The 57,671-nt window shown below is 32.8% G+C and carries 58 protein-coding genes and 2 tRNA genes (1 of these 60 running past the window's edge); 28 read left to right on the top strand and 32 right to left on the bottom strand.

Annotation, left to right across the window (positions count from 1 at the left end):
• Positions 1 to 42: 42 nt before the first annotated feature.
• Genes GQ47_RS16550 through GQ47_RS16540 form a run of 3 tightly spaced genes read right to left on the bottom strand, consistent with a single transcriptional unit; the run spans position 43 to position 5,594 of the window.
• Positions 43 to 2,466 carry an ABC transporter permease gene (locus tag GQ47_RS16550; RefSeq protein WP_035650622.1) on the bottom strand — a complete coding sequence of 808 codons (2,424 nt, stop codon included), beginning with the start codon at positions 2,464 to 2,466 and terminating at the stop codon, positions 43 to 45.
• A gap of 1 nt (position 2,467) precedes the next feature.
• Entirely contained in the window at positions 2,468 to 4,879 is a 2,412-nt protein-coding gene (locus GQ47_RS16545; RefSeq protein WP_035650619.1) for an ABC transporter permease, read from the bottom strand.
• Positions 4,880 to 4,883: 4 nt separating this feature from the next.
• A complete protein-coding gene (locus tag GQ47_RS16540) occupies positions 4,884 to 5,594 on the bottom strand; it encodes an ABC transporter ATP-binding protein (protein ID WP_035650617.1) in 711 nt (236 codons plus the stop codon).
• A gap of 272 nt (positions 5,595 to 5,866) precedes the next feature.
• On the opposite strand from GQ47_RS16540, the gene GQ47_RS16535 reads away from it, so the two are divergent.
• The 6 genes from GQ47_RS16535 (at position 5,867) to GQ47_RS16510 (ending at position 11,447) form a co-directional block, all read left to right on the top strand.
• Complete coding sequence (locus tag GQ47_RS16535) at positions 5,867 to 7,213, top strand: sigma-54-dependent transcriptional regulator (RefSeq protein ID WP_035650615.1); 1,347 nt, start codon at positions 5,867 to 5,869, stop codon at positions 7,211 to 7,213.
• 1 nt (position 7,214) lies between these two features.
• Positions 7,215 to 8,543 carry a sensor histidine kinase gene (locus tag GQ47_RS16530; protein WP_035650612.1) on the top strand — a complete coding sequence of 443 codons (1,329 nt, stop codon included), beginning with the start codon at positions 7,215 to 7,217 and terminating at the stop codon, positions 8,541 to 8,543.
• A gap of 54 nt (positions 8,544 to 8,597) precedes the next feature.
• Entirely contained in the window at positions 8,598 to 9,101 is a 504-nt protein-coding gene (locus tag GQ47_RS16525) for an endonuclease V (protein WP_035650610.1), read from the top strand.
• Positions 9,102 to 9,125: 24 nt separating this feature from the next.
• Positions 9,126 to 9,890 carry a helix-turn-helix domain-containing protein gene (locus tag GQ47_RS16520; RefSeq protein ID WP_035650608.1) on the top strand — a complete coding sequence of 255 codons (765 nt, stop codon included), beginning with the start codon at positions 9,126 to 9,128 and terminating at the stop codon, positions 9,888 to 9,890.
• A 49-nt stretch (positions 9,891 to 9,939) separates the two neighbouring features.
• Positions 9,940 to 11,082 carry an FAD-dependent oxidoreductase gene (locus GQ47_RS16515; protein WP_371199642.1) on the top strand — a complete coding sequence of 381 codons (1,143 nt, stop codon included), beginning with the start codon at positions 9,940 to 9,942 and terminating at the stop codon, positions 11,080 to 11,082.
• A gap of 116 nt (positions 11,083 to 11,198) precedes the next feature.
• Complete coding sequence (locus GQ47_RS16510) at positions 11,199 to 11,447, top strand: hypothetical protein (protein ID WP_035650605.1); 249 nt, start codon at positions 11,199 to 11,201, stop codon at positions 11,445 to 11,447.
• Positions 11,448 to 11,516: 69 nt separating this feature from the next.
• Here the strand turns inward: GQ47_RS16510 and GQ47_RS16505 are convergent, their stop codons facing one another.
• A complete protein-coding gene (locus GQ47_RS16505; RefSeq protein WP_035650603.1) occupies positions 11,517 to 11,912 on the bottom strand; it encodes a VOC family protein in 396 nt (131 codons plus the stop codon).
• Positions 11,913 to 12,036: 124 nt separating this feature from the next.
• On the opposite strand from GQ47_RS16505, the gene GQ47_RS16500 reads away from it, so the two are divergent.
• The 5 genes from GQ47_RS16500 to GQ47_RS16480 all read left to right on the top strand — a co-directional run bounded on the left by GQ47_RS16500 (position 12,037) and on the right by GQ47_RS16480 (position 17,724).
• Positions 12,037 to 13,515, top strand: coding sequence for an FAD-dependent oxidoreductase (locus tag GQ47_RS16500; RefSeq protein ID WP_035650601.1), 1,479 nt, complete (start codon positions 12,037 to 12,039; stop codon positions 13,513 to 13,515).
• A gap of 211 nt (positions 13,516 to 13,726) precedes the next feature.
• Positions 13,727 to 14,785, top strand: coding sequence for a serine hydrolase domain-containing protein (locus GQ47_RS16495; protein WP_035650599.1), 1,059 nt, complete (start codon positions 13,727 to 13,729; stop codon positions 14,783 to 14,785).
• Positions 14,786 to 14,997: 212 nt separating this feature from the next.
• Positions 14,998 to 15,501, top strand: a complete 504-nt coding sequence (locus tag GQ47_RS16490; protein ID WP_035650596.1) for a hypothetical protein — start codon at positions 14,998 to 15,000, stop codon at positions 15,499 to 15,501.
• 66 nt (positions 15,502 to 15,567) lie between these two features.
• Positions 15,568 to 16,017 (top strand): hypothetical protein, encoded by a 450-nt coding sequence (locus GQ47_RS16485; RefSeq protein WP_152561043.1) that lies wholly within the window; start codon positions 15,568 to 15,570, stop codon positions 16,015 to 16,017.
• 189 nt (positions 16,018 to 16,206) lie between these two features.
• Complete coding sequence (locus tag GQ47_RS16480) at positions 16,207 to 17,724, top strand: amidohydrolase family protein (protein WP_035650593.1); 1,518 nt, start codon at positions 16,207 to 16,209, stop codon at positions 17,722 to 17,724.
• 91 nt (positions 17,725 to 17,815) lie between these two features.
• On the opposite strand, the gene GQ47_RS16475 is transcribed toward GQ47_RS16480, so the two are convergent.
• From GQ47_RS16475 to GQ47_RS16460, 4 genes are all read right to left on the bottom strand, one after another.
• Positions 17,816 to 17,896: transfer RNA gene (locus tag GQ47_RS16475), tRNA-Tyr, on the bottom strand.
• 81 nt (positions 17,897 to 17,977) lie between these two features.
• Positions 17,978 to 18,055: transfer RNA gene (locus tag GQ47_RS16470), tRNA-Val, on the bottom strand.
• Positions 18,056 to 18,214: 159 nt separating this feature from the next.
• A complete protein-coding gene (locus GQ47_RS16465) occupies positions 18,215 to 19,027 on the bottom strand; it encodes a hypothetical protein (protein WP_035650591.1) in 813 nt (270 codons plus the stop codon).
• 108 nt (positions 19,028 to 19,135) lie between these two features.
• On the bottom strand, positions 19,136 to 20,371 hold the full coding sequence (locus GQ47_RS16460; protein ID WP_035650590.1) for a bifunctional folylpolyglutamate synthase/dihydrofolate synthase: 1,236 nt from the start codon (positions 20,369 to 20,371) through the stop codon (positions 19,136 to 19,138).
• A gap of 130 nt (positions 20,372 to 20,501) precedes the next feature.
• On the opposite strand from GQ47_RS16460, the gene GQ47_RS16455 reads away from it, so the two are divergent.
• Entirely contained in the window at positions 20,502 to 21,197 is a 696-nt protein-coding gene (locus GQ47_RS16455) for a MotA/TolQ/ExbB proton channel family protein (RefSeq protein WP_035650588.1), read from the top strand.
• Between the two features lie 3 nt (positions 21,198 to 21,200).
• Entirely contained in the window at positions 21,201 to 21,596 is a 396-nt protein-coding gene (locus GQ47_RS16450; RefSeq protein WP_026728937.1) for an ExbD/TolR family protein, read from the top strand.
• A 281-nt stretch (positions 21,597 to 21,877) separates the two neighbouring features.
• On the opposite strand, the gene GQ47_RS16445 is transcribed toward GQ47_RS16450, so the two are convergent.
• The 3 genes from GQ47_RS16445 to GQ47_RS16435 all read right to left on the bottom strand — a co-directional run bounded on the left by GQ47_RS16445 (position 21,878) and on the right by GQ47_RS16435 (position 25,059).
• Positions 21,878 to 22,786 carry an energy transducer TonB gene (locus GQ47_RS16445; protein ID WP_035650585.1) on the bottom strand — a complete coding sequence of 303 codons (909 nt, stop codon included), beginning with the start codon at positions 22,784 to 22,786 and terminating at the stop codon, positions 21,878 to 21,880.
• Positions 22,787 to 23,104: 318 nt separating this feature from the next.
• Complete coding sequence (locus GQ47_RS16440) at positions 23,105 to 24,331, bottom strand: Glu/Leu/Phe/Val dehydrogenase dimerization domain-containing protein (protein ID WP_035650584.1); 1,227 nt, start codon at positions 24,329 to 24,331, stop codon at positions 23,105 to 23,107.
• A 152-nt stretch (positions 24,332 to 24,483) separates the two neighbouring features.
• Positions 24,484 to 25,059, bottom strand: coding sequence for a chalcone isomerase family protein (locus GQ47_RS16435; RefSeq protein WP_035650582.1), 576 nt, complete (start codon positions 25,057 to 25,059; stop codon positions 24,484 to 24,486).
• A 489-nt stretch (positions 25,060 to 25,548) separates the two neighbouring features.
• On the opposite strand from GQ47_RS16435, the gene GQ47_RS16425 reads away from it, so the two are divergent.
• The 13 genes from GQ47_RS16425 (at position 25,549) to GQ47_RS16365 (ending at position 34,998) form a co-directional block, all read left to right on the top strand.
• Positions 25,549 to 26,691 (top strand): acyl-CoA dehydrogenase, encoded by a 1,143-nt coding sequence (locus GQ47_RS16425; RefSeq protein ID WP_035650578.1) that lies wholly within the window; start codon positions 25,549 to 25,551, stop codon positions 26,689 to 26,691.
• A 103-nt stretch (positions 26,692 to 26,794) separates the two neighbouring features.
• The gene (locus tag GQ47_RS16420) at positions 26,795 to 27,472 is read left to right on the top strand and encodes a Crp/Fnr family transcriptional regulator (RefSeq protein WP_035650576.1); all 678 of its coding nucleotides are present in this window, start codon (positions 26,795 to 26,797) and stop codon (positions 27,470 to 27,472) included.
• 92 nt (positions 27,473 to 27,564) lie between these two features.
• Positions 27,565 to 28,161, top strand: coding sequence for a peroxiredoxin-like family protein (locus GQ47_RS16415; RefSeq protein WP_035650575.1), 597 nt, complete (start codon positions 27,565 to 27,567; stop codon positions 28,159 to 28,161).
• 7 nt (positions 28,162 to 28,168) lie between these two features.
• Positions 28,169 to 28,627: a YHS domain-containing (seleno)protein gene (locus tag GQ47_RS16410; protein ID WP_035650573.1), complete on the top strand. Its 459-nt coding sequence runs from the start codon at positions 28,169 to 28,171 to the stop codon at positions 28,625 to 28,627.
• Between the two features lie 9 nt (positions 28,628 to 28,636).
• On the top strand, positions 28,637 to 29,017 hold the full coding sequence (locus GQ47_RS16405; protein WP_035650571.1) for a DoxX family protein: 381 nt from the start codon (positions 28,637 to 28,639) through the stop codon (positions 29,015 to 29,017).
• Between the two features lie 5 nt (positions 29,018 to 29,022).
• The gene (locus GQ47_RS16400) at positions 29,023 to 29,511 is read left to right on the top strand and encodes a hypothetical protein (protein WP_035650569.1); all 489 of its coding nucleotides are present in this window, start codon (positions 29,023 to 29,025) and stop codon (positions 29,509 to 29,511) included.
• On the top strand, positions 29,499 to 30,209 hold the full coding sequence (locus tag GQ47_RS16395; protein ID WP_035650567.1) for an NRDE family protein: 711 nt from the start codon (positions 29,499 to 29,501) through the stop codon (positions 30,207 to 30,209). The genes GQ47_RS16400 and GQ47_RS16395 overlap by 13 nt, the downstream gene beginning before the upstream one ends.
• Before the next feature lie 11 nt (positions 30,210 to 30,220).
• The gene (locus GQ47_RS16390; protein WP_035650565.1) at positions 30,221 to 31,255 is read left to right on the top strand and encodes an ATP-grasp domain-containing protein; all 1,035 of its coding nucleotides are present in this window, start codon (positions 30,221 to 30,223) and stop codon (positions 31,253 to 31,255) included.
• A gap of 3 nt (positions 31,256 to 31,258) precedes the next feature.
• A complete protein-coding gene (locus GQ47_RS16385) occupies positions 31,259 to 31,915 on the top strand; it encodes a hypothetical protein (RefSeq protein ID WP_035650563.1) in 657 nt (218 codons plus the stop codon).
• A gap of 27 nt (positions 31,916 to 31,942) precedes the next feature.
• Positions 31,943 to 32,887: a M20/M25/M40 family metallo-hydrolase gene (locus GQ47_RS16380; protein ID WP_035650562.1), complete on the top strand. Its 945-nt coding sequence runs from the start codon at positions 31,943 to 31,945 to the stop codon at positions 32,885 to 32,887.
• Between the two features lie 34 nt (positions 32,888 to 32,921).
• A complete protein-coding gene (locus tag GQ47_RS16375; RefSeq protein ID WP_035650560.1) occupies positions 32,922 to 33,599 on the top strand; it encodes an SDR family NAD(P)-dependent oxidoreductase in 678 nt (225 codons plus the stop codon).
• A 32-nt stretch (positions 33,600 to 33,631) separates the two neighbouring features.
• Positions 33,632 to 34,228, top strand: a complete 597-nt coding sequence (locus GQ47_RS16370; protein ID WP_035650558.1) for a SprT-like domain-containing protein — start codon at positions 33,632 to 33,634, stop codon at positions 34,226 to 34,228.
• Positions 34,229 to 34,392: 164 nt separating this feature from the next.
• Positions 34,393 to 34,998: a hypothetical protein gene (locus GQ47_RS16365; protein WP_035650555.1), complete on the top strand. Its 606-nt coding sequence runs from the start codon at positions 34,393 to 34,395 to the stop codon at positions 34,996 to 34,998.
• A gap of 71 nt (positions 34,999 to 35,069) precedes the next feature.
• Here GQ47_RS16365 and GQ47_RS16360 read toward each other — a convergent pair whose 3' ends face one another.
• The 6 genes from GQ47_RS16360 to gcvP form a co-directional block, all read right to left on the bottom strand.
• Positions 35,070 to 35,831 carry an ABC transporter ATP-binding protein gene (locus tag GQ47_RS16360; RefSeq protein ID WP_035650552.1) on the bottom strand — a complete coding sequence of 254 codons (762 nt, stop codon included), beginning with the start codon at positions 35,829 to 35,831 and terminating at the stop codon, positions 35,070 to 35,072.
• The gene (locus tag GQ47_RS16355) at positions 35,831 to 36,577 is read right to left on the bottom strand and encodes an MlaE family ABC transporter permease (RefSeq protein ID WP_035650550.1); all 747 of its coding nucleotides are present in this window, start codon (positions 36,575 to 36,577) and stop codon (positions 35,831 to 35,833) included. The genes GQ47_RS16360 and GQ47_RS16355 overlap by 1 nt, the downstream gene beginning before the upstream one ends.
• 81 nt (positions 36,578 to 36,658) lie before the next feature.
• A complete protein-coding gene (locus tag GQ47_RS16350) occupies positions 36,659 to 37,507 on the bottom strand; it encodes a glycosyltransferase family 2 protein (protein ID WP_035650548.1) in 849 nt (282 codons plus the stop codon).
• Positions 37,508 to 37,602: 95 nt separating this feature from the next.
• On the bottom strand, positions 37,603 to 38,130 hold the full coding sequence (locus tag GQ47_RS16345) for a methyltransferase (RefSeq protein WP_035650546.1): 528 nt from the start codon (positions 38,128 to 38,130) through the stop codon (positions 37,603 to 37,605).
• A 229-nt stretch (positions 38,131 to 38,359) separates the two neighbouring features.
• The gene (locus tag GQ47_RS16340; RefSeq protein WP_035650543.1) at positions 38,360 to 39,418 is read right to left on the bottom strand and encodes a 3-oxoacyl-ACP synthase III family protein; all 1,059 of its coding nucleotides are present in this window, start codon (positions 39,416 to 39,418) and stop codon (positions 38,360 to 38,362) included.
• Positions 39,419 to 39,727: 309 nt separating this feature from the next.
• Positions 39,728 to 42,577 (bottom strand): aminomethyl-transferring glycine dehydrogenase, encoded by a 2,850-nt coding sequence (gcvP, locus tag GQ47_RS16335; RefSeq protein ID WP_035650740.1) that lies wholly within the window; start codon positions 42,575 to 42,577, stop codon positions 39,728 to 39,730.
• A gap of 196 nt (positions 42,578 to 42,773) precedes the next feature.
• Here gcvP and GQ47_RS16330 point away from each other — a divergent pair, with 196 nt between their 5' ends.
• Complete coding sequence (locus tag GQ47_RS16330; protein WP_035650541.1) at positions 42,774 to 43,580, top strand: UbiA prenyltransferase family protein; 807 nt, start codon at positions 42,774 to 42,776, stop codon at positions 43,578 to 43,580.
• 163 nt (positions 43,581 to 43,743) lie between these two features.
• On the opposite strand, the gene GQ47_RS16325 is transcribed toward GQ47_RS16330, so the two are convergent.
• From GQ47_RS16325 to GQ47_RS16300, 6 genes are all read right to left on the bottom strand, one after another.
• A complete protein-coding gene (locus GQ47_RS16325) occupies positions 43,744 to 44,196 on the bottom strand; it encodes an SRPBCC family protein (protein WP_035650538.1) in 453 nt (150 codons plus the stop codon).
• Positions 44,197 to 44,336: 140 nt separating this feature from the next.
• Positions 44,337 to 45,245 (bottom strand): TIGR01777 family oxidoreductase, encoded by a 909-nt coding sequence (locus GQ47_RS16320; protein WP_035650536.1) that lies wholly within the window; start codon positions 45,243 to 45,245, stop codon positions 44,337 to 44,339.
• A 1-nt stretch (position 45,246) separates the two neighbouring features.
• Entirely contained in the window at positions 45,247 to 46,068 is an 822-nt protein-coding gene (locus tag GQ47_RS16315; protein ID WP_035650534.1) for a thiol-disulfide oxidoreductase DCC family protein, read from the bottom strand.
• Positions 46,069 to 46,095: 27 nt separating this feature from the next.
• A complete protein-coding gene (locus GQ47_RS16310) occupies positions 46,096 to 46,836 on the bottom strand; it encodes a YqjF family protein (RefSeq protein WP_035650532.1) in 741 nt (246 codons plus the stop codon).
• 27 nt (positions 46,837 to 46,863) lie between these two features.
• Positions 46,864 to 47,223, bottom strand: a complete 360-nt coding sequence (locus tag GQ47_RS16305; protein ID WP_035650530.1) for a hypothetical protein — start codon at positions 47,221 to 47,223, stop codon at positions 46,864 to 46,866.
• Positions 47,224 to 47,279: 56 nt separating this feature from the next.
• A complete protein-coding gene (locus GQ47_RS16300; RefSeq protein ID WP_035650528.1) occupies positions 47,280 to 47,783 on the bottom strand; it encodes a GbsR/MarR family transcriptional regulator in 504 nt (167 codons plus the stop codon).
• A 137-nt stretch (positions 47,784 to 47,920) separates the two neighbouring features.
• Between GQ47_RS16300 and GQ47_RS16295 the strand changes: the two genes are divergently transcribed.
• Positions 47,921 to 49,183: a cation:proton antiporter gene (locus tag GQ47_RS16295; protein WP_035650526.1), complete on the top strand. Its 1,263-nt coding sequence runs from the start codon at positions 47,921 to 47,923 to the stop codon at positions 49,181 to 49,183.
• A 101-nt stretch (positions 49,184 to 49,284) separates the two neighbouring features.
• On the opposite strand, the gene GQ47_RS16290 is transcribed toward GQ47_RS16295, so the two are convergent.
• From GQ47_RS16290 to GQ47_RS16250, 9 genes are all read right to left on the bottom strand, one after another.
• Complete coding sequence (locus GQ47_RS16290) at positions 49,285 to 49,944, bottom strand: SanA/YdcF family protein (protein WP_035650523.1); 660 nt, start codon at positions 49,942 to 49,944, stop codon at positions 49,285 to 49,287.
• A gap of 130 nt (positions 49,945 to 50,074) precedes the next feature.
• Entirely contained in the window at positions 50,075 to 52,102 is a 2,028-nt protein-coding gene (locus GQ47_RS16285; RefSeq protein ID WP_035650521.1) for a M3 family metallopeptidase, read from the bottom strand.
• A gap of 35 nt (positions 52,103 to 52,137) precedes the next feature.
• The gene (locus GQ47_RS16280; RefSeq protein WP_035650518.1) at positions 52,138 to 52,425 is read right to left on the bottom strand and encodes a type II toxin-antitoxin system RelE/ParE family toxin; all 288 of its coding nucleotides are present in this window, start codon (positions 52,423 to 52,425) and stop codon (positions 52,138 to 52,140) included.
• Complete coding sequence (locus GQ47_RS16275; RefSeq protein WP_035650516.1) at positions 52,425 to 52,652, bottom strand: hypothetical protein; 228 nt, start codon at positions 52,650 to 52,652, stop codon at positions 52,425 to 52,427. Before GQ47_RS16275 ends, GQ47_RS16280 begins: the two co-directional genes overlap by 1 nt.
• A 154-nt stretch (positions 52,653 to 52,806) precedes the next feature.
• Positions 52,807 to 53,292 (bottom strand): 5-(carboxyamino)imidazole ribonucleotide mutase, encoded by a 486-nt coding sequence (gene purE / locus GQ47_RS16270; protein WP_035650514.1) that lies wholly within the window; start codon positions 53,290 to 53,292, stop codon positions 52,807 to 52,809.
• A 102-nt stretch (positions 53,293 to 53,394) separates the two neighbouring features.
• Positions 53,395 to 54,543, bottom strand: a complete 1,149-nt coding sequence (locus tag GQ47_RS16265; RefSeq protein WP_035650512.1) for a 5-(carboxyamino)imidazole ribonucleotide synthase — start codon at positions 54,541 to 54,543, stop codon at positions 53,395 to 53,397.
• A 134-nt stretch (positions 54,544 to 54,677) separates the two neighbouring features.
• Positions 54,678 to 55,229 (bottom strand): hypothetical protein, encoded by a 552-nt coding sequence (locus tag GQ47_RS16260; protein WP_035650510.1) that lies wholly within the window; start codon positions 55,227 to 55,229, stop codon positions 54,678 to 54,680.
• A 23-nt stretch (positions 55,230 to 55,252) separates the two neighbouring features.
• Complete coding sequence (locus tag GQ47_RS16255; protein ID WP_035650509.1) at positions 55,253 to 57,355, bottom strand: TonB-dependent receptor; 2,103 nt, start codon at positions 57,353 to 57,355, stop codon at positions 55,253 to 55,255.
• A gap of 197 nt (positions 57,356 to 57,552) precedes the next feature.
• Positions 57,553 to 57,671: the 3' portion of a PQQ-dependent sugar dehydrogenase gene (locus GQ47_RS16250; RefSeq protein ID WP_035650506.1), read on the bottom strand. It continues 1,159 nt past the right edge of the window; 119 of the gene's 1,278 nt are visible here — the last part of the coding sequence; its start codon lies off the right edge, out of view — the gene reads right to left on this strand; it ends in the stop codon at positions 57,553 to 57,555.

Genomic DNA, 57,671 nt, shown 5'->3' with positions numbered 1-57,671 from the left:
CCTTATATTTTATGAATTAAAATTAAAGATGAAATCAATTTTCTATTCGTATTTCAGGTATTTCAAGATATCTGTTTTAGTTGCCTGATATGCGCGAGCTAAAACAATTATTAAAGTTAGAGATAATAGGACAATAAATCCAGAAAGAAATGGTGTTATGGTAATGTCAATTCTAAATGCAAAATTTTGAAGCCATTTATTCAATAGGAAGTAAATGGGGAACAATGCAATTAAAAATCCTATTATACAGTACAAAATATATTGCTTAGATAATTCTTTGAGTAAAACATTTGTTTCAGCCCCTAGAGTTTTTCTGATTGCAATCTCTTTCATTCGTCTTTGGATTGAATACGATGCCAATGCAAATAATCCGAATAATGCGATAAGAATTACGACTATATTTAATAGTAAAAAAAGATTCTTTTGCTTGACATAAGACTCATATGTTCGTGCATATTCTTTATCGACGAAATCATATTTAAATGGATATTCTTTATCAACATTTGCTGTCCAGAATTTCTTGATGTTTGCAATTGTATTTTCAATATTTTGTGATTTTAATTTTACATAAACGACATTCATATTTTCAGCCATATGCAAGGTTTCGATATGATAAAAAGTCATCGGAGGAACTTTGACTTCAGGACTTAATAAATTGAAATCTTTTACGACTCCAATAATTTTTAAGTTTTGATTTCTAATCAGAATTTCTTCTCCAATCGGGTTTTTCATGTTCATCAACTTTGCAGCGGTTTCATTTATCATGATTGAATTTATAGTATCAGAAGCAAGTTTTCTATCAAGTCCTCTGCCTTGTGCCATCTTGATTTTCAACATTTCAAGCATCCCAAAATCTATCCCAATATGTTTTGCTTTAAAAAGTACATCGTGATATAAAAGTGGCGATAAGGAATTGTCTGCCCCATCAAAAGATACAAGTCCGGTCGAAACGTTTTCAACTCCTTCAATTTTGCTTAACTCTTGCTTTATTGTACCGTATTTATTGAAAATATTTTCATCTATGTTTTCTCCTTCGAAATCTGAAGGCAGAAGATTTAAGTCTATTGCAATCAATTGATTTCCTTTAAAACCAAGATCTTTATCATTTAAGTATTTTACTTGTTGATATACAATGTTTGAACCAATAATAAAGAATGTAGCAATAGCAAATTGAAAAATCAACATTCCGTTTCTAAGCCAAACTCCGTTTTTACTTCTTGCAAAATTACCTTTCAAGACTTTTAGGGTTTCAAAATTGGAAACGTAAACTGCAGGAAATATTCCAGCAACAAAAATAGTTGTAACAAAAATTAGAATAAGTTGTAAATAAAACTGGCTTCCAATAATCATTAAATTTTTATTTAAAAAATTATTGTAATACGGTAAAGTCAATTCTACAATTACGAGAGCTAAAAAGATTGAGAACAAACTAATTAAAGTTGTTTCAAAAATAAACTGAAATATAATATTGCTCTTTGATGCACCAATAATTTTGCGGATTCCCACTTCTTTAGCGCGTTTTATGGCATTGGCTGTAGCTAAATTTATATAATTGACAATCGATAAAATGAGAATTAAAATCGAAAGTCCCACCATAATAAGCAAAAATTGATAATTGCCTCGACCTTCAGGATAACCATCTGTAATAGATTGTAATCTCGCTTTTGAAAGAGGTTCCAAGAAAACTGTAAAATGTCCCACTTTTTTTGTCATTTCTTCGGGAGTAAAACCAGCTTGTTTTGCTTCTCTTACGATCACATCGTCATAATATGCTTTTTCGAGCATTTTACGAGTTTGTTCTACTTTTGATGGATCTTTTACTTTTAAAAGTATTTTTAAAGCAAATAAGCTTCGGCTTTGTGCCGGATCAGCAAGATCTTTCATCCGATTTACTACCACGTTTGGAGCAATCGAAGAATTACCAGGAATTTGATACACGGCACGAACTACAAACAAATTATCAAGACAATTGATTTGTTTGCCAATTGGATTTTCATTGCCAAAAACGCGCTTTGCAAGATTTTCGGATATTGCAATACTTGAGCCGTCTTTTAATGCACCGCCACCATTTCCCTGAACGATTTTAAAAGGAAACAGCGAAAAGAAATCACTTTCAACATTGATTATTTTATCAACTAATTCTTTTTTTCCTTTGTAAATTATTTTGCTTTTTTGATACCAGCTGTCCGCAAAAACAATGTTTTCGATATTGGCATCTTTTTCTAAATGCGCTTTTAATAATACGGTATTATCGGTGCCAACGGGCGTATCGGTAAGCTGAACTAAAACCTGATAAACATTGTCTTTTTCCGGATTCCAGGCATCGTAACTTTGTTCGTCGTTCCAATAAAGTAATGCGAAGATCAAGCCTGAAATTCCAATTGATAATCCTAAAACATTCAAAGCTGTAAAAAGCTTGTTATTTTTAATTTGGTAAATAAATATATTGATCCAGTTTTTCAGCATCTTATTCGTATTTTAAATATCGTAAAACTTCTACTTTTGTTACTTGGTACGCTTTTGCCAAAACAATGGTCAATGTCAGAAACAATAAAGAGACAAAAGCAGTTATAAATGGCAAAACCGGAATATCAATTCTGAAGGCAAAATTTTCCAGCCATTTTTGCAATAATAAATACGCCGGAATAATTCCGATTAGAAAACCAATTACACAAAAAATCACATATTGTCGTGACAATTCTTTGAGCAAAATATTGGTTTCGGCGCCAAGCGTTTTTCTGATTGCGATTTCTCTTAATCTTCTTTCCATAGAAAATGAAGCTAAAGCAAACAATCCGAAAACGGCAATAAGGATTACGATGATATTTAATAAGGCAAATAAGTTTCTTTGATTTTCATATTTTTTAAAATTTCGAGCGTAGTTTTTATCGACAAAATTATATTCAAATGGATATTCAGAATCTACTTTTTGTGTCCAGAATTTATTAATGCCAGCAATAGTCTCTGAAATATCATCCGGTTTGACTTTAATAAAGATATGTCTGATGTCATCTTTTACGCCATTAATTTTTGTGACATAAAAGAAAACCATTGGCGCAATTTGACTCTCAAGTCCGAAATAATTGAAATTTTTGACAACACCAACTATTTTGACTTTTTGATCTCGCCATAAAATGGTTTTGTTTAAAATATCTTTTTCCGGAATCATTTTGGCAGTTTCTTCATTTATAAGAACGGACGAAATTGTGTCTGAAGAAATAGCAGGATTTAATTTTCGCCCTTTTATTACTTTGATATCCAAAATGTCAAGCATATCTAAATCCATTGCCATTTCTTGTACTAAAAAGGGTTTCTCATTTTTGTAATTTGCGCTTGACCATGAATTTTCCTGAGATCCCATTGCAAATAATGCTGTTGAAACACCATCGACACCTTTTATTTTCAGGGCTTCTTGTTTTAAAACTTTGTATCTCTCATATTGCGTTTTTCCTTTTTTAGGTTTAAAGGTGATATCTATAACTTGTGATCCTTTAAAACCTAAATCTTTTTCGGCCATAAAATTGACCTGTTTGTAAACTATAAAAGAGCCAATGATGAAAAAGGTTGCAATTGCAAATTGTAAAACCAGCATTCCGTTGCGCAGCCAGATTCCTTTTTTGCTTCGGGAGAAATTTCCTTTCAAAACTTTTAAAACTTCAAAATTCGAAACATAAACAGCTGGCAAAACTCCTGAAACAAGAATGACAAGCAACGTAATTAGTATTAATTGCGTGTAGAATTGAGCGCCAACCAGAACCAAATCTTTATCTAGAAATGAGTTATAATACGGCAATAAAACCTCGACAAGAACCAATGCCAGTAAAGCAGAAAAAATCGTAATTAATGCCGTCTCAAATACAAATTGAATTACAATTTGTCCTTTTGTAGCGCCAGTAATTTTTCGTACCCCAATTTCTTTCGCTCTTTTTATGGCATTTGCAGTCGCCAGATTAATATAATTTACAATAGAAAGTGATAAAATTAAAATCGACAAACCCATTAAGATTAATAGATATTGCATGTTTCCGTTTGGCTCAGAAAAAGGAGTACTTCCGGTATATAATTTTGCTTCTGGTAAAGGCAATAAACTTGATTTTACAGGATCGCCGTACTTTTTTACAAATTCAGCTACGGTCATTCCTTCTTGTTTAGCGTACACTTTTGTGCAATTTTCGAAGAATAAATTATCTAACGTTTTTATAATTCTGCCTGTGGCATTCGGATTCTTAATTTTAAGAACCAGTCCGTAATGATAACTCCATTCATTTTTTGTTCGCTCGATGTCATCATCAATAACGGTTGTGACAGCTTCGGGCATAACAGACGATTTTTCAGAAAGATCATAAACGCCTCGAACAGTAAAAAACTGGCCATTATATTTGACTAATTTCCCCATTGGATTTTCTGTCCCGAAAAGTCGTTCGGCAGTTTTTTCAGATAAAGCAATACTGCTTCGATCCTGAATTGCTGTTTTGCCATTTCCATGAATAAATCGGTAAGGGAAAAAAGAAAAGAAATTACTTTGAGCAGTAAAAATCTTGTTTAGTACTTCCTTTTTGTCATGATATGAAATAACATCTTTAGCATATTCGGCATAAAAATAACAATAGCTTTCTACATCTGAAGAAATTGCTTTTAGCATCGGTCCAGTTGTTGCAGCATTAGAGGTCCAGATATTATTACCGCCAATGTCATTTAAGACCGAATAAATTTTGTCTTTTTCTGGATTCCATTGGTCATACGAATGTTCGTCGTTCCAAAAAAGAATCGCAAAAATCAACGTCGCCATTCCGATAGACAATCCCAAAATATTCAGGATCGAAAACAGTTTGTTGTTTTTGATATGATAAAAAAATGTGTTGATCCAATTTTTTAACATGACTCTAGTTTTTAGAATTTACTAAAACGTCAACATTTCTATGATTCTGTTTTTCAGAAAGAATAACACCATCTTTCATTAAAATGGTTTTTTGCGAAAAAGAAGCATCATAATCCGAGTGTGTAACCATCAAAATTGTTGAACCGCTGGCATGAAGATCAGTTAGTAATTCCATCACTTCATTTCCGTTTTTACTGTCCAGATTTCCGGTTGGCTCATCGGCTAAAATAATTTTCGGATTATTGATTAAAGCTCTTGCAACAGCCACACGTTGTTGCTGTCCGCCTGAAAGTTGTTGCGGAAAATGTTTTAATCTATGAGAAATTCCTAAAATTTTTGCCATCTCATTTACCTTTTGTTTTCTTTCAGAAGACGGAACATTGTTGTAAATCAAAGGCAATTCGATATTATCATAAACCGATAATTCATCAATTAAATTGAAGTTTTGAAAGATGAAACCGATATTTTCTTTTCTCGCTTTTGATCTTGATTTTTCTTTTAAACCTACCATTTCCTGATCAAGCAAAACATAACTTCCATCTGAAGCGCTGTCCAAAAGTCCAATAATATTTAATAAAGTCGATTTTCCACTTCCGGACGGCCCCATAATCGAAATAAAATCGCCTTGATTGATTGTTAATGAAATTTCACTTAATGCTCTGGTTTCTAATTCCTCAGTTCTAAATACTTTTGAAAGCTTTTTAATGGTAATCATAATGGATTGTTTTTAGTTTTGATTGATTTTCTCTTTTAGATTTTTCCCTTCGGAAGCAAAAGAAACGCGTCTGAAAATTAAGATAATTAACAATGCAATTTTTTGTTATTTTTACTTTCGAAAGGGCTTAATAATTAATGATTTACTAGTACAAATGTGATTTTTATGCCAAAAATTTAAACTTTGTAACTGCTTTATTTTTAATATTTTATTTTCTGAAAAAAAGCCTCACTGTCCATAAGTGGACACCTTTCGTCCAAAACCGAACAAAAATGAAAAAGACAAATGCATCAATTTTAATCATCGACGATCAGGAAGACATCCTTTTTGCGTCAAAAGTCTACCTGAAAAAGTATTTTGAGAACATTTATACACTCAATAATCCGAAAAATATTGTCGAGTTATTAGCAAAAAATACCATTGATGTTGTTTTGTTGGATATGAATTACAGAATTGGTTTTGAAGATGGAAAAGAAGGTTTGTATTTATTGAAAGAAATAAAAACGCTTTCGCCAAAAACGGTTGTGATTTTAATGACGGCTTTTGGAAAAGTGGAAACGGCTGTCGAAGGTTTAAAATCAGGTGCATTCGATTATATTTTGAAACCTTGGGAAAATAAAAAACTATTAGAATCGGTAAAACAAGCTGTTGATAAAGCAAGAAAAGAACAAAAGAAAATTAAAAGCCCGGAAATTGCTGATGACTTTTTTATAGGAAATTCTGAAATAATAAAAAAAGCGTATTCTCTTGCCGATAAAGTCGCAAAAACGGATGCCAATGTTTTGATTCTTGGCGAAAACGGAACTGGGAAATTCGTTTTGGCACATCATATTTATTCGCAATCAGAAAGAAAAAATCAGCCTTTTATTAATGTTGATTTGGGCGCATTGAATTCGAATATTTTCGAAAGCGAATTATTCGGATATGCAAAAGGCGCTTTTACCGATGCAAAAATCGATACGCCGGGACGTTTTGAAATGGCGCAAAATGGAACTATTTTTTTAGACGAAATTGGGAATGTTCCGCTTCATTTGCAGTCAAAATTATTGCAGGTTATTCAAACCAAAACCGTCACAAGATTGGGCGAAACAAAACCAAGACCTTTAAATGTTAGAATTATTACGGCAACTAATCTGAATTTAAAACTCGAAGTTGCCGACAAAAATTTCCGTGAAGATTTGTATTACCGAATTAATACAATGGAAATTATTTTGCCTCCGCTTCGAGAAAGAATTGAAGATAAAATTCCGTTAGCCGAATATTTGCTGGGAAAAATCAGTGAAAAATATGGAAGAAGCCAAATTACTTTTGACAAAAAAGTTTTGGAACAAATCGAAAAACACGCTTGGAACGGAAATATCCGCGAAATGGAAAATAAAATCGAGCGCGCCATTATTCTCTGCGAAAACAATAAAATAACAGTTTCCGATTTGGATTTGGAGCAAATCACCGAATATGAAAATCCGGATGATATTCAGCTTTCTTCAGTTGAAAAAGCTACAGTCGAAAAAGCACTTTTGAAACACAATAATAACATCAGCAAAACTGCCGAAGAACTCGGTTTGTCAAGAGGTTCATTATATCGTCGTTTAGAAAAATATAATATCAGAACCAATTAATATGCTTAAATCATTAAAAACCTATCAGCTTCTTTTTTTGCGGTTAATTTTGATTTTGGCCGGAATTGAATTTTCTATTTATCTGCATAAAATCAATTTTGTTTTTGCACCGATTTTTGGTTTTCTAATTGTTTTTCTGCTGATTATTGAATTGTATAATTATGTAAAAAGCATCATTTTGCTTTATGACAAAACGATTTCTTCAATTATTCAAAACGATTTTAGTTCTGATTTTTCGAAACATAAATCGGAAAAAAATGATTTGTTTCAGTTGTATGATATTTTAAAAAACAAGCAAAACGAGCAGGTTTCGAAAGACATTATATATACTTCGATTTTAAATAATATTGAAACCGGAATTATTATTCTGCAAAAACAGGAAAAAGATTGGAACGTTTTTTTGATGAACGATTATTTTTCGACTCATTTTAATGTCCCGAAATTCTCGAAATGGAAATATCTGAAAAGTCACTTGCCTTCATTATGCGATATTATTGAAAAAGATGATTTTCAGGAAATAAAAACGTCAATCGAAATCAGTATTAATCAGCAAAATTCCCAGACTTTTGTTTTGCAGGCGTCGCGCACTGAGATTTTTGAGAATGATTATTTTATTGTTTTATTAGATTCGATTCAGAATGTTGTCGAGAAAAAAGAGAAAGATGCCTGGATTAATTTGATGAAAGTGATTTCGCATGAACTCCTGAATTCAATAACTCCAATTCGTTCCATTTGTCAAAATTTGCAGGATTTGGTCGAACAGGATTCATTGTCTTCTGAAGATTTGGAAGACATCAAAAACAGTGTTGGAACCATGCTCAGACGAAGCGATCATTTGCAGAAATTTGTCGAAGGTTATCGAAAACTAGCGATGCTTCCTTCGCCTAAAAAGCAAAAACTAGAATTGAAAGATTTGGTGAATAATAGTCTCGATATTATGGAGCCAATGTTTAAAAAGGAAAATATCGAGATTGTAAATTCAATTTCGCGTCATTATTTCATTACGGTTGATGCACAGCAAATCGAACAAGTTTTAATTAATCTTTTGACGAATTCGATAAATGCTCTTAAAAAGACAAATCAAAAGCAGATTTTCATTTCGGCGGAAGCCAAAGAAAATAGGACGTTTGTGAAAATTTCAGACAACGGAACAGGAATCGAAAAAGAAATTGAAAACAAAATTTTCCTGCCGTTTTTTACCACCAGAAATGAAGGCGCCGGAATTGGTTTGACTTTATCCAAAAATATTATCGAAGCGCACGGCGGTTACATCAATTATAAAAATGAAAATGGAAAAACAGTTTTTGAGATTTGTTTGATTGAGAATTGAGAATTATTTTCTACAGAAATAAAATTATATTAGCAAAAACTATTTATTTCAATTATGATATTAGCCTTCGATACTTATTATTACGACAATAAAGCCAAAACAGTTTGCTTAGAATTTACAGAATGGAATCAAGAAAAAGATTTTAAAGTTCACACCGAAATTATTGATAATGTCTCAGAATATATTCCGGGAGAATTTTACAAAAGGGAATTGCCGTGTATTCTTAGTTTGTTGAATAATATCAATTTAAAAGAAGAAACGATTATAATAGTTGATGGTTTTGTATATTTAGACGACGATAAAAAATATGGTTTAGGCGGACATTTATATGAAAAGCTAAACAAGAAAATTCCAATTATTGGTGTTGCTAAAACGAATTTTGCAAGCATCGAAAAAGATAAAAAACCTTTATTTAGAGGCGATAGCAAAAAACCTTTGTTTGTGACTTCTATCGGAATTGATTTGGAAGATGCTTTTCAGAAAATTGAAAGTATGGCCGGCGAATTTCGAATTCCTACTTTATTAAAAGAAATGGATCGGCTGACAAAGGAAATATAAATTGAATTCAATTGTAAAACGAAAATGAATCTAATAATCCAATCCCTTTTACCCGAAGATTCTATTTCGCATTTTGTTCACAGCTTTTGGATGGTGGAAAACAAATCGGGAAAGGATAATCCTGGGACGATTCTTCCAAACGGAATGGCTGATATGACGTTGATGAAAATGAATTCAGAAGATTGGGAAATTTCAATTCGCGGACTTGATACAATGCCGGGTCAAGTAATAATTGCTAAAGATGCTAAAATATTTTCTGTTGGATTTAAACTTTTGGCTGTCGAATATTTATTCGGAGATTCTATAAAAGATGTTTTAAATGAAGGGAAAATAATTCCGAATGACTTTTGGCAATTTGAAGAATTTGATACAGAAAGTTTAGAAAATTTTCAGAAAAAAGTAACGCAGAAAATCAATTCAATTTTCATAAAACCAATTGATGAGAGAAAGAAAAAATTATTTGAACTGATTTATTCCTCAAACGGAACCATTTCGGTAAAAGAACTTTCTGAAAAAGTGTTTTGGAGCAGTCGACAGATCAACCGTTATTTTAATCAGCAATTCGGAATTTCGCTTAAAGAATATTGCAAAATTTTGCGTTTTGGATCTTCGTTTAAAGATTTAAGCGAAGGCAAACTTTACCCCGAATTAAATTTCACAGATCAAAATCATTTTATCAAAGAAATTAAAAAATACTCCGGCGTTACGCCAAAAGAACTCAGCAAAAATACCGATGAACGCTTCATGGATATTTTGGCGATTAAAAAATTACCTCCACAAAACGACTGATTTTTACTATTTCAGCAACTGCTTTCTTCGCAATTTTGTATCACATTAAATGATACAAAATATGTTACTTCAAAATAAAAAAATAGCCATTATTGGCGCTGGGCCAGTTGGTTTAACAATGGCAATATTATTACAACAAAAAGGAATCGATGTTTCAGTTTACGAAAGAGACAAAGATGCGCAAACCAGAATTTGGGGCGGAACGCTCGATTTGCATAAAGGTTCAGGTCAGGAAGCAATGAAAAAAGCAGGATTGTTAGAACAGTATTTTGAACTCGCAATTCCGATGGGAAGAACCATTGCTGATGAAAAAGGAAATGTTTTATCTGTTCAAAAAATAACTCCGGAAGAAGCTCAGGATAATCCCGAAATCAACAGAAATGATTTACGAACTTTATTGCTCGAAAGTCTAAAAGAAAACACGGTTATCTGGAACAGAAAGCTAAATGAACTTGAAGCAAAAGACGGAAAATGGATTTTGCATTTTGAAAATAAAGAAACCGCAACCGCAGATTTTATTATTGGTGCAAATGGCGGAATGTCTGCAATTAGAAAATATATTACGGATGCCGAAGTTGAAGAAACTGGAACGTACATGATTCAAGGCGAAGTTTCGGATGCTGAAATTTTATGCAAAGACTTTTTTAATTTATGCGATGGTACTATTTTAATGTCTGCTTATGATGGGAATTTATTGGTCGCAAATCCGAAGAATAAAGATTTGTTGAGTTATAATGTTATTTTCAAAACGCCTTTAGATTGGATTTTAGAAAATGAATTAAATTTTAAAGATACTGAAAGTATAAGTTCATTTCTGATAAATCGTTTCTCAGAATGGAATGTAACTTATAAGAAATTATTTCAAGCAACATCATTTTTTGTGGGATTGCCAACGCGAAAAATTTCATTAGAAAATGAATGGAAAAACAATCGCATTTTGCCTATAACGCTTATTGGTGACGCAGCACATTTAATGCCACCTTTTGCTGGGCAAGGTGCAAATATTGGACTTGTCGATGCGATGATTTTGGTAGAAAACCTTTTGGACGGAAAATTTGAAAACATTGAAACTGCAATTTCAGATTATGAACAAAGAATGTTTATTTATGCCAAAGAAGCGCAGGAAGATACAAGAATCAATGAATTAGCAATGCGTGACCCTGATTTTTCATTTTCGCAATTTGTGAATTAAAAACTTCAGAATTTTAATAGTCATATATTTTTGACCTATTGCAAAATGCATCTGTTTCAGCGTAATTTGTTAAACTAAAAATTAAAAAGTAACTTTCAAGTTCTAAAAACCAAATTATGGCAGCCAAAAAACCAGAAGAAATGAGCAATGAAGAATTGCTTAAAAATGAAAAATTAATAAAAACAATGCTTTACATTTTGATATTTTTCGCCTTGATATTATTTGCGGCGGGAATTTGGCTCACAATTGTAAAACATAAATTTAGCGCTTTAACAGTTATTCCACTTTCATTAGGAATAATCGCATTAGCAAATGCAAACAATTTAAAAACGTTGCAGAAAGAGAAAAAAAGCAGAGGATTATAAAATAATATTCTCAATAAAAGCAAAACTCCTTAAGACATTAAGGAGTTTTTTTTTAAAATTTTTTAGAAATTACATTCCCGGCCAATACAAAAAATTGAATTTATGACCATCAGGATCGGTAAAGCCAAAAGTATAACCTTGCTGAAAATTTTCGGGTTCAGAAAAGATTTTGGCGCCGGCTTTTTTTACAATTTCGTACCATTCATCTACATTTTCTCTACTGTCTGCTGATAAAGAAAAGATGATTTCATTTTCGGTTTTAGTATCGGCGGATTTGCCTCTTAAAGCATTGTCAAACCTTTCTGGAATAAAAAAATTAATAGCAAAATCATTTTCGCCATAAATAAAACTTACTAATTCTTCGGTTTCTTTACCGTTTTGTTGAAATCCAAGATCCGAATAAAATTGAATCGTTTTTTGCAAATCATGTGAAACCAAGTTTGCCCATATCATTCTAGTTTTCATAAGCTTTAGTTTTTAGAATAGTTAATTAACTAAGTTAGCAAATTAATGTCTTACATGCTTTTAATGAAATTGTAAAGTTTTGTTCTGGCAATCTTTTGTCTTAATTTTGTACGATTGCCAGAAGATGCGAAGGCTGAAAAATAAAGAAGAAATAAAAGTGAAAAAGGAAGAAACAAGCTGGACTATTTGTGAAGAATGTCAGGGAAGAGGAAAAAAAAGCCAGCGAATCAGTAAAAAGGTGAAGCTTCGCTATCAATTGGAATTGGAACAATTTCAAAACAATGGTGAAGAAGGAAAAGCGCCAGTTCCTCCCAAAGCACATATGAAAACCTGCTTAAATTGCGACGGATCTGGATTAATTCAGGCTTTAAATTCTCCAATTGCAGATACAGAAAAATATCCTCACATTGCTATTATTGGTGGCGGAATTGGCGGAACAGCTTTAGCAGTTGCTTGCCTACACCGAAAAATTCCTTTTACGCTTTATGAACGTGATATTAATTTCGAAGCCCGATCTCAAGGTTACGGGCTCACTTTGCAACAAGCCAGCAAATCAATGGCAGGATTGGGAATTTTGAAATTAAAAGATGGAGTAGTTTCTTCAAGACATTTGGTTCATACTACTGAAGGAAAAGTTATTGGTGAATGGGGAAATAGAAAATGGATTCAATCCGATTCTAAAAAATCCCAAAAACGTTCCAATATTCATATCGCCCGACAATCTTTGCGTTTAGAACTTTTCGAACAGCTTGGTGAAAGCGATGCCATAAAATGGGGATATCAATTAATCGATTTTAAGCAAAAAGAAGAAAACGTTGAGCTCAGTTTTAACGTAAATGGCGAAATAAAAAAAGCTACAGCTGATATTGTAGTTGGTGCCGATGGAATTCGTAGTTCAGTAAGAAAACTTTTGATTGGCGAAGAAGTTGCGCCTTTGCGTTATTTAGATTGTATTGTGATATTGGGAATTTGCCCTTTGAGCGCGCTTGAAGGTGTTGAAAGTTCTTTATTAGACTCGGCGACGGTATTTCAAACGGCTAATGGAAATGAACGAATTTACATTATGCCCTATAAATCAGATTCTGTAATGTGGCAGCTTAGTTTTCCGATGTCTGAAAATGAAGCAAAAGAATTAAGTTCAAAAGGTGTGAAAGCACTGAAAGAAGAAGCGTGCAGAAGAACGCAGTGGCACGATCCGATTCCGCAAATTCTAAAAGCTACTGAGGAGATTCATATTTCCGGTTATCCTGTTTACGATCGGGAATTGCTTCATTCTGAATTATTGAAAAATGGCGGAAATGTTACGCTTATTGGTGATGCAGCGCATCCAATGAGTCCGTTTAAAGGGCAGGGCGCAAATCAGGCTTTACTGGATGCACTTTCGTTGGCGAGAGGTATTGTAAAAGGATGTAAATCTTTATCGCATTGGAAAAAAGCGGGATTGCGAGAAAGTGTATTAAATGAATTTGAAGCTGAAATGCTAAAACGCAGCGCTGTAAAAGTAAAAGATTCTGCAGATGCTGCACAATTCCTTCATTCTGAAATTGTACTTCATGAAGGAGATGAACCGAGAGGACGTTGTTTGAACAAAAAAAGATCTTAGCTATTTCTAGATAATCTTGAAGTTTCTGTTTGAGATTTATTGTGGTAAATTGTTGAAAAACAGTTTTTGTAATTATTCGTACTTATAAATAAAAAAAGTCGTACTATTTTGTTTAAAGCAAATTAGTACGACTTTTTTTATTCGGTCGCGTAGCCAAGGCTTCTTTCTCAAATTTGTATCGAAATAAATTTCTAACCCAAAATTCGATACAATGAAAACTTCAGTAAAATTTTTAGCAGTACTATTATTAATAAGCAACTTTTCTTTCGGACAAGATATTTCTAAAAGAATTGATTCGATAATAAAGGACAATTATCAAAAAAATCCAAAGGTTGGTATAAGCGTCGGTTTTATTAAAAATGATGACGAATATTTTACAGCCTATGGTAATTTGAATTCCGAAAGTCAAATTCAAATCAATAAAAATTCGTTATTCGAAATTGCATCGATTACTAAAATTTTAACTTCAAATTTGATTGCGCAAGCCGTTATTGAGAATAAAATAAAAGTAGATGATTATATAGACAATTATCTTCCGAAGGAATATGTTCTGCAGAAAAATCTGCAAAACAAAATAAAAATTTCAGATCTGGCTTCTCATCAATCTGGTTTGCCTGATATCGATTTTGGAAAACTGATCGAATTAAATCCGCAACAGCCTGTAAGTAATGTGACCGAAAAAACGTTGGCTGATATAATCAATAATTGCAGTGAACTAAAGGATTATGGTAAATATCGTTATTCTACGATTGGCTATACTTTACTCGGTCAAATACTAGAAAAAGTGTATAACAAGAATTACGATCAAATTATCAGAGAGAAAATAATTGTACCGTTAAAAATGAAAAATACATTTACGAAAGATTTTAATGTAAAAAACATTACAACAGCTCACAATCCTGAAGGTGGTATTCAGGAATTCTTTAAATGGAATGTTACTGCACCTGCCGGATTAATAAAATCGAATGCTGCTGACATGGTTACCTATTTAAAAGCAGTTTTAAATAGTAAAACTTCAATAGGGAAAGCAGCAATCATTACTGAAAAAATCTTTTATAAAGATCAAAAAAGAGATATGGGTTTAGGCACAAATATTGTCACTGATGATAAAAATACAATCTATATGAAATCAGGTGATTCAATGGGACAATCTTCAATTATTTGTTATAACCGAACTAAAAATTGGGGTATTATTATATTATTAGATCAAAGAAATTCAAAAATGAGACAAGACCTCTTGAATACAATTTATGATACTGTTTTGAAATAAATAAAAGCAACTCTTTAAGAAATTAAGGAGTTGTTTTTTGTGTGATTTAAAGAGATATTTCAATGAAATTACAGTAAGAATTATTTCTGTTTTTATTCACTATTAAATTATCGGATTTATAATATTAATATTTTTATATTCGTTTGTCTATTGGTTTATTTTAATTGAAAATTAAAGATAAAACTCAAAAAGTAAAGTAAAAAATAAGAGATATGATCAATTTAAAAAATGCAAAATACCTCATTGTACTCTTCGTATTTATCCTTTTTGGTTTTTCTATCCAGTCTAATAAATCTGGAATAGAAATATTTGCTGTTAAGGGAAATTTTAAAAAATCATTTAAAGATTGTTATTATTGTTTTGATGAGAATTCAGTGGTTTTGTCTCAAAATCCAATTTTTGATGAAGATGATATTGAAGGTTTTAATTGGAAGAACCAACAAATTTTCCTTAATGAATCAGGAAAAAGGAAAGTGAAAAACCTTAAAATTGCACTTTCGGGACTGCCAGTTGTAATGGTTCTGAATAAAAAAAGGATTTACGGATTTTGGTTTTGGGATAATTTTTCTTCCTTTGGCTGCGATCGAGTTTATACCTATCCACAAAAGGATTTTAAAATAAAATTTGGTTTGCCTGAAAATAATGTCTTTGGCAAAGATCCAAGATTTAATGAATTGCTTAAGAAATATGTTTTGGATAAATATAAACAAGATTAATGCGGAATACTTTTTGCAGTAAACATGTTTTCTGACAGAATAGTAACTCATCAATTAAAATCTGAAATGAACTATAAAAACATAAAACGGATTTTATCTACATTCGGAATATTGATTTTCTTCCTTCCCTTTTTTCAGATGTGTTCTGATGAAACTCTAAAATCAAGGCCAGCAATTTTTAAAAATCAACCAGATTCCCAAGATCAATTGGAGAAAAATGCTGCTTTTCATAAAGCTAAAAAAAATGCGACCTTAACTGGTTATAATTTAGCGCTGGATTTTGAAATTTCACCGTTGTCAATATTTACGGTAATTATGTTTCTTAACTTCATTATTTGGGTTTTCACATTACGAAATTTCGAAATTTCGATGCTTACGTTTTTAAATATGCTTTTGTCTTTGATTGCTCTTGTTGTATTGTGTTTTACAATTCCTTTTGGGCAACTTCGATATGGAATATTTTTATTTCAAATTAATTCGTTGCTTCTTTTTTATTTCGTTTGGAAAGAGGAATGAAAAGATTGGTCAAATAAAAAAGATTTCTGAAAAATTGAACGGCCTATTTCTAAAAATCACAAAAAGAAATTATTCCCCTTATAATTTTCGTACCTAAAAAACTGCATTTCATACCTAATCCCTGATTTCGTGCTGAATCAAGATGTTTTTGAATATACTTTTGTTGCTCAAATCTAAATGAAATAATTTATGAAAAAACGTGGATTTAGGAAATTGTTGTATGTTGTTATTATATTTTTAATTGTTATTATCAGTGTCTTTATATGGGCAGATTATGAATTAAATAAAGTCTTAGGTAAATCAACCAAGGTCATAAATATTTCTTCAATTGTTAAGCCATCTACAGAAACTCTAATAAAAAATATAAATGTCCTTTCTGAGGATTGTTCTTATTTTGAAAAGAATCAAGATGTACTTATTAAAGATGGTAAGATAATTCAAATTGGAAAAAATCAATTGCTGGATAGTACAATTACCATAATTGACGGAACTGGAAAATTCCTGATTCCAGGCCTTGTAGATAGTCATGTTCATTTAAAAGAAAGCAAGAATGATTTGTTTTTGTATTTAGCAAATGGTGTAACTTCTATCAGAGAAATGGCTGGAAGTGATGCAATTTTAGAATGGAGAAAAGAAATCTTAAATAATAGTATCGGGCCACGAATGTTTATTGCTTCCCCGCCCATATTTAGCGAAAGCGGATTAACAGGTTATTATTACAGCTGGACGAGACATTCCATTAATTATTCCACTCAAAAAGATGCTGAAAAAGCAATCAAAAAAATAAAAGAACAAGGTTACGATGCCATTAAAATGTATGGTTTTGTTAATCCTGAAATGTTTAAGACCACGATAGCGATAACCAAAAAACAAAATATTCCTGTTATTGGTCACATTCCGTTAGTTAATTTAGAAACGTTTTATCAATCAGGTCAAATTGAAGTGGCTCATGTTGAAGAGCTCACTATAAAAACTATTGATGAATTTGGAAAATCAATCTCTAAAAATCCGAAAGAATATCTTCAGTTTTTAAAAGTACGCTCTGATCAAATTGCAAAAAAACTCCATGAGAATAACATAAGCGTTACCTCGACGGTTTGGCTGTGTGAAAGTTTTTCGAGCCAAAGATTTGACTTAAAGGCAAAACTAAAAAAAATAGAATTGCAATATGTTAATCCAAAGATTATTGAAGGAACTCCGCTTTACAAATTGGGTTGGCTGCCTGGTGAAAATGGTTATGAATATGATGGGAAAGATGATGATAAAGCCAAAAAGTTATCCAAAATTTTTTGGAACACTTATGCCGAATCGATTCATATTATGACAAAAGCACTGGTAGATAATAAAGTTACAATTATGGCTGGAACAGACGCGAATGTAGCCACGGTTGTTCCTGGGTTTTCACTTCATGAGGAATTAGAATCTTTATCTAAAACCGGAATGACGAATTCACAAGTGCTTTATTCAGCAACTGTTGCGCCGGGTAATTGGATGAAAAGAAATACCGGAAAAATAAAAATAGGCTACAAAGCTGATTTGGTTTTGCTGACAAAAAATCCCTTAGGAAATATTTTAAATACAAAGACTATTGAATATGTGTTTTTTGATAAATATAAGATCGATAAAATCCAAATTGAAAATATTCTTAAGGCTATTCAAGATGCCAATAATCAAAATAGAAATGTAAAGATTGACGAATATTTATAAACAAAAAAACTCCTTAATTTCTTAAGGAGTTTTTTTGTTTTGGCTTTTAAAAGATTGAAAAACTTTCGTTTTGCTTCTTTTACCCTTTTAGTGGGGAGAGCAGGATTCGAACCTGCGAAGTTCACACAGCAGATTTACAGTCTGCCCTCGTTGGCCGCTTGAGTATCTCCCCAAAATTCCGCATTGTAAATTTGTAATCTATAGATAATCGATAAGGTGTAAAAAAAACTCCTTAATTTCTTAAGGAGTTTCTTGGTGGGCGATGAGGGGTTCGAACCCCCGACCCCCTCGGTGTAAACGAGGTGCTCTGAACCAGCTGAGCTAATCGCCCTATTTAACTAGGTTGCTATCGTTTGTGATTGCGAGTGCAAATATACGCTTGTTTTTGAGTTCTGCAAAGAAAACACACTAAAAATTTAAACTTTTTTTAATGTGTTTTCTATCTTGCTGAGGCAGAAAATGTTATAAGCGTAATTTTTTTAGGTATTTTTTATTTTGAAACTGAAGGAACGTTCCTGTAGATGTAATCGCTGTGTTTTCCGGTGAAAGATTTTTCTAATTCATCAAAAAAAGCATCAGCATCTTTTTCATTTGGCCACGTCGATTTGATAAGCTCGTCTATTTTATCACTTGATTTTTCCATATCGGCTAAAGAATCATAGTAAAAGACTTCAAGAAAATCGGTACTATTTGAACCCCATGAGTGTCTTAAAGGATAATAGGCTTTTATGTAAGGATCTTTAAAAGTGATTTTGTCATTGAATTCTTTTGCTTTTTTTGAATCTCCTTTCATGCTCAGTTGAGATTTTCGCAAATAAACAATCATTGGTTTTTTAGTTTCGTCTTTGTACTCTTTCCTACCAATTGAAGTTACGCTTTGATAAATTTCATCAGAATGTATAGGAGTGTAAAAGGAATCATACTTTTCAAAAAACGCTTTTCTGGCCTTTTCATCAGGCCATCCTTTTTTAATTAAATCATCGCTGACAGCATTTGCTTTTTCAATGTCTTCCCAACTTTTGTAAACGTTGACCAAAGCAATTTCAGTATTATCCTCAGTGTAATAATGAGTGATAATCTCAGATCCAATAATAAGGTCATTTTTACTGGTAACTTTATCAAAGTATTCCTGTTCTGCTGCTTTCCAATCTTTGGCCTTCAATTTAGAATCCAAATTTCGATGTAAAGTGGTTACTGTAATAAATACAGGTTTTTCCGCGTCTTTTTCCTGCGCGCTGACTTTTGCGCCAATAAGAATCATCAATATGATGATCCCTATAGCAAGGGTTTTTCTCTTTTTCATGTTTTAAATTTGTATTGGTTATTAAAAAAACTTTAACAAATTTAAAACATTAAAAATCAAGTAGTTATAAAATGAGTACGAATTTTAAAGGGTGTTTTTCCCCAGATTTTAACTTTCGTTGTTTAATGGGAGTTCAGCGACTACAAACGTACTTCCGCCTGCGTAAATGAAATCATTTTTTGTAGCGTTTTTCTTTGCATCCAAAAAAGCTTTTTCAACCGAATCGTATTTTTCTCCAATTAAATCATACTTCTTGGCAGTATCTTGCAAGATTTCAGTGCTTAGTCCCCTCGAAGAATCGGGTCTGCAGAAATAATATTGTGCTTTTTTAGGAAAGAGCGGTAAAATCGAATCCAAGTCTTTGTCATTTACAACACCCAAAACAATGTGTAAATTATCATAAGTTTCCTTTTTAAGCTGATTCATAACTACAGACAAGCCATGTTTGTTATGCGCTGTGTCGCAAATGATTTTCGGATTGTGGCCAAGTTGTTGCCATCTGCCTTGAAGACCAGTATTTTTTACAACATTCAATAATCCCGATTTTAGTTTTTCATCTGAAACTTTAAAATCAGTAGTTTCATTTAAAATTTGAATCGTCTGTTGTACCGTCTTTTTATTATGAAACTGATAATCCCCAATTAAATCGGATGGAAAAACTTCTGAAATTAAATCGGAAGCAAAGTAAATCGGTGCTTTGTTTTCTTCGGCTTTCGCCAAAAATATAGGCTGTGTTTCATTTGTATATTCGCCAATAACGACCGGAACATTTGGTTTTATAATTCCAGCTTTTTCGCCGGCAATCAAAGCAGGGGTATTTCCGAGAAACTGAGTGTGATCTAAATCTATATTCGTGATTACTGAAATTAATGGCGTAATAATATTAGTTGCGTCTAATCTTCCGCCCAAACCAACTTCAATAATAGCAATGTCAACTTTTTCAGCAGCGAAATAATCAAAAGCCAATCCAACCGACATTTCGAAGAAACTCATATCATTGGCTTCAAAAAAGCTTTTGTGTTTTCCAATAAATTCAATTACAAAATCTTCTGAAATTTCCTCACCGTTAATTCTGATTCGTTCTCTAAAATCTTTCAAATGTGGCGAAGTGTACAATCCAACTTTATATCCAGCTTCCTGCAAAACCGAAGCCAACATGTGCGAAGTAGAACCTTTTCCGTTTGTTCCGGCAACATGAATGCATTTTAATTCCTTTTCCGGATTATCAAGATGTGCAGCCAGTAATTTAATATTGGTTAAATCTTCTTTATAAGCCGAAGCGCCCTGCAGCTGGTACATTGGAAGCTGATTAAACATCCAGTTTGTAGTCTCTTGATAGTTCATTTATTTTGGATAAAATGGTTGTCGATTGAAATAAATTTCGATTTTTGTAGTTTAATATTACAGCGAAAATTATCTTTAGTGCAAATTTCAAATAATTTTTAGAATTAATCATAAAAACCAGAATTAAAATATGTTTAGCTTCATTCAATTACAAACAGATACCATCGCAAAAGCAGCATCTAACGTAGTTATCGAAAAAATTGCTCCAAATAACGAAATCTCAGTTTTAGACTTTATCTTCAAAGGAGGTGTCTTCCTTATTCCAATTGCTATTTTATTGTTTTATACGATCTATGTTATTTTTGAACGTTATATGTACATCAGCAAAGCCTCAAAAATTGATAGTCGTTTGATGCAAGATGTTGGAGATAAATTGAATGCAGGGAATATTGAATTAGCAAGAACTATTGTTGAAAGAAGCAACACTGCAGCCGGTAATATTCTAAAAGAAGGAGTTTTAGTAATTGGAAGACCAATTGCTGAAATCGAATCAAATATGGACCGCGCCGCTGATATTGAGATTGGTGAAATGGAAAAGCATTTAGGTCACCTTGGACTTATCGCCGGTATTGCGCCAACGCTAGGTTTCATCGGAACAATTTCTGGAGTTATCAAGATTTTCTACAGTATTTCGGTTACAGAAAATATCAGTATCGGAAATATTTCTGGAGGTTTATATGAAAAAATGATCAGTTCAGGTTCTGGATTAATTGTGGGTATTATTGCGTATTCTGCGTACCACTTATTAAACGGAAAAATTGATAATTTCGCCTTGAAAATTCAGAAACAAATATTAGAATTTGTCAATATAATTCAAAGAGCATAAGCTATGTCAATTAAAAGAAAAAGAAGATTTCACGCTGAGGTTGCCACTTCATCATTAAGTGATATTATGTTTTTCCTGTTGTTGTTTTTCTTAATTATTTCAACGCTGGCAAATCCTAATGTGATTAAAATGACGTTGCCAAAAGCCAAGGCAAATGAAAAAACAAATAAACAATTAATCAGTTTATCAGTTACCGAAGATAAAAAATTCTACATCGACAAAGAACCGGTTGATTTTGAAAATCTAGAAACCAGTTTAATGTCTAAAATTGGCACAGACAAAGAACAAACAGTTGTAGTTCGAATTCCGTTTAATTTGCAAGTGCAAGATTTAGTAGATGTTTTACAGATAGGAGTGAAGAATAATTTGAAGTTTGTCATTGCAACAAGTCCTAAGTAAATTTATCATTAGGGCGTGACCACAATAAAAAAATGGGCTAATCAGCAAAGTGTTGATTCGCCCATTTTTTTATTGCGGTCGGGCTATCCGCGCTACTTCGGTAGCTTGCTCCTATCCCTCACGCGAACTCGTTGTTAATTTAGACCTGACAGGTTTTTAAAATCTGTCAGGTCTAATTGAAGAGATAAATGACAAACTAGGCGAAAATAAAAAAGGTTTTCAGATTTCTGAAAGCCTTTTTTATGAAAACAGATTTAGTGTAAACCTGTGAAATTCGTATTTTAATTCAAACTAAAATTATAAGTAATAGTTCCGGTTTGTTTTGCAGCTGCATTTTCATCAGCAGACCATTTTGTATTCATTGCGGCCATCCTAGCTTGTTCTCTTAAACATTTAGCTGTAATTGTAGTTCCTTTTGCTCCAGCAACGGCACTGATAGTATTACCATTTTGATCAACGGTAATTTGTACTACTACAGTTCCTGTTTCATTACTGCATTCGCTATTTGGTTTAGGTTTAGATAATGCTTTTCGTCCATTTAAAGCATATCCTGATCCTCCGCCAGAACCTCCACCGCTTCCAGCTCCGTAACCGCTTCCTGTACCAATTCCATGTCCGGTTCCGTTACCGCCTCCAGTTCCTCCGCCAGAACCACCGCTTCCGTAATAACCTTTCGAATTTAAATCCCCATTTGATTTTCCTTTATTTCCGGCGACTTTATCATCTCCATCACCGCCTTTGTTAGATCCTTTTAAAATGCTAGACAAGGCATCATTTGTGGAGTTGGAAACTTTTGGTTTTTCAGGAACAGGTTTTTGTACCGGTTTTTCAACAGGAACAGGTTTTTTAGGTTTTTCTTTTGTCGGAATAACGACGTCATTATCTGTAGTTGTATTTTCCTGTGAAATTATGGCTTCTTCTTCTGGAGTTGCTTTAGCAGGAGCTTGTTTTACATTATTTTTTACTTCCAGAACTTCGCTTTTGTAATTGGCACCAGAACCCAAATCACTATCACCAAAGTTCACAGTTACGCCGCCACCGCCACCACCGCCATCAGCAAGGGCAACGTTGTTTTCTGGGTTGTATGGAGGCCAAAAACGTATAAAAAACAATAATAGAATTATTACTGCATATATAGCCGTTGTGTATAGTAACGATTTCTTTTGGTCCGAAGAAATAGTGGAACTCATTTAATTTTGAATTTTGAAATGTATTATTTTAAAAACGTTTAAAAGTAGTAAAAATTGTTGAGAGTGAAAGAGAGAATTTAACCGCAATCCCGATAGCTATCGGGAGCAAAGGTTCACGCAAGGCACCCTAATTTATTTCTCGCAAAGTCGCGAAGCCGCAAAGAAACTTAAAAAAAAGGAAAACTTTGCGGCTTCGCGACTTTGCGAGATTTAAAAACAAACAGCTTTGCGTTCCTTGCGTAAACTTTTGCGTGCTTTGCGGTAAAAAAAAACGAGCTAAATAATTTAGCCCGTTTTAAAAATGAAGTATAAAATTAATTACACTAATTGTTTCAATGCAATTTCAAAAGCAGTTGCACTAATATTTGTTTTTGACGAACTTAAAGCATGAGCCTTAACAATCGCATTTTTTATAATTTCTGAAGTATCATTAAAGATCGCCTCATCTGTCATTTGAACTTTTTTCTCCATGAAATAAGCAAAAACTCTCGCCATTCCGCAGTTTGAAATAAAATCCGGAATCAAGCTTACTTTATGATCCACTTCTTCCATAATCGATCCGAAGAAAATCTCTTTGTCGGCAAAAGGAACATTTGCACCACATGAAATAACTTCTAATCCATTTGCAATCAAATTATCGATTTGTGCTTGCGTTACTAATCTTGAAGCTGCACAAGGCGTGAAAATTTCAGCACCGATTGTCCAGATTTTAGAATTGATCTCTTCAAACGGAATCATATTTTCTGCAACTAATTTGTTTCCGTCTTTATTTAAAAACAAAGTTCTGATTTCTTCAAAAGAAAAACCTTCTTCTTTAATCAATCCTCCGTCACGGTCAATAATTCCGATAACTTTTGCACCCATTTCAGCCAAATAAAAAGCAGCTGCAGATCCAACATTTCCAAATCCCTGAACGATTGCTTTTTTGCCTTTGATTTCTCCGCCATAAGTAGCGTAGAAATGACGAACCGCTTCAGCAACGCCATAACCGGTAATCATATCGGCAACAGTATATTTTCTTGTTACATCTGGAGAGAATTTTGGATTTTCAATTACTTTGATAACACCTTGACGTAATTGTCCAATTCTATTGATTTTATCAGCTTCTGTTGGTTTAAAATGTCCGTTGAAAACACCTTCCTGCGGATGCCAAACACCACATTCTTCTGTCATTGGGATTACTTCGTGAATTTCATCAACATTTAAATCTCCACCAGTTCCATAATAGCTTTTTAATAAAGGAGAAACCGCTTTGTACCAGCGCTGTAAAACGCCTTTTTTGCGAGGATCATTTGGGTCAAAATTAATTCCAGATTTAGCGCCTCCAATTGCTGGTCCAGAAACTGAAAATTTAACTTCCATGGTTTTTGCCAAAGACAAAACTTCGTTCATGTCTAAGCCTTTTCTCATTCTAGTTCCTCCTCCCGCAGCTCCTCCGCGTAAAGAATTAATAACTGTCCATCCTTCAGCCTCAGTTTCAGAATCTTTCCAGTTAAAAACAATTTCAGGTTCCTTATTTTCAAATTGCTGTAATAAATCTTTCATTTTGTTGAGATATGTTTATTTTGCGTAAAAGTATAAAATAGAATAATGCGAATAATGTATTTTATGGCAAATTTAATGAAAGAAAAAAAAGAAAGCCGAAAACGATAAGGTTTTCGGCTTTTGGATTTCGAATCTTTTTAAGAAATTCTGAATTATATTCCTAATAAGTGTTTTTTCAAAGTTTCGTCAACTGGTTTGTCTGAAAGCCAGATTCCGAATAATGCTTGTTTGAAATCAAATCCTGTGATTTTTCCTTTTGGGACATCATTTTTGATTACACTAACCGTTTGATCAAGCGGATTGTAAAACAAAACAAATACGTCTTTTTCTGTGATAGCATCACTTAAAAATGTTTTGAACTCCTCAATTCTTGGACGCAAAGCCTCAAGATTGCTTCCTGCAGATTTTTCAAAACCTGTATTCATTGCTTTTGTTAATTTGTTTGAGGAAACCATAGAAGAGGTGATTTCAATTCTAACCGCCATTTCAGTATCGCTATCGATAATGAATTTTGGGTCCTGGCTTAATTGCGATAAATAAAGTGCCTGAACGTAAACTTCCAACCACATTTTTGATCTTCCGCCAGCACCATTTAGCTGCATTGTTTTATTTTGAACTTCAATTTTTCTTGGAACTGTAACGCCGTTTACTTCAAGTTGGGCTTGTGCCGAAACAGTCGAAAATTGCACGCTGAAAATAAGTGCAAATAATAGTAAAATCTTTTTCATACTTCTATCGATAATTTTTGTTTTTTGGCAAAAATACTTTTAATTTCTAAATTCTGTTCTCTAAAAATACATGTTTTTTATTAAAGTTATATATTTTTTTTAATTGTATTTATTTCATTATCAATTTAGTAAGACTTGCTTTACGTACATTTACGTGTTCCAAAACCGGTTGCACACTTTTTTAGCTAAATTTTGCTAAAACTTTATAAATAAGACCTTTTTGATGTATAATTATATTCTTAAATTTTAAAGAAATCCTTGAAGTATTGCAGTTAGTTTTTTGAAAATGCCGAATAATTACGAAAACGTTATCGTAATTATTGCTGATCTATTAATTTTATATGCATGCATTGTTAATTTGACTTTTAAAAATTATCTTTGGAAGCCTTTTTTAAAGCAAAAAAAATACAAAACACAAAAAACAAATTATTTCCATCACCGAAAATTTTTCGATTTTGGTTCTAAAAAAAAAATAAACTAACAAAGACTATGGATTTTAATCTTACCGAAGAGCATTTAATGATTCAACAGGCTGCCAGAGATTTTGCTCAAAACGAATTGCTGCCTGGTGTTATTGAACGTGATGAAAAACAAATTTTTCCGACAGAACAAGTAAAGAAAATGGGACAATTAGGTTTCATGGGAATGATGGTTGATCCGAAGTACGGAGGAAGCGGACTTGATGCTATTTCATACGTAATTGCTATGGAAGAAATTTCGAAAGTTGATGCATCAGCTTCTGTGGTTATGTCTGTAAATAATTCATTAGTTTGCTGGGGTTTACAAGAATTCGGAACCGAAGAGCAAAAACAAAAATATTTGCCAGGTTTGGCGTCAGGAGAAATTCACGGAGCTTTTTGCTTAAGTGAACCAGAAGCTGGAAGTGATGCAACTTCTCAAAAAACAACAGCAGTTGATATGGGAGATCACTATTTAGTAAACGGAACAAAAAACTGGATTACTAACGGAAATACGGCTTCAGTATATTTAGTAATTGCTCAAACGCATCCGGAGAAAAAACATAAAGGAATCAATGCGTTGATTATGACTAAAGATATGCCAGGTTTTTCTATTGGTCCAAAAGAACAAAAGATGGGAATCCGTGGATCTGATACGCACTCTTTAATGTTTAGTGATGTAAAAGTTCCAAAAGAAAACAGAATTGGTGAAGATGGTTTCGGATTTAAATTTGCCATGAAAACTTTGGCTGGGGGAAGAATTGGTATTGCTTCTCAGGCTTTAGGAATTGCTTCTGGAGCTTATGAATTGGCTTTGAAATATTCTAAAGAGCGTAAAGCTTTTGGAACAGAAATCTGCAATCATCAGGCAATTGCTTTCAAATTGGCTGATATGGCTGTAAATATCGAAGCAGCGCGTCATTTATGCATGAAAGCAGCTTGGGATAAAGATCAAGGTAAAAACTATGATGTGAGTGGTGCAATGGCAAAATTATTTGCTTCACAAGTAGCAATGGATACTGCGGTTGAAGCGGTTCAAATTCATGGCGGAAACGGATACGTGAAAGAATATCATGTTGAGCGTTTTATGCGCGATGCAAAAATTACTCAGATTTATGAAGGTACTTCTGAAATTCAAAAAATTGTAATTTCAAGATCAGTTATCGCCGGATAATTTCTCTTAAATATATTTCAAAACCCTTTCAGGCTTTCTGCTTTGAAAGGGTTTTTTGTTTAGATGTTAAAATTGCTACATTTACATCAAGAAAATTTATTCTATGTACGAAGATTTAAAATATTGGTACTTGCGGGATCATAAATTGTTTAGAACGCTGAGTTATTCACAAATCAAACAATTGTGTATTATTACTGGTTTTAAAAAAGCATCAAAAGGGGAAATTATTTATTTTTCTTCTTCAGATGTGCCTCGTATCTTTTTACTTAAAAAAGGAAATATAAAAATTGTTGCCATTGATGACGATGGTAATGAAACGATAAAAGACATTATTCAAAAAGGAGATTTATTTGGCGAATTGACTTTAGAAACAGATAGTAAAGTCGAAGAATATGCAAAAGTACTTTCAGACGATGTTGCAATCTGTAGTTTCTTAATGTCTGACTTTGAAGATTTATTATTGAGAAATCCAACTTTGGCACTTTCATATACCAAATTTGTTGGTTTGAAAATGAAACGCATCAAAAACAGTTATTCTAATTTGATTTCTAAAGATGCCAAAACCAGATTGTACCAATTTCTAAAAGACTGGGCAGAGAGTGAAGGAACTTTAAACGGTAATTCAGTTACGATCGAAAATTATTTAACTCAAAATGATATCGCTCAAATTATTTGTACTTCAAGACAGACCGCTACACAATTACTAAATGAAATGGAGGCGAATCAGCTCTTAAGTTATAACAGAAAAGAAATTATCATTCAAGATATTACCAAATTATAATTATTTTAAGCGAAGTGTAAATTAGCCGACATTTTGCTTTTTCATAGTACAATAATTTTACATCATCAAAAAAGATGTAAAACCACTACACTATGAAAAAAATGCTTTTTATTTTTTTAGCAGCTTTTACTTTAGCTGTTAATGCGCAGAACACAATTCCTAAATCTGCGGTCGATATTGCTCCTTTATTAATAGGAGAGAAAATTCCAAACATTACTTTAAAATCATCTGAAAATGCAGATGTAAATATTTCAGATTTATTTAAAAAGAAAAAAACAGTTCTGATTTTTTATCGCGGCGGCTGGTGTCCGTATTGCAATTTACATTTACAGTCATTGGCTGAAGCCGAAAAACAAATCATCGACTTAGGTTATCAAATTATAGCCGTAAGTCCTGATTCTCCTGAAAATTTAAAAATAACAGAAGAAAAGGATAAAGTAAAATACACCTTACTCTCTGACTCAAAAGGAGAATTGATAAAAGCAACAGGAATTGCTTATCAGGTTCCGGAAAACTACAAAACAGTTATTAACGTACATTCTAATGGAATCAATACCAGTTTACTGCCTGTTCCTTCTGTTTTTGTTGTTAATACTGAAGCTGATATACTTTTTGAATATATCTCGCCAGATTTTAAACAGCGTATTTCCGCAGAATTATTAGTGTCAGTATTAAAAAACCTTAAATAAAATAAAGATGAAAAAGTTAGTATTATTGTTATTGATTTTAGTTTCAGGCAGTTCATTTGCTCAAAATGATGCCAAAAGAGTTAGCCAGTATAATTTAGAAAATAAAGTAGGAATTCAGGGTTATGATCCTGTTGGCTATTTTAATCAGGGAAAAGCAGTTAAAGGGAAAAAAGAAATTTCGACTTCCTATCAGGGAGTGACATATAATTTTTCATCTGTCGAAAATAAAAATACCTTTTTGAAAAACCCATCAAAATATGAACCTCAATATGGCGGATGGTGTGCATATGCAATGGGAAGTGCAGGCAAAAAAGTAGAAATTAATCCAGAGACTTTTAAAATTAGCGATGGAAAACTTTATCTGTTTTACAATGCTTATTTTAATAATACGCTCAAAAGCTGGAATCCGGAGGAAGCAGAGTTAAAAGTTAAGGCCGATAACAACTGGAAAAAAATATACAAATAATCCGAAGCCATGAAAAAGGAAATTTTAATATGGATTTTGAGAATAACAGCTTCGGTAATTTTATTGCAAACCTTGTTTTTTAAATTCAGCGGAGCAGAAGAAAGTGTTTATATTTTCTCCACTTTAGGCGTAGAACCTTATGGAAGAATTGGTTCTGCAATTGCCGAATTGATTGCTGCAGTTTTGATTTTAATTCCCAAAACAACCTGGATTGGAGCATTTGGTGCAACCGGAATTATGATTGGAGCTATTTTGTCACATTTATTTGTTTTAGGAATTGAGGTTCAAAACGACGGCGGATTACTTTTTGTGTTAGCTGTTATTACGTTGTTGTGCAGTTTAGGTTTGCTTTATTTCAATAAAAACAAATTGTTTAATCTTCTAAATTAAAAGTTATGTTACTAAAATCAATACGCCGCAGTTTAGATGAGTTAACGGATTTATTGAATCAATTATCTGATAAAGATTATTCAAAATCCTGCGAGGCTTTAAGCAATGCCACAATTGGCGAACACACAAGGCATATTCTTGAAATGTTTCAATGTCTTCAAAATGGCTATGAATCGGGAATTATAAATTATGATAATCGCGAGAGAAATATCAGAATTCAAACGGAGACCGAATTTGCTAAGCAATGCATCACCGAAATTAAAGCAGGTTTACAAAGCGAGAATAAAATAATGTTTCTGGAGCAGTTTATTGACGGACTTAACATGAGAATTCAAAGTAATTATTACAGAGAATTGCTTTATAATCTCGAACATTGCGTGCACCATCAAGCTTTAATAAAAGTCGCTGTACGAGAATTTGAAAATGTTTTAGTAGATGACAATTTTGGCGTAGCGCGTTCAACTATCGAATATAGAAAACAATGTGTACAGTAAGTTTTGTAAATAACAACGGCATTGTAATTATTACTTCAAATCGGGACGAAAAAGTAATTCGTCCCGGTGCTGAAGCGCCAAGAAACTTTTTTCATAAAGGAAAAAATATCATGTATCCAAAAGATTCAAAAGCTGGCGGAACCTGGTTTGCAATTGATGAAAACGGAATTGTTCTGGTTTTGTTAAATGGCGGAATCACAAAGCATACTCCGATTCTTCCTTACAGAAAAAGTCGCGGATTAATTCTCCTTGATATTATTTCAGATGTTTCGCCAAAGGACTTTTGGAAACAGATTAATTTAGAAAATATCGAACCTTTTACTTTGGTTTTGTACCAAAATGAAGAATTGTATGAATTAATTTGGGATGGCTCAGGAAAAAGAACAACAAAATTAAACGAATTTGAGCGTCATATTTGGTCATCCGTCACTTTATATTCTGAAGAAATACGAAAAAAACGATCCAGCTGGTTTTTTGATTTTTTGAAGAATAAGATTAAAATATCAGCCTTAGATATGTTGGATTTTCATAAAAATACACATAATGACGATACACAAAACGGTTTGATCATTAACAGAGAAAATAAGATGAAAACATTAAGCGTAACGCAAGTTGTGATAGAACAAAATAAAGGTGCAATGAAATATTACGATTTAATAAAAACAGAAGATTTTTCAACTTCTTTTATTCGAATTTAAAATATAAAACAATGAAACTATTTTTTCATAAAATAACCAATTGGGAATATTGGCCATTTCAGGTTTTGTACTTTCCGATTTATTTTCTTTGGGCTTATTATGCCATCAAATCAAGATCGATTTTTTTCTTTAATGCCTCAAATCCAAAAATTAAAAATGGCGGATTTATGATGGAAAGCAAAAAACAGATTTATGATTTGCTTCCGCCAAAATATTATCCAAAAACAATTCTTTTTAAAGAAAAAACAGATTTAAAAACAATAGCCGATGCAATTATAGAAAAGCAGATTTATTTTCCATTAATTGCCAAACCAGACATTGGTTTGCGTGGTTCGGGTGTGAAAAAAATAAAAACCATCAATGAATTAAAGGAATATGCAGAAAAAGCAAATTTTGATTTTTTAGTTCAGAGTCTAATTCCATTTAAAAATGAAGTTGGGATTTTTTACGTTCGACACCCACATCAAAAAAACGGAAAAATTACCGGAATTGTATCTAAAGAATTTTTAACTGTAATAGGAGATGGCAGGTCTACGATTCAAGATTTAATCAAACAAACTCCAAGATTTCAATTGCAATTTGATGTTTTGAAAGAAGAATATGGACATCAGCTAAACCAAATTTTACAAAAAGGGGAATCGTTAAATTTGGTTCCGTTTGGAAATCACGCAAGAGGCGCAAAATTTCTTGACGGAAGTAATTTGATTACTTCAAAACTGACCAATATGATCAATGAAATTGCCATGCAAATTCCGGAATTCTATTTTGGACGTTTTGATATCATGTATAATACTTTTGAAGAATTAGAGCGAGGAGAAAATTTTCAAATTGTAGAACTTAACGGAGCGGCGAGCGAGCCTACACACATTTACGATCCCAAACATTCGGTATGGTTTGCCTGGAAAGAATTGGCCAGACATATTACTTATATGTATGAAATAAGCGTTGAAAACCATAAAATGGGAGTTCCTTATTTAGATTATAAAGTGGGGATGCGCGAATACAAATCGCATTTGATTCAAAACAATAAAATCATGAATTTTTAAAAAATGAAAAGTTTAAAAAATAGCTTAGTTGGATTTCTCGTAAGTTTTTTGGGATCAATTCCGTTAGGATATTTAAATCTTGTCGGATTAGAAATTTATACCAAATCAGGACTTCGTGATTTAGCTTTCTTTTTATTCGGAGTTATTGTAGTAGAAACTTTTGTTATTTATTTCACGCTTCTTTTTGCAAAACAACTCATCAACAATAAAAAATTAATGAAGATAATTGATTTTTTTGCGGTAGGATTCATGTTTGTTCTGGCCTTTGCTTTTTATTTCAATTTTAATCAAGAAATAAAATCAGATGGGATTTTATCAAACTATCTAATCTATTCGCCGTTTGTGATCGGAATTATTTTGAACTGTTTTAATTTTTTACAGCTTCCTTTTTGGGCCAGCTGGAATTTATATTTGCTTAACGGAAAGTATATTGCCATTGAAAGGCAGTTAAAATATTATTATATTGCAGGAACTTTGATTGGGATTTTTTTTGGGATGTTTAGCTTGATTGTAGTTTTGCAGACTTTTTTTCAAAAAACAAATCAGTTTTCAAAGTACATAATGCCAGTTTTTATTCCAGGGTTTTTTATAATTCTGGGAAGTATTCAGGTATTAAAAGTGTATAAAAAATATTTTAAATCAGCAGCTTTAGAAATTTAAAAGTTAAAGTGCGTCAAATTTTCATTTATGAAAAAACTATACTTTCTTCTTCCGCTTATTTTATTAAGTTGTAAATCAAATACTTCTTCTGTAAATGATATAGATTATAAAGTTTCGCAGACCGAAGTTTCAGATTTCCTAAAATACCTTTCTTCTGACGAATTAGAAGGACGAGAAACGGGGACCAAAGGAATTGAAAAAGCAGCTGTTTTTTTAGAAGACTTTTTTAAGAAGAATAAAATCAAACCTTATTTTGCATCGTATCGTGATACTCTAACGAATTTTAAATCTCCTGCTTATAATATTGTTGGTGTTCTAGAAGGAACAGATCCTGTTTTGAAAAAGGAATTTGTGGTTTTGAGTGCACATTATGATCATATTGGTTTGGATACAAAACAGCAGGCCGATAAAATTAATAATGGTGCTAATGATGATGCCTCTGGCGTAACAGCTGTGGCGCAAATGGCGAAATATTTCGCCAAAACAAAATCGAATAAACGCAGTATTCTTATTGTGTTTTTTGCAGGTGAAGAAAAAGGATTGTTAGGATCTAAAAGTTTGGTAGAGAAATTAAAAAAGAGAAATTTTAATTTGTATACACAGCTCAATATCGAAATGATTGGTGTGCCGATGAAGCGTGATTATTTAGCGTATGTTACTGGTTTTGACAAATCAAATATGGCACAAAAAATAAATGAATATACCGGAAAAAATACAATTGGGTTTTTGCCTAAAGAAGCCGAATATAAATTGTTTTATAGATCTGATAATTATTCGTTTTTTGAGGCCTTCGGAAAACCTTGTCAATCGATAAGTACTTTCGATTTTGAGAATTTTGAATTTTATCATCATGTTTCAGATGAATTTAAAGTGATGGATATTTCTCATATGACTTCATTTATTCAGGAATTTTTACCGGCTGTTACTAAGATTGTTTCTACACCAACAGAAGAAATTACAATGAATTTATAATACAACCTTTTATTGGATTTGTTATTTTTGCTACATGAAAAATATTATTGTTACCGGAACGAGTAGAGGAATTGGTTATGAATTAGCATTGCAATTCGCAAATGCAGGAAATCAGGTCTTGGCCATTTCGAGAAAAATTCCAAAAGCACTTTTAGAACATGAAAATGTTACCTGTTTATCAATTGATTTAGCGGATGAATCTGCTTTAACTGAAGTAGAAAGTTTTCTTTCGTCAACCTGGAAAAAGGTTGATGCAGTTGTTCATAATGCTGGCGCTTTAATCTGGAAACCTTTTGCAGAGACAACTCAGGCCGATTTTGAAAACATTTATAAAGTGAATGTTTTTGCAGTTGCTAATCTTACCAGAATTTGTCTTCCATATTTACAAAAAGGAAGCCACGTTGTAACGATAAGTTCAATTGGTGGTGTAAGAGGAAGTTTGAAATTTGCCGGATTAGCAGCTTATAGTTCAAGCAAAGGCGCAGTAATTACTTTGACAGAATTATTAGCTGAAGAATATAAAGAGAAAGGAATTTCATTTAATGTTCTAGCTTTAGGTTCTGTTCAGACTGAAATGCTGAATGAAGCTTTTCCTGGATATCAGGCACCAATTTCTGCTGAAGGAATGGCAACTTATATTTATGATTTTACATTAAATGGAAATAAATATTTTAATGGAAAAGTACTTGAGGTTTCCTCTACGAACCCATAATTAAATTCCAAAACTCATAATTCATAATTATTTTGAACGAAACATTAGCAAAATATATTCCTGAACATGCTGTAAAGCCTGTTTTTGATTTGATTGTAGCCAATCAGGTTCATTTGAAAATCGTAAATGAACGTCAGACGCGTCATGGAGATTATCGAAGAGCATTGAATGGTAAACATGAAATCACAGTTAATGCCAGTTTAAATAAATATCGATTTTTGATCACGCTGATTCATGAAATTTCGCATTTGGTTGCATTCGAAAAATTTGGGCGACATATAAAACCACATGGAAATGAGTGGAAATATACATTTCAGCGTTTGATGGTTCCATTTATTCGTCCAGAAATATTTCCTAGTATGATATTGCCTTTGTTGGCGAGACATTTTAAAAATCCATCGGCGAGCAGCGATACTGATACCACTTTGTCATTGGCATTAAAACAATATGATTCAAACAGTGATAAAAATTATGTTTTTGAAATTCCTTACGGAAGTGTTTTCAGAATAAAAAATGGTAAGGTATTTAAAAAGATTGCCGTTAGAACAAAACGTTTCGAATGCCTCGAAATAAGCACAGGAAAAACCTATCTTTTTAATCCAAACGCTGAAGTTGAGCTAATAGATTAAAGGTTTAAATATTTCAAAATAGAAAATTCCAAATTCCAATTTTATGTAAGATTGGGATTTGGAATTTTTTGTTGGGATTTGTCATGATAAATTTAATATTAATTTTAAATATAAGTTGTTCTACATTTGTAGAATTACTTTATATTTGAAAAAATTAATTTTTTATGGAAAGAATATTACTCAGCTTATTTTTTGTGTTGGTTTTCTCAAATTTTGTTTTAGGACAAGAAACTTCTAATTTGGAAAAAGAAGAAAAAACGAATCCGATTATATATTTTGAAGGTTTTGGTGGACCATCAGTAGTGAAGAATCTTGGCGTTTCTGGTGGTGTTGGACTCAATTATCAATTGGGAGAAAGCCTGTTTACTTTTAGATACATTAATTCGGCTGGCTATAGAAGGAAAAATGATGGCCCGGTTATTATTGCTCCGTCGGTTTATAAGTCGGAAGATAATGTTGAGCTTGCCTTAATGTACGGGAGGCGTTGGGTAAAAGAGCATCATTCCTATAGTATTTCAGCAGGAATTAGCCGAAATAATTTGGAATTAGAAAGTCGTGATCTTGACGGAATCCGTACAGTTTCAACTACAGGTTTTTATGGATTTCCTTTTGAAGCCAATTATAAAAGGTTTTACTCAAAAAAAAGATCTAATTTGATATACAATGTTTTAATTCCGAGTGTTGGGTTTAAGCTTTATGGTGATATTGGAAAATATACTTTTGTAGGTGTTGGCGTATCAGTAGGTTTTGGATTATGCAAACATTATTAAAAAAGAAAATCCCAAATTCCATTTTGTTGCGATTGGAATTTGGGATTTTAAATATTTAGATTTAAAAGGTGTTATCCTTTCAAATAAGCTTCTCTTACTTTTTTAAATAGGTTTGAAGAATAAACAAACTTCACAATGTCTTTGTTGTCAGTTCTAAATATTTCTTCTTTATTTCCTTGCCATGCTTTCAAGCCTTTTTTTAGAAAAACGATATTTTCGCCAATTTCCATTACAGAGTTCATATCGTGTGTATTGATAACGGTTGTAATGTTATATTCTCTAGTGATTTCCTGAATTAAGTTGTCGATCAAAGTTGAAGTATTTGGATCAAGACCAGAGTTTGGTTCGTCACAAAATAAATACTTCGGATTGTTTACAATAGCACGTGCAATGGCAACACGTTTCTGCATACCTCCGGAAATTTCAGAAGGTAATTTTTTATGAGCATCTATCAGATTTACTCTTTCTAAAACAAAATCAACACGTTCCTGAATTTGAGCTTTGTTTTTGTTAGTAAACATTCTTAGCGGGAATGCGACATTTTCTTCAACGGTCATCGAGTCAAATAAAGCACTTCCCTGAAATACCATTCCGATTTCAGTTCTTAACTCACGTTTTTCATCTTTGTCCAAATCAGAATAAACTCTTCCATCAAATTCAATTGTTCCTGAATCTGGTGTGTGAATTCCTAATAAGGTTTTCAATAAAACTGTTTTTCCAGATCCACTTTGTCCAATAATCAAATTGGTTTTTCCAGTTTCAAATACTGTTGAAACGCCTTTTAAAACTTTGCTGTCACCAAATGATTTTTCTATGTTTTTTACTTCTATCATTATCCTAGTAATAATTGAGTTAATATATAATTTAGGAGAATAATAGTAACAGATGTCCATACAAATGATGTTGTACTAGCCTTACCAACTTCTAATGCGCCACCTTTCATGTAATATCCATGAAAAGAGGGAATTGTTGCCAATAACATGGCAAAAATTAAAGTTTTGATAAATGCATAAGTAATATGAAAGGGTATGAAATCTTTCTGAGCTCCCATAATAAAATCGGCTCCTGTTGAAAATCCTCCGTAAGCACACGCAAGCCATCCTCCAAAAATTCCTAAAAACATACTAATTCCGATTACAAATGGATACATTAATAAAGCTACAATTTTTGGGAAAACAAGATAATTTACGGAGTTAACTCCCATAACTTCTAAAGCATCAATTTGTTCTGTAACGCGCATTGTCCCAATACTGGAAGTAATGTAAGATCCCATTTTTCCGGCCATAATTACCGAAATAAAAGTAGGAGCAAACTCCAAGACTACAGATTGACGTGTAGCGAAACCAATTAGATATTTTGGAATTAAAGGGTTTGTTAAGTTTAGCGCTGTTTGAATGGCAACAACTCCTCCGATGAAAAAAGAGATAAAGCAAACAATCCCAAGTGAGTCGATAATTAAATCGTCGATTTCTTTGAAAATTAATTTTTTCATAACAGACCATTTGGTCTGTTTATTGAAAATTTCTTTCAGCATTAAAAAATATTTTCCTATTTGGGATAAATAACGAATTAGCATCATAAGTTTTACAAATATTGGCTAAGGTAAAAATAAGTTATGAGTTTTGGGTAATGAGTTCCAGTTTTTCGAGTGTTTTAGCAATCAAATTAACTTTTCTTTCATTTTTTGAAAACGATAATTTCTAATAAATTTAGCCTGTTCCGGAGTTACTAATAAAGGAGTTTTGGCTTTTTTAGCTTTCCAAAATCCTCTTATATAATCTAAAAATAAGAATGGTTTTTTCTTCATCATTGCCAATTTTGCCGAAGCAATTGCAGTAATCCAAAAACCATATCCTAAGGTATAAAAAGCTTCGCCTTGTTTATAACGAGCTGTTTTGTTGTAGTTTGCGCCTGTCGGTTTTAAGTGTTTTACATGTAAAGATTCGTCGGTAACCACTTTCCAATCATAATATTTACAAAGCAGTTCATCAACGGTGTCCCAGCCCATTGCAGGGCGTAATCCTCCAATTTGCTGGAAAGTTGCTGCTCTGTAAGCCTTCAAAGCTCCGCGAATGTGATCTCTATCCGTTAGGTTTTCCAAAACCCATTCGCCATTTTTATCGATATAGCAGAATCCGCCAACCATTCCGATTTTTGGATCTGATTCGAAATGTTTGATTATGGTTTCAAAATAATTTGGAGGAAAAATTAAATCGCCATCAATTTTTACAATGATATCGTAATTAGAATCTAAAGTTTCAAAACCTTTCTGAAAAGCCTGAATTACTTTACTTCCCGGCATATGAATCGCATCTGAAGTTTTGTTTACAACAGATATGTATGGGTTTTCTTTTGCAAAACTCAATACAACTTCTTCCGTTTTATCAGTCGAATTGTCATTTACAACCACAATTTTTGAAGGCAAAACGGTTTGTGAAACCAAGGATTGTAAAGTCAAGCCAATTAAATCTTGCTCGTTGTGCGCGGGAATGACGATGTAATATTTCATAAATTTTCAATTTAAATTCCAATCTTTTAAATTCCAAATTCCAATCAAAGCTAGTTCAATTGGAATTTGGAATTTTATTTTTTTGAAATTTGCCTTTAAGCTTTTATTTTTTCAGCAACAACAAGATAATATCTCGGAGTGAAATACCTTAGTAAAGGTCTTAATCCAAATTTTTTCACCGGATGCGTAAATTGCAAACGATCTGTAATTTTCCAGCCTGTTTTTTCTAAAAGCCAGTCCAATTGCCAGTCTTCAAATTCGTGATAATGTCTGTCCCACATATCAGTCTTTGAGCGATATGCTGGTGAAAACCATAAACGCAACGGAATCGAAATTAATAATTTATCGCATTTTACGTTTTCTAAAACCGTGTATGGATTTAATAAATGTTCGAAAATTTCAAATGCCGTAAAAACAGAATATTGTTCTGTTTGTAAAGCAGTGTGATCGTTATCTAAGTCTTCTCCTTTTGTATTTTTTACAGTATAGCCATTTTCTTCCATTATTTTAGAAAATGGATTTGGTACACCAAAATCAAAAATGGTCTCTGAAGTATTTATGTGTTTTTGTAAAAATTCTAAAGTAAGCTTGAATCTTTTATTAGGAAACGTTTTTTCGTACATAGTCATTGCGAACGAATCAATCTCTCGTTCTTGATTTTAATTAGGTCGCAAATATACAAAGTTATCTTCTTTTTTGTGTTTTTTAATTGGAAGGAAATCAATTTATAAAGTATTATAAAAAAAGGAACGAATCTCTCGCAAAGACGCGAAGTCGCAAAGTAATTGTTTAAAAACTTTGCGACTTCGCGTCTTTGCGAGATTATTTCACTCAGGCTTGTTAAAGCGACTTTTAATATCGATATACAAAAGCATTAATATTCATTCCCGCTCCAACTGAAGCAAATATAAGAACATCACCTTTATTGATTTCGTGATTTTCGATCTTTCCTTGTAAAATCAAATCATATAAAGTAGGTACAGTTGCAACACTGCTGTTTCCTAAATCATGAATGCTCATTGGCATAATATCTTTCGGCGCCGTTTTATCATATAATTTGTAGAAACGCTCAATAATCGCTTCGTCCATTTTTTCGTTTGCCTGATGAATAAGGATTTTTTTAACCTCGCTGATATCAATACCGCTTTTGTCTAAACAGCTTTTCATGGCACACGGAACATTGCTTAAAGCAAATTCGTAAATTTTACGGCCATACATTTTAATGTATTTGATATCCGGATCTAAATCTGGATTGTATGATTTTCCAAAGAAAAGATAATTGGCTTCATCATTTGCAAAAGTGGCACTTTCATATGATAATAATCCAGCTTCATCTGTTGATAATTCTAAAATTGAAACACCAGCTCCATCAGAATAAATCATAGAATCACGGTCATGATCATCTACAACTCTTGATAAAGTCTCAGCTCCAATTACCATAACTCTTTTTGCCATTCCTGATTTGATGAAAGCGTTGGCTTGTAAAACACCTTCAATCCAGCCAGGACATCCAAAAAGAATATCGTAAGCCACACATTTAGGATTTTTAATGCCTAATTTGTTTTTAACTCGAGTAGCTAAACTTGGTAAAATATCAGTTTGGTGCGTTCCGGTTTTTACATCACCAAAATTATGGGCGAAAATAATGTAGTCTAAAGTTTCGGCATCAATTCCTGCATTTACAATTGCTTTTTGAGCTGCAAAAAAAGCTAAATCTGATGCTGTATATTCTGGTTCGGCATAACGACGGTTTTGAATACCGGTAATGCCTTTGAATTTTTTGATAACGACTTCGTTTGGATAAGCAAATGGACTTCCGTCTTCATTTAAAAAAACATGTTTGTCAAAATCTGTGTTTTTTACTTCTAAATTAGGAATGTAGCTCCCAATACCAATAATTTTTATTTTCATTTTTCCCGTAATTATCCGATAAATTTGACGCTAAAATAGAAATAAAATAATGATAACTATCATAAAAAATACTATGCATGCATATAATTGTGAAATAAGAGATTTTTTAATGATAAACTGATTATTTACTAATGATTTTTTAATTTTTCCGAGATTTCAAACGTTTGAGATTGATTTGGGAGCGTATTTTTATTTCGTATGAATATTTGAAAGTGTTATAAAAATTAATAAAGTTTTTAAGAATGTTATAAAAAAATAAAACCCGATAACGATGATGTTATCGGGTTTGTTTTATGAAATAATCTGTGATTAATTTTCCATGTAAGCTTCAATAGGAGCACAGCTGCAAACTAAGTTTCTGTCACCGTATGCGTCATCTACACGACGAACAGATGGCCAGAATTTATTTTCAGCGATGTATTCTAATGGATAAGCCGCTTTTTCTCTTGTATAAGGGAAATCCCAAGAATCTGTCGTTAACATTGCCAATGTGTGCGGTGCATTTTTCAATACATTGTTTTTATCATCAGCAGTTGCAGCTTCAATTTCTTTTCTGATTGAGATAAGTGCATCACAGAAACGGTCTAACTCAGCTAAATCTTCAGATTCAGTTGGTTCGATCATTAAAGTTCCAGCTACAGGGAAAGAAACCGTTGGAGCGTGGAAACCGTAATCCATCAAACGTTTCGCGATATCACCAACTTCGATTCCGTTTTCTTTGAATGAACGACAATCTAAAATCATTTCGTGAGCCGCTCTTCCGCATTCTCCAGTATAAAGAATTGGGTAGTGTCCTTCGAAACGAGATTTCATATAGTTAGCATTCAAGATCGCGTGTTCTGTAGCGCTTTTTAATCCTTCAGCACCCATCATTGTGATGTAACCGTAAGAGATTAAACATACTAAAGCAGATCCGTAAGGTGCAGATGAAATAGCTGTAATAGCTTGTTCGCCACCTACTTTTAAGATTGGGTTTGTTGGCAAGAACGGAACTAATTTTTCGTTCACACAGATTGGCCCAACTCCAGGTCCACCGCCACCGTGAGGAATAGCGAATGTTTTGTGTAAGTTTAAGTGACAAACGTCAGCACCAATTGTTGCAGGATTTGTTAATCCAACTTGAGCGTTCATGTTTGCACCGTCCATATATACTAATCCGCCATTATCGTGGATTAATTTTGTGATTTCAATAATTGAAGATTCGAAAACTCCGTGAGTAGAAGGATACGTTACCATTAAACAAGATAAATCATCTTTGTGTTCAATCGCTTTTTCTCTTAAATCTTCTACGTCAATATTTCCTTCTGGAGTCGTTTTTGTCACAATGATTTTCATTCCAGCCATCGCTGCAGAAGCAGGATTTGTTCCGTGAGCTGATGAAGGAATCAAACATACATTACGGTGACCTTCGTTTCTTGACAAATGGTAAGCACGAATAGCCATTAATCCTGCATATTCTCCTTGAGCTCCAGAGTTTGGCTGTAAAGTTGTTCCAGCAAATCCAGTAATTACATTTAATTGCTGCTCTAATTTTTTAAGCATTGTAAGGTAACCTTCAACTTGGTCAACTGGTGCAAACGGGTGAATGCTGTTCCAGTTTGGCATTGAAAGAGGTAACATTTCAGAAGCTGCGTTTAATTTCATTGTACAAGAACCTAATGAAATCATTGAATGATTCAACGATAAATCTTTACGCTCTAATTTTTTGATGTAACGCATTAACTGACTTTCTGAATGATGATTGTTGAAAACATCATGAGTCAAGAAAGAAGATGTTCTTTCTAATGAAGCTGGTAATTGGCTTGCAGAAGTTAATTCAGAAACCGTAACAGTTTCTTTTCCTAGAGCTTCAGCAAAAATCGCAACGATTTGGTTGATGTCAGCGACAGAAGTTGTTTCGTTTAACGAAATTGAAACCGAATCAGCATCAGGGTAGAAGAAGTTTACTTTGTTTTTCTCAGCAGCTGCTTTTACTTTTTGAGCATCAGCTTTTACTAAAATAGTATCAAAGTAAGCTGTGTTAGTTTGGAAAACTCCTAATTTATTTAAAGCTTCAGCAGTAGTAACTGCAGAGGCGTGAACTTTATTTGCAATGTATTTTAAACCTTCTGGTCCGTGGTAAACTGCGTACATTCCAGCCATAACTGCCAATAAAACCTGAGCAGTACAAATATTTGAAGTCGCTTTTTCACGTTTAATGTGTTGTTCACGAGTTCCTAAAGCCATACGTAAAGCGCGGTTTCCATTTACATCAATAGAAACTCCAATAATACGACCTGGCATAGAACGTTTGTATTCGTCTTTAGTTGCAAAAAATGCAGCATGAGGACCACCGTAACCCATTGGTACACCAAAACGTTGTGAAGTTCCAACCACAACTGCAGCGCCCATTTCTCCCGGAGAAGTTAAAGCCGCTAATGATAAAATATCAGCTGCAAAGGCAACTTTAATTTCGTTTTCTTTTGCTTTAGCAACAAAAGCACTGTAATCGTTTACCTGACCATATTTTCCTGGGTATTGTAAAATAGCTCCAAAAAACTCATTTGAAAAATCAAATGTTTCGTGGTTTCCAACAACTAATTCAATTCCAATTGGAGTTGAACGTGTTTGAAGTACAGATAAAGTTTGTGGTAAAATTTCTTCAGAAACGAAGAATTTGTGTGTATTGTTTTTCTTTTGATCTCTCGTACGAACGTCAAATAATAACGCCATAGCTTCTGCAGCAGCAGTTCCTTCATCAAGTAAAGATGCGTTTGCAATTTCCATTCCTGTTAATTCAATAACTGTAGTCTGGAAATTCAAAATAGCTTCCAAACGACCTTGAGCAATTTCTGCTTGGTAAGGCGTGTAAGCTGTATACCATCCTGGGTTTTCAAAAATATTTCTTTGAATTGGAGCCGGAACGATAGTTGGGTGATAACCCAAACCAATGTATGATTTAAATGTTTTGTTTTTCTTTCCTAATTCGCGAATATGGTTTGCAAATTCGAATTCCGTCATAGCAGGATCTAAATTCAAAGGCGCTTTTAAACGAATATCGTCCGGAAGGGTTTCATAAACAAGTTGTTCAATCGAATCAACTCCAATAGTTTTCAGCATGTGCTGAAGATCTGTTTCTCTTGGACCAATGTGTCTTAAAGCAAAAGCATCTGTTTTCATGTAGCTATCTAAGTTTTTTAAATTAATGTGTTCGTGCACCATTTTGCTGTACGAATCACATTTAAAAGTAAATGTGTTGTTTTTTTGTCGCGCAAAATTAAGTATTATTAATAATTTAATGGGTATTTTTAACTTCAATTTTTATCAAATTTCTAACTAAAGAGTTGATTTGTTACCAATTGATTAGATTTGAGGCATGAAACTTCTAAAACAAATATTAGATTTTTATTTAAACAGCAGTATTCACGTGGCTTTATCGTGTTATGCTTTGGTTCGTATTACTTTTCATTTCTTTCATATTCAGTATGATGAACCAATGGCGCTGTTCGTTTTTTTCGGAACAATTGTAGGATATAATTTTGTAAAATATGATGCTTTGGTTCGCGTGAAAAGAAAACCGGTCGGCATTCAGCTGAAAATTATTGCTCTTTTGAGTTTTGTTTCACTGATTTTGGTTGGCTATTATTTTTTCCATTTAAAAAGAATCACGCAAATTGTTTCCGTTGTAATTTTTGCCATAACCGCGCTTTATACATTACCGTTTTTTCCAAACAGAAAAAATGCCCGAAACTGGGCAGGTGTAAAAATCTATATTGTAGCAATTTGTTGGGTAGGAGCAAGTTTGGTTTTGCCGTATATAAATGCTGAAATTCCTTTTACGGCCGATTTTTTTATAAAATGTGTCCAGCGTTTTGTTTTGGTTTTTGTGTTGATTTTGGTTTTCGAAATTCTGGATTTAGCTAATGACGATCCGCATTTGCAAACCGTTCCACAGACAATCGGTGTAAAAAAAACTAAGATTTTAGGATTTTCACTTTTGGTTCCGTTTTGGGTTTTAGGAATTTTGTCTTTTACACTTCATGATCTTATTATCAATCTGATAATGGTTTTGACATTAATGCTTTTTATTTTCTTTGCGAACACAAACCGATCCAAATATTATACTTCTTTCTGGGTTGAAAGCGTACCGATTTTTTGGTGGCTGATGATTGTGTTTTTATAAGTAAAAGAGATTAAGGTATCTAAATAATTTGGGCGTGCCCGCCGCGGCGGGTCGGGCTATCCGTTTCAAGTCCTCGCACTTCCTTCGTTAGGCTGTGGGCTTTCCACTTCTATCCCTCACGCAAACCGTAAAACGAGAAAATTCATTTTCAAAATTAGATTTATTATTTTTTTTCTGAAACTTCTTTCAAAACCTTATTTCTTTCCAAAAGGAAATTCATAAGATGCTTTTCTAAAAATAAAATATCAAAAAGCTCTCCGAATATCCCAAACGGAGTTTCATATTGCAATTTATCTTTCATAATCGTAAAACCATTTTCTTCTTCAAAAAAATGCTCATGTTTGAACGATTTGAATTTCCCTTCTTCCATTTCATCTACAAAATAATAATAAAGATTCATTACTGTTATTCGACTTTTATGAGTGATGTAAAATCCGAAATGTTTACCGCGCCAGATTACCGTCTCGCCTAAATTTATCAAACCAGATGTTACGCCAGCAATTGCTTTCTCTTTTGTAGGACTTGCCGATTGCTGATGAATATCGATATTTCTTGAAGCATCAAAAACGATTTGTTTTGATGCTTTTATTTTGGTTGTGAGGTTTATGGTTGTCATGATTTTCTTGTTTTGTGCGTTGTTTTGTCATTTCGACGAAGGAGAAATCACACTAGAAACTCCACAATCAAAATCCTCAATCTTTGTCGATTCTCTAGTGTGATCCCTCGTTCCTCGGGATGACAAAAATGCGTGCAGTTTCAGTGCAATAAATCTTGAAAAACTTCATCAATATTTCCAAACTTAAATCGAAACCCATTTTCTAAAAGTCGTTTCGGAACTACATTTCTACTTTTCAAAACCAATTCCGTTTCTGTTCGAATAAAAAATGCTCCAATTTCCAGAAAGAATTTATTCATCGGAATTCCGAAAGGAAAACCAATTGCTTTTCGAAGTTTCTGCATAAAATCAGCATTTCGAATTGGTTCTGGAGAAACGATATTGATAACACCAGTAATTTCTTTTTGAAGAATAAAATCAATCGCATTGGCAAAATCTTCTTCATGAATCCAGCTTATAAACTGATTGCCGTTTCCTTGTTTTCCTCCAAAACCAATTTTTGCCAAAGTCTTTAACGGAATTAAAGCGCCGCCGTTTTTTCCTAAAACAATAGAAGTTCGCAAAGCCGTTTTTAAAGTTTTTGGAGTTTCGGTTTTAAAAAATGCTTTTTCCCAAGAAAGCGCCACATTAATAGAAAAGTCATTTCCGATTTCGCCATCAACTTCATCCATTTGTTTGTCTAAAGAAAAACGATAAATAGTTGAGGTTGATGAATTCAACCAATGTTTCGGCGGATTTTGACAATTCAAAACCGCTTTGTTTAAAACTTTGGTGCTTTCAATTCGAGACCATAAAATCTCTTTTTTATTCTTTTTCGTATAACGGCAATCAACAGATTTTCCTGCGAGATTGATTAGAACGGTTGCGTTTTCTAACTCCTTTTCCCAGCCAGAAAAAGTTCTGGCATTCCAGTTTACATATTTAATTCCGTTTACGGTTTGAGATTTTCCTCGGGTCAGAATTACAATTTCTTCAAATTTATCTTTGAAATGATTCACTAAAACTTGTCCTAAAAATCCTGTTCCGGCTGCGATTATGAGTTTTTCCATTTTATAAATTTAAGATAAATAGTAAAGCAATCATTCGATAAAGAATCCAGGTAAAACATAAATAAAAAGGAAGTTTTAGAATTTTAACTCTTCTGAAATGTTCTGTAAACATGATAAAAACGGTTATTCCAAACCAACCTAAAATTAAAAACTGTGGAAGATTGATAAATTGATTTAAAATCAAAATTGGAACTAAAATTAAACTTCCCATTAAAGAAATAGTCATTAAGTTTCCAGCATAATTGGTCATTGTTTTTCTATCCATTTTCAAAAGAAACAAACTCTGAAAAACAATTTGTCCAAAAGCTAAAATGAATTCTCTCAAAATACTTGTTTTTGGTAAAATCGGAATCAAATTTGAAAATCCAAACAAAACAAAAGTTGTGATCGTTAAAGCAAATCCGATAAATAGAAATCTGTATTTGTAATTAAAATCAGGAGTACATTGCAATTTGTTTTCTTCTTTTATATTTCCCGGAATAATTACTTTTCTGTTGAAAGAAACAAAAGAATACATTTTTTTCAGGATAAAATGAATGGGTTTTACCGTTGCTATTTTTTCAATTAAAGGAAAAGAAAACCCAACCACTTTTATGAGACTGTCAATTCCGTAAATAACGGTTTTGGTTTTGTTATCAACTAACGTGATTTCGTTTGGAGCACGTTTCAAGTCCACAAAATTTTGCTCTTCTTCAGATAATTGACAATAAGATTTTCTTCCGTTTTCATCAAGCATTCCGCTTTTTACAAATCCAGTGGTGTATAAACTGCAAAGCGGACAATCTTCATCATAAAGTAAAGTTTGGTTTTCTAACGTTTTCATGATTTTTGGTTTTAAAGATGAATAGTTTTATGCGTATAATGTTTCTTCGACAGGAATCAACTCGATTTTTCTTTTGTTTTTAACCGTGATTTTTGAGCCTTCAGCTAAGAAAATAGAACTTGGTTTTTGAGTTTGAAGGAATCCAAAATCGCTTCCATAATTTTTTTCGAAATCAATATCAACTCGGTGATTTAAAACTTCAAATTGTTCCCATCTCGGATGCGTAACTTCATATTCAAAAGTGGTTTCTTCATCGATTTTAGTATATCCAAAATAATGTTCTGTAATAAATTCAGCTTCTGAATCAATTTCGATTTTACTTAAATCTTTTTTGGTTTCAATTTCAATTGTATTCCATTCTTTGCCATTTTTCCATTGATAAATAAAAGTATTGTTGTTTTCGTTTTCAAGAATTTCATGTCTCATTTTCTGAGTTTCATAATGTTCCTGATACAAAGTATTTGCAATAAAAGTGATTGCTTTTTTGGGAACAATTTCTTTAATGAAAACTACGCCGCGTTTCCATTCATCGCTTTCAAAGCGCTTTACATAAAATCTCATATTCACTTCTTCAAAATCGACATGAAACGGGATTTTTACTCCTAAAACTTTGGTGTTTTTAAACATAAAACCAACTAAACTCACGTAACATTTGTTGTTCCAAATATCAATTTCAGTTCCTGCGGGAAGGTATTTTTCTAAAATTTCAGCATCAATTTCATAATTGAAAAGGGCTAAATTTTTCCATTCTGCTTTTAAGAAATTCATTGGTGTGCTTTTTTATAGATTATTAATTCAGAATTCTCGGCTGAGTTCATATTCTGCAACTATTTTTCTCATTATTACATAGAAATAAATTGCAATTGACATAGGGAAAACTACCATTAAAGACCATTCTATTGCATCATTTGAAGTTGGAAAATAGTTATGTTGTACATAAAATAAAACAAGTTCAGAAATTGTTACGATCCAATAAATTGATAAGTTTCTTTTAGCATAATCTGATTTATGGTACATTTTGACTGTTAAATAAATAGCTGAAATTACCTGAATGATTCCCAAAGGGATTTGCGCCAACATTCCAAGATATACAGTAAGGAAGAGAATCAATGTTGTAATCAATGCAATTTTGTTGATTTTTTTAAGTGTTTTCATAACTGTTTGTTATTTTTAAACTTTCAGAAAAAAATGAAAGTTTTAATTAAATTTTTTTATTTCATCATTTTGATAACCAATTTTCCCAACCAGTTTTCATTGAATTCAGTCATTTTATCTAACATATTATCAGCTTTTAAAACGAAATCATAAAGTTTAGTTGTCTGATCAACGAAGTGTTTTTCTTCTGCCGAATCTTTAGCTTCAATAGTCGAAACTTCTTTTAAGATTTTAAGAGCTGGTTTAATTTCTCTTTTGCTTCTTTCTCTGGAGATTTTGGCTGCTAATTCATCTAAATCTTTTTCGGCAGTAAAGAATTCTTTTCTTTCTCCGGCTTTAAATTCTTTGTACACAATTCCCCAATCCATCAAAGCTCTTAGGTTCATGCTGGCATTTCCGCGCGAAATCTGCAATTCTTCCATAATGTCTTCCATAGAAACAGCCTCGTTTGAGACCATTAATAAAGCGTGGATTTGCGCCATCGTTTTATTAATTCCCCATTGAGAACCTAATGCTCCCCAGGTTTGTACAAACTTATTTTTTGCTTCTTTGAATTCCATGGATCAAATGTAAGTAAAAGTTTTTAAACTTTCAAAAATAATTGAAACTTATTTAACAAATTATAAAGTTGTGTTAATTCAAGTCCGCAAATTTTAGATTAAATAATGATAAAGTTATTTTTGTAAAAATCACTTTTATGGAATTATACTACACATTTTCAATACTAATTGTATTGGCTTCTTTCTTCGCCTATTTGAATTTAAGATTTTTAAAGCTTCCGGGAACTATTGGGATAATGATTATTGCAATGTTGGTTTCAGTTGGAATCCGTCTTTTAGGAGATTCTTATTTTCCTACAACGACCAAGCATTTTTTTGATTTGATAAAAGAATTTGATTTCAACGAAATCTTAATGGGAGCGATGTTGAACTTTCTTTTATTCGCGGGGGCATTGCACGTAAACATTTCGGATCTTAAAGAGCAGAAAGTCCCAATTATGATTTATTCGACAATAAGCGTAGTGTTATCAGCCTTAATTATTTCGATGTTGGTTTATTATATTTCACCACTTTTAGGAATAAAAATCCCTTATATATTTTGTTTGGTTTTCGGAACATTAATCTCTCCAACTGATCCAATTGTGGTTTTGGGAGTTTTAAAAGAAGCGAAAGTTCCTAAAAGAATAGAGACCAAAATTGTTGGTGAATCCTTATTCAATGATGGAGTAGCGGTAGTAATGTTTGCCGTTGTTTTAAAAATGGCAACCGATCCAACTTTTGATGTAAGTTTTGGTTCTATCGCCTGGCTTTTTGCAAAAGAAGGAATTGGCGGACTTTTACTAGGAGCTGTTTTTGGATTTACAGCATCTAAGGTTATGAAGAGAATTGATGATTATAAAGTTTCTGTTTTAATCACACTTTCTATTGTAATGGGAGGATTTTTGGTTGCCCAAGCATTACACGTTTCTAGCCCGCTAGCGATGGTTGTTGCTGGATTAATTATTGGAAATTACGGTAAAAAAGTTGCGATGAGTGAAGTAACTCAAGATTATCTTGGTAAGTTTTGGGAACTTATTGATGAAATCTTAAATGCGGTTTTATTCTTATTTATAGGTTTTGAATTGTTGTTACTTCCAAATCTGGACAAACAGTTATTGACAGGTGTTGTAGCTATTTTTATCGTGTTGTTTGCCCGAATTTTTTCTATCGTTTTACCATGGAAGTTCTTCGATATATTTAAGTTTTTCGGAATCAAATCTGCTTATAATAAAGGTTCTTTGATGGTTTTGGTTTGGGGAGGAATTCGTGGTGGAGTTTCTATTGCTTTGGTACTTTCAATGCCTGAAGGCGAATACAAAAACTTGTTACTTGAGGTAACTTATATTGTTGTACTGTTTTCAATTGTTGTGCAAGGATTGACAGTTGGAAAATTAGCTAAAAGAGTTTTGGAGAAAGAGTAAAGATCTAGAAATGGGAACAAGATCAAAGAAGCAAGATTTTTATTCTTTGTCATTAAATTTTTAATTAAAAACCCTGCAGATTTTTTTGCAGGGTTTTGTTTTTATCGTTTATCCTCTTTCGAATAATTAGATTCTCCATTAATATTAATTTCTCCGCCTAAAAAATGAGGCTCGCGATTTCGCAAAACATCAAAAAAGGATTTAAAAATTGAGCCATATTCTCTAAAGCGAACATAATTATATCCTAAATATTCTCCATTATTTGCAGAAAATCCAGACGATTTAATTCCTAATTTTTGCCCAATATAAATCGCTCGGTTTAAATGATATTCTTGCGAAATTAAAGTTGCTTTTTTAATCTTGAAAATATGTTTCGCACGATACATTGTCGAGTAAGTATCAAAACCGGCATAATCAATAAAGATTTTTGTGGTGTCAACTCCGTTATTAAAACAGTAGTTTTTCATAACCGTTAATTCATCATATTCATCACGGCCATTATCTCCCGAAAGTAAAATTTTATTGATTCGTTTTGCTTTCCAAAGCATAATTCCAGCATCCAAACGATCTTTTAAATATTTGCTTGGCTGATTTCCGTTAATTCCCGCACCAAAAATAACTCCGACATCATTTTTAGGAAATTTTTTTATCGAATAATAAATGTTCTTTTTGGTCGAAGATTTCACGTAATAATTTACCGAAACAATGGCAATCAATCCAATAATTGCGAGATAAAGAGCTATTTTAAAATATTTTTTCACGGCTTGTATTTGTAAGATTAAGATTTAAAATACGAAGATAGCTAAAGTAAAACCAAATAAAAAACCGAAGCATTTCTACTTCGGTTTCAAAAATATCTAACAGTCTAAGAAGTCTAAAAATCTAAGAAGTCTAGAGAAGTCCTGCTCTTTTTAGTAAAGCTTCAGGTTTTGGTTCTTGTCCTCTAAAACGTTTATACAAAGTCATCGGATGTTCTGTTCCTCCTTTTGAAAGAACATTGTCTTTGAATTTTTTTGCAATTTCTTCGTTGAAAATTCCGTTCTCATGGAAATATTCGAAAGCATCAGCATCTAAAACTTCTGCCCATTTGTAGCTGTAATATCCAGAAGAATATCCGCCTTGGAAAATATGTGAAAACGCAGTACTCATCGCATTTTCTTTTACATCAGGATACAATTGCGTATTAGCAAATTGCTCGGTTTCGAAAGCTTTTAAATCTGTGATAGCAGTTGGATCTTGTCCGTGCCAAGCCATATCTAATAATCCGAAACTTAATTGACGCAATGTTGCCAATCCTTCCTGAAAACTTGCACTTTCTTTAATTTTTTGAACATATTCAATCGGAATGATTTCTCCCGTTTCATAATGATTCGCAAACAAAGCCAAAGCTTCAGGTTCGTAACACCAATTCTCCATAATCTGACTTGGTAATTCTACGAAATCCCAGTAAACAGAAGTTCCGGATAAACTCGGATAAACTGTGTTTGCCAACATTCCGTGTAAACCGTGTCCAAATTCGTGGAATAAAGTTGTTACTTCATTAAAAGTCAATAATGAAGGTTTTGTTTCTGTTGGTTTTGTGAAATTACAAACGTTAGAAATATGAGGTCTTTCGTTTACGCCGTCTTTCACATATTGTGATTTGAATGAAGTCATCCACGCACCATTTCTTTTTCCTTTTCTTGGGAAGAAATCAGCGTAGAAAATCGAAACTAAATTATTTTCAGCATCTCGAACTTCATAAGTTGTAACTTCTTCGTGGTATTTGTCAATATCAAAAACTTCCGTAAAAGTTAAGCCGTATAATTTTTTGGCAACTGTGAATGCGCCGTCTAAAACTTTTTCTAATTGAAAATATGGTTTAAGCTTTTCATCATCTAAATTAAAAAGTTGTTGCTTTAATTTTTCAGAATAATAAGCGCCGTCCCATTTTTCTAATTGCTCAATTCCGTCTAACTCTTTTGCGAAAGCTGTTAATTCAGCAAATTCTTTTTGAGCTGCTGGTTTTGCTTTTGCCAATAAATCATTTAGGAAAGAAAAAACTTTCTCCGGACTTTCGGCCATTCTTTCTTCTAAAACAAAATGTGCATGTGTTTTGTAGCCTAATAAATTCGCTCTTTCATGACGAAGTTTAGCAATATTCAAAACGTTTTCCTCATTGTTGAATTCGTTGGATTGAAAACCTTTTGCTCCAAAAGCAATCGCCATTTTTTTGCGTAATTCACGATTGTCAGCATAAGTCAAAAACGGAACATAACTTGGATAATCTAAAGTAAAAATCCAGCCTTCTTTTTCCTGATTTTTGGCTAATAATCTCGCCGCTTCGATTGTGCCTTCTGGTAAACCAGCTAAATCTTTCTCATTAGTTAAATGCAATTCGAAGTTATTGGTTTCTGCCAAAACATTTTCGCCAAATTGTAAACTCAATTTCGATAATTCTTTGTCAATTTCTCTTAATTGGTTTTTCTTGTCTTCTGGCAAATTTGCTCCGTTTCTGGAGAAGCTTTTGTATTTTTTATCTAATAAAGTCGTTTGCTCTGGATTCAGATTTAAACTTTCTTTTTGATCGTAAACCGCTTTTACTTTTGCAAATAAATCAGCATTTAATCTAATGTCATTTCCAAATTCTGAAAGCAAAGGCGAAACTTCCTGAGCAATTTTCTGCATCTCGTCATTCGTTTCAGCCGAATTTAAATTGAAGAAAATACTCGAAAGACGATCTAAAATATCGCCTGAAAAATCCATTGCCACAATGGTATTTTCAAAAGTAGGCCCATTTGGATTGTTTACGATGGCATCAATTTCGGCTTTAGCTAAAGCAATTCCTTCGTTGAAAGCAGGAACATAATCTTCGATTTTAATTTGCGAAAAAGGCGCTGTGTTATGTTTGGTATTGAAATATTGGGTTAAAACGCTCATATTATTTATGCTGTTTAAAATATAAAATTAGAAAATCATAATTTGAATTTTTCCGTATCCTGAAAAGTATTCCAAAAACGAAGTAACTCTAAATTAGTGTTTTCGATACGATAATAAAGTGAAATGTGTTTGGTAATGACAATTTTATAAACGCTTTTGTAGTTTGTTTTTATAAATAAAATATTGTCATTTTTTAAAAGTTCTATTGTGGTATTTACTTTGTCAATGAAATTTTGAGCAACTTTTTCAGACCATTCAGCTTCCAAATAATCGATGTTGTTCCAAAAGTCTTGTTTAGCTTGTGGAGCCCAAATTAGATTCATTATTTAAAATATTTTGAATAACGATTTTTGGTTTCTTCCATAACAACATCATGCGAAATTCCTTCATTATTGTCCAAAGAATAAATAGCCTCGTTTATATTGTTTTTTAGTTTTTCAGAAAGGCTTTCTTTAGATTGAATGAACTCCACAATTTCCTGAATTAAATCAGGATTATCGATGTCTAAAACAATTTTAGCGAGCTCTATTTTAGAAGTTTGAATGTTCATTTTGCTTTTTTTCCAAAGTTAAGTTTTTCTTTTAGAAATTTTTATAATGAATCGTTAATAGTTCTAAAGGTTTTTTTGAAAAGATTCTCAAAGAAAAAACACAGAGATTCACAAAATTTTGCGTGTCTCTGTGCTTCTTTTTGTGTCTGTGAAATTACTTCTTCAAACCTTCAGCCGCTTTATTAACCTCCGCTTTCAATTCTTCTTTATAAGAAATAATAGTATCTAAAACTTTTTTATCGTGGCTTCCGATGATTTGTGCTGCTAAAATTCCAGCATTTTTTGCTCCGTTTAAAGCTACAGTTGCAACAGGAACTCCACCGGGCATCTGTAGAATCGATAAAACTGAATCCCAACCATCAATAGAATTACTTGATTTTACGGGAACTCCAATTACAGGAAGTGGAGACATTGAAGCTACCATTCCTGGTAAATGTGCCGCACCGCCCGCACCGGCAATAATTACCGAAATGCCGCGAGTATGTGCATTTTTACTGAAATCGAATAATTTCTCCGGCGTTCTGTGTGCCGAAACGATATCTACTTCAACTTCAACATTAAATTGTTTTAATATGTCGATTGCATCTTGCATAACTGGCATGTCTGAGATGCTTCCCATTATAATAGCTACTTTGCTCATGTTTTTGTTTGTTTTGTTTCAGGTTTCAAGTTTTAAGTTTTGTTGAAACTAAAAACTGTTTGTTTTGTTTTAAAGTTGTAAACTTCGACTAATCACTAATTACTAAGCGCTAATCACTCTAATAGTATTCTTAACTTCCTCTGCAATTCGTCTCGCTTCCTGCATATTTTCATTTACGATTGTAACGTGACCCATTTTTCTGAACGGGCGCGTTTGCTTTTTACCGTAAATATGTGGTGTAACGCCATCCCATCCTAAAATGGTTTCGATGTTTTCGTAAACAACATTTCCAGAATGACCTTCCGCACCAACTAAATTTACCATAACTCCCGCAACTTTACTGTCAGTATTTCCTAACGGAAGATCTAAAATAGCGCGTAAATGATTTTCGAATTGTGAAGTATAACTTGCTTCTATAGAATAATGACCAGAATTATGTGGGCGAGGAGCAACTTCGTTTACCAAAATTTCGTCGTCCTGAGTTTGGAACATTTCAACGGCCAAAAGACCAACGTGATTGAAATTCTCCGAAACTTGTAAAGCAATTGCTCTGGCTTTTTCTGCGACTTTTTCGTCGATTCTTGCAGGACAGATTACGTATTCAACTTGGTTGGCTTCCGGGTGAAATTCCATTTCTACAACTGGATACGTTTTCATTTCTCCAGATGGATTTCTTACCACAATTACCGCCAATTCATTTTTGAACGGAACCATAGTTTCTGCAATGCATTCTACATTTGGAAGCGTATCTAAATCTGAAACTTGGCGAACTATTTTTACACCATTTCCATCATAACCAAATTCGGTGCATTTCCATACAAATGGTAATTTCAGATCGCTGATTTTAGATTTTAGATTCTCTAAATTTTCAAATCTTTCGAATGGTGCAGTTGGGATATTATTTTTAGCGTAAAAATCTTTTTGAACACCTTTATTCTGAATTCCTTTTAAGGTTTTTGGAGATGGATATACTTTTAGACCTTCGTTTTCTAATTGCGTTAAAGCTTCAAGGTTTACCAATTCGATTTCAAAAGTCAAAACATCGACTTGTTTTCCGAAATTATAAACCGTTTCATAATCCATTAAATCGCCTTGAAAGAATTTGTTACAGGCAATTTTACTAGGCGCTTCATCGCTCGGATCAAGAACGTAAGTTTGTATGTCAAATTTTCGGGTATCGAACAAAAGCATTTTGCCTAATTGCCCTCCGCCTAATATTCCTAATTTAAAATCAGAAGAAAAATAATTCATTTTGTGTTGTGTTTTTGCAAAGATACTTTTTAATCTTTTTTTAGCCAAAATTTAGTTTTTTCCGCCACGAATTCACGAATTATTTTTCACGATAGATTTAATAATAATTCGTGAATTCGTGGCTAACAAAAAAACTATTTTATTTTCTTCAAAACTTCTTTGGCAACGGCTTTGTAAGCGGCAGAATGATCTCCGAAATCTTTATCAATAATCACTTTTAGTTCGGGATGAATCCAGTCGTAATGATTTCCTAAAACATATAAAGTTCTTATTGAATATGCTTTTGTAGCGACTTTTGTGTCATTAATTAGCCAATCGAAAGAAGCTTCTATGCAATCCTGAAGATTTTCTTCGGAAAGTTTTATGGAGTTTTCGTTTTTCTTGTAATGAGATTTTACCAAAAGCTGAACGACTTTTGCAATTGGACGCATGGAACTTTCATCTTTTAAAACTTTCAGATTCGAACAGAAAAAATCAAGATGAGGTTGAAGCCAAAGCAATTCTTCATAAGACACAAATTCTAAAATCCAACAAGCTTTATGATTGTTTTTGTCTTCGGGCGAAAAGCAAATCGAAACCAACTCGCTAAAAAAGGAAGGGTTTTCTAAAACATCTTGTGCCGTTTTGAGACGATTTTCTCTATAAGCATTTACATAATCGAGTTTTTTTTGCAATTCAGAAAGCATGTGCGCGATATTTAATTACAAGGCTAAAATAAATAATTTAATGAGATAATTCCGTAATAGTTTATTGGTAATCCAGGATAATAAAATCTTGGTTGAGCATTTCCGACTGCGGTTGCATTGGTCAAAATCATCGAAGTGTATTTTTCATTTGTGACATTGTTGATTCCTGCGTCTAAATGCGCTTTTAAACCAGATAAAATCTCAAATTGATAGCCTGTTTTTAAATTCAACAAAGAATAAGAATCTGAAAAATTAGCATTCGAATCGTTCATTGGAATTTTATCGGTATACTGAAAATCGGCTGAAAAATAAAAACCAGAATTTATATTTAGAATAAAACCTGCGTTTGCTGTATTGCCTGGAACTCCGGTTAATTTGTTTCCTGAATAATCATTTCCATTATCTACGAATTCTTTAAATTCATAATTTCCGATTGAAGTTCCGACATAAGAATTTAAATTAAAAATCTGATTTATTGACCAATTGTGATTCAACGAAATTTCGATTCCTTCATGAAACGTTTTTCCAGCATTTACACCTTCATATTGATCGTCGCCGATTCTTTTGGCTACTAATAAATCTTTAATTTCCATTCGGTAAACGGCAATTTGTGTGTATAATTTTTTGTTGAAAAAATGAAGTTTTCCTCCCAATTCAAAATTGTAACCTGTTTCAGGTTTAATATTTTGATTGATGTTTCCCGTTGAAGTTAAAGTTTCTTCAGTCGCAGGAAGAGAAAATCCTCGGCTTACAGAAAAATAAAAGGTTCGGATTTCATTCGGTTTAAATAAAAAGGAAAGTTGTGGCGAAAAAATGCCGTCATAACTATAATGTTCCGTTGGATTATTCGCGGAAGCGGGAAAATCATTCTGCAATTCAAATTTGGTTTTGTTGTAATTTAAACCGGCTTGAATTTCAAAATGATCAGAAAGTAAAGTTCTGATTTGCGAAAAAATATTGTAAAAATCTCTTTTTTGATTCGTTGCAGAAAGCTGATTACCTTGTAAACTTCCATTTCCATTATTCTGTTGATATAAGTTTTGGAAAGTATTTCCGCTATAATTATCTCTGAAATATTCTAATCCGGCAATAAATTGATTTTTGATTTTTCCGATATTAAAATTTCCCGAAAACTGAGTTCTCACACCCGAAGCAAAAGTATATTGACGCAAAATATCAAAAGGACGCGGTTCGTTGCTGTCTTTATAATTGATAAAAACGGAAGTTGAATTTTTTAAGTTTTCATTAATTGAAAAATCATAAGCCAATCCGCTCAAAGTCGATTTGTATTCTTTGAATCCTTTTGAAGCAACCCAAGTCGGCGCTCCCGCTTGTGGATTATTATCGAAAGTCGTTTTATTGATCGAACTTGGAATGTAAGCTTTCAAATAAGTGTAATTTGAAAAATAAGTCAGTTTGCTGTTTTTCTTTCTAAATAATTCTCCGCTAAGTGTAATTCCTTCCCGATTGTAAGCACTATTTTGTCGCCAGCCGTCGGTTTTTAAATTGTGATAACTCAGATTTAAAGAACTGCTTTTTTCATTCAAATCAAAACTGATTCTGTTTTTTAATAATCCAAAAGAACCAAACACAGAACTAACTTCAGCTTGATAATTGCCTTTTTTTAATGTTTGAGGCGAAATCAAAATTGCACCGCCTAATCCTGCACCGTAAATGCTAGAAAGTGGTCCTTTTATAATTTCAACTTGACCTATATTTTGAAGATCAATATCATCAATTACGGTTTCACTGTTTCCTGAAGTCAACGGAATACTTCCATAAAAAGCCCTGATTTTATTAGTTCCGTATGGAGTTCTCGCGCCAATTCCGCGAATCGAAATTCGGGTTGTGGTAATATTCGATGATTGCATAAAAACACCCGAAATCGTATTGATGACATTGCTGATATCTGTTGTGCTATTTCGAAGTAATTCTTTTTCTGATAAAATACCAATCGAAGCCGGACTATTCTGTAAATCCCGATTAATATGAAGCGGACTTATTAAAACTTCGTTTAGTTTTTGAGTTTTTACAGAATCAATAGAGTTGCTTTTTTCATCTTGTGCAAAAATGTTTTGACAAACAATTAGAACAAGAAGAAAAAAGCAATATTTTTTTGAAAACATAAAAGGTTTCTTAAACATGAAAAAAATGCAGAAAATGTAAAGGTTTCGCAGAGAAGATAAAGTTTATATGCAATCTTGTCATTTCGACGAAGGAGAAATCACACTCGGGATTCGACAAAGATTGGCGATTTTCATTGTGGAGTTTCTAGTGTGATTTCTCCTTCGTCGAAATGACAAAAAAGAGTAAAATTGGAATTTTACTTATTCGCTGTCACTTTCCAAATCGTATTTCCACTATCATCATTAACTAAAAGCGCTCCATCTTTCATAACTGTAACAGCAACTGGGCGTCCGTAAACTTCCGCTTTATCATTAT

The organism is Flavobacterium sp. ASV13 (genome assembly GCF_000745775.1).
In the GTDB taxonomy this organism is placed as follows: domain Bacteria; phylum Bacteroidota; class Bacteroidia; order Flavobacteriales; family Flavobacteriaceae; genus Flavobacterium.
The sequence above is the reverse complement of the archived record's forward strand: the minus strand, read 5'-3'. Positions and strand labels throughout refer to the sequence as shown.

Excerpts from the sequence above, each read along its gene's own strand:
- GQ47_RS16550 (WP_035650622.1), bottom strand. The coding sequence starts at position 2,466 with ATGCTGAAAAACTGGATCAATATATTTATTTACCAAATTAAAAATAAC.
- GQ47_RS16545 (WP_035650619.1), bottom strand. The coding sequence starts at position 4,879 with ATGTTAAAAAATTGGATCAACACATTTTTTTATCATATCAAAAACAAC.
- GQ47_RS16540 (WP_035650617.1), bottom strand. The coding sequence starts at position 5,594 with ATGATTACCATTAAAAAGCTTTCAAAAGTATTTAGAACTGAGGAATTA.
- GQ47_RS16535 (WP_035650615.1), top strand. The coding sequence starts at position 5,867 with ATGAAAAAGACAAATGCATCAATTTTAATCATCGACGATCAGGAAGAC.
- GQ47_RS16530 (WP_035650612.1), top strand. The coding sequence starts at position 7,215 with ATGCTTAAATCATTAAAAACCTATCAGCTTCTTTTTTTGCGGTTAATT.
- GQ47_RS16525 (WP_035650610.1), top strand. The coding sequence starts at position 8,598 with ATGATATTAGCCTTCGATACTTATTATTACGACAATAAAGCCAAAACA.
- GQ47_RS16520 (WP_035650608.1), top strand. The coding sequence starts at position 9,126 with ATGAATCTAATAATCCAATCCCTTTTACCCGAAGATTCTATTTCGCAT.
- GQ47_RS16515 (WP_371199642.1), top strand. The coding sequence starts at position 9,940 with ATGATACAAAATATGTTACTTCAAAATAAAAAAATAGCCATTATTGGC.
- GQ47_RS16510 (WP_035650605.1), top strand. The coding sequence starts at position 11,199 with ATGGCAGCCAAAAAACCAGAAGAAATGAGCAATGAAGAATTGCTTAAA.
- GQ47_RS16505 (WP_035650603.1), bottom strand. The coding sequence starts at position 11,912 with ATGAAAACTAGAATGATATGGGCAAACTTGGTTTCACATGATTTGCAA.
- GQ47_RS16500 (WP_035650601.1), top strand. The coding sequence starts at position 12,037 with ATGCGAAGGCTGAAAAATAAAGAAGAAATAAAAGTGAAAAAGGAAGAA.
- GQ47_RS16495 (WP_035650599.1), top strand. The coding sequence starts at position 13,727 with ATGAAAACTTCAGTAAAATTTTTAGCAGTACTATTATTAATAAGCAAC.
- GQ47_RS16490 (WP_035650596.1), top strand. The coding sequence starts at position 14,998 with ATGATCAATTTAAAAAATGCAAAATACCTCATTGTACTCTTCGTATTT.
- GQ47_RS16485 (WP_152561043.1), top strand. The coding sequence starts at position 15,568 with ATGAACTATAAAAACATAAAACGGATTTTATCTACATTCGGAATATTG.
- GQ47_RS16480 (WP_035650593.1), top strand. The coding sequence starts at position 16,207 with ATGAAAAAACGTGGATTTAGGAAATTGTTGTATGTTGTTATTATATTT.
- GQ47_RS16465 (WP_035650591.1), bottom strand. The coding sequence starts at position 19,027 with ATGAAAAAGAGAAAAACCCTTGCTATAGGGATCATCATATTGATGATT.
- GQ47_RS16460 (WP_035650590.1), bottom strand. The coding sequence starts at position 20,371 with ATGAACTATCAAGAGACTACAAACTGGATGTTTAATCAGCTTCCAATG.
- GQ47_RS16455 (WP_035650588.1), top strand. The coding sequence starts at position 20,502 with ATGTTTAGCTTCATTCAATTACAAACAGATACCATCGCAAAAGCAGCA.
- GQ47_RS16450 (WP_026728937.1), top strand. The coding sequence starts at position 21,201 with ATGTCAATTAAAAGAAAAAGAAGATTTCACGCTGAGGTTGCCACTTCA.
- GQ47_RS16445 (WP_035650585.1), bottom strand. The coding sequence starts at position 22,786 with ATGAGTTCCACTATTTCTTCGGACCAAAAGAAATCGTTACTATACACA.
- GQ47_RS16440 (WP_035650584.1), bottom strand. The coding sequence starts at position 24,331 with ATGAAAGATTTATTACAGCAATTTGAAAATAAGGAACCTGAAATTGTT.
- GQ47_RS16435 (WP_035650582.1), bottom strand. The coding sequence starts at position 25,059 with ATGAAAAAGATTTTACTATTATTTGCACTTATTTTCAGCGTGCAATTT.
- GQ47_RS16425 (WP_035650578.1), top strand. The coding sequence starts at position 25,549 with ATGGATTTTAATCTTACCGAAGAGCATTTAATGATTCAACAGGCTGCC.
- GQ47_RS16420 (WP_035650576.1), top strand. The coding sequence starts at position 26,795 with ATGTACGAAGATTTAAAATATTGGTACTTGCGGGATCATAAATTGTTT.
- GQ47_RS16415 (WP_035650575.1), top strand. The coding sequence starts at position 27,565 with ATGAAAAAAATGCTTTTTATTTTTTTAGCAGCTTTTACTTTAGCTGTT.
- GQ47_RS16410 (WP_035650573.1), top strand. The coding sequence starts at position 28,169 with ATGAAAAAGTTAGTATTATTGTTATTGATTTTAGTTTCAGGCAGTTCA.
- GQ47_RS16405 (WP_035650571.1), top strand. The coding sequence starts at position 28,637 with ATGAAAAAGGAAATTTTAATATGGATTTTGAGAATAACAGCTTCGGTA.
- GQ47_RS16400 (WP_035650569.1), top strand. The coding sequence starts at position 29,023 with ATGTTACTAAAATCAATACGCCGCAGTTTAGATGAGTTAACGGATTTA.
- GQ47_RS16395 (WP_035650567.1), top strand. The coding sequence starts at position 29,499 with ATGTGTACAGTAAGTTTTGTAAATAACAACGGCATTGTAATTATTACT.
- GQ47_RS16390 (WP_035650565.1), top strand. The coding sequence starts at position 30,221 with ATGAAACTATTTTTTCATAAAATAACCAATTGGGAATATTGGCCATTT.
- GQ47_RS16385 (WP_035650563.1), top strand. The coding sequence starts at position 31,259 with ATGAAAAGTTTAAAAAATAGCTTAGTTGGATTTCTCGTAAGTTTTTTG.
- GQ47_RS16380 (WP_035650562.1), top strand. The coding sequence starts at position 31,943 with ATGAAAAAACTATACTTTCTTCTTCCGCTTATTTTATTAAGTTGTAAA.
- GQ47_RS16375 (WP_035650560.1), top strand. The coding sequence starts at position 32,922 with ATGAAAAATATTATTGTTACCGGAACGAGTAGAGGAATTGGTTATGAA.
- GQ47_RS16365 (WP_035650555.1), top strand. The coding sequence starts at position 34,393 with ATGGAAAGAATATTACTCAGCTTATTTTTTGTGTTGGTTTTCTCAAAT.
- GQ47_RS16360 (WP_035650552.1), bottom strand. The coding sequence starts at position 35,831 with ATGATAGAAGTAAAAAACATAGAAAAATCATTTGGTGACAGCAAAGTT.
- GQ47_RS16355 (WP_035650550.1), bottom strand. The coding sequence starts at position 36,577 with ATGATGCTAATTCGTTATTTATCCCAAATAGGAAAATATTTTTTAATG.
- GQ47_RS16350 (WP_035650548.1), bottom strand. The coding sequence starts at position 37,507 with ATGAAATATTACATCGTCATTCCCGCGCACAACGAGCAAGATTTAATT.
- GQ47_RS16345 (WP_035650546.1), bottom strand. The coding sequence starts at position 38,130 with ATGTACGAAAAAACGTTTCCTAATAAAAGATTCAAGCTTACTTTAGAA.
- GQ47_RS16340 (WP_035650543.1), bottom strand. The coding sequence starts at position 39,418 with ATGAAAATAAAAATTATTGGTATTGGGAGCTACATTCCTAATTTAGAA.
- gcvP (WP_035650740.1), bottom strand. The coding sequence starts at position 42,577 with ATGAAAACAGATGCTTTTGCTTTAAGACACATTGGTCCAAGAGAAACA.
- GQ47_RS16330 (WP_035650541.1), top strand. The coding sequence starts at position 42,774 with ATGAAACTTCTAAAACAAATATTAGATTTTTATTTAAACAGCAGTATT.
- GQ47_RS16325 (WP_035650538.1), bottom strand. The coding sequence starts at position 44,196 with ATGACAACCATAAACCTCACAACCAAAATAAAAGCATCAAAACAAATC.
- GQ47_RS16320 (WP_035650536.1), bottom strand. The coding sequence starts at position 45,245 with ATGGAAAAACTCATAATCGCAGCCGGAACAGGATTTTTAGGACAAGTT.
- GQ47_RS16315 (WP_035650534.1), bottom strand. The coding sequence starts at position 46,068 with ATGAAAACGTTAGAAAACCAAACTTTACTTTATGATGAAGATTGTCCG.
- GQ47_RS16310 (WP_035650532.1), bottom strand. The coding sequence starts at position 46,836 with ATGAATTTCTTAAAAGCAGAATGGAAAAATTTAGCCCTTTTCAATTAT.
- GQ47_RS16305 (WP_035650530.1), bottom strand. The coding sequence starts at position 47,223 with ATGAAAACACTTAAAAAAATCAACAAAATTGCATTGATTACAACATTG.
- GQ47_RS16300 (WP_035650528.1), bottom strand. The coding sequence starts at position 47,783 with ATGGAATTCAAAGAAGCAAAAAATAAGTTTGTACAAACCTGGGGAGCA.
- GQ47_RS16295 (WP_035650526.1), top strand. The coding sequence starts at position 47,921 with ATGGAATTATACTACACATTTTCAATACTAATTGTATTGGCTTCTTTC.
- GQ47_RS16285 (WP_035650521.1), bottom strand. The coding sequence starts at position 52,102 with ATGAGCGTTTTAACCCAATATTTCAATACCAAACATAACACAGCGCCT.
- GQ47_RS16280 (WP_035650518.1), bottom strand. The coding sequence starts at position 52,425 with ATGAATCTAATTTGGGCTCCACAAGCTAAACAAGACTTTTGGAACAAC.
- GQ47_RS16275 (WP_035650516.1), bottom strand. The coding sequence starts at position 52,652 with ATGAACATTCAAACTTCTAAAATAGAGCTCGCTAAAATTGTTTTAGAC.
- purE (WP_035650514.1), bottom strand. The coding sequence starts at position 53,292 with ATGAGCAAAGTAGCTATTATAATGGGAAGCATCTCAGACATGCCAGTT.
- GQ47_RS16265 (WP_035650512.1), bottom strand. The coding sequence starts at position 54,543 with ATGAATTATTTTTCTTCTGATTTTAAATTAGGAATATTAGGCGGAGGG.
- GQ47_RS16260 (WP_035650510.1), bottom strand. The coding sequence starts at position 55,229 with ATGCTTTCTGAATTGCAAAAAAAACTCGATTATGTAAATGCTTATAGA.
- GQ47_RS16255 (WP_035650509.1), bottom strand. The coding sequence starts at position 57,355 with ATGTTTTCAAAAAAATATTGCTTTTTTCTTCTTGTTCTAATTGTTTGT.